General features: G+C 42.9%; 55 protein-coding genes and 2 pseudogenes. 32 read left to right on the top strand and 25 right to left on the bottom strand.

What is annotated here, in order from left to right:
* Window positions 1-209: 209 nt before the first annotated feature.
* The 6 genes from murI to gmk are packed head-to-tail and all read right to left on the bottom strand — an operon-like array spanning window position 210 to window position 6,768.
* Window positions 210-1,037, bottom strand: coding sequence for a glutamate racemase (murI, locus tag DK423_RS09025; protein WP_005556187.1), 828 nt, complete (start codon window positions 1,035-1,037; stop codon window positions 210-212).
* 30 nt (window positions 1,038-1,067) lie between these two features.
* Entirely contained in the window at window positions 1,068-1,565 is a 498-nt protein-coding gene (locus tag DK423_RS09020) for a chorismate--pyruvate lyase family protein (protein ID WP_005556186.1), read from the bottom strand.
* Window positions 1,558-3,639 (bottom strand): ATP-dependent DNA helicase RecG, encoded by a 2,082-nt coding sequence (gene recG / locus DK423_RS09015; RefSeq protein WP_005556185.1) that lies wholly within the window; start codon window positions 3,637-3,639, stop codon window positions 1,558-1,560. The genes DK423_RS09020 and recG overlap by 8 nt, the downstream gene beginning before the upstream one ends.
* A 1-nt stretch (window position 3,640) precedes the next feature.
* Window positions 3,641-5,761: a bifunctional GTP diphosphokinase/guanosine-3',5'-bis pyrophosphate 3'-pyrophosphohydrolase gene (gene spoT / locus DK423_RS09010; RefSeq protein ID WP_005556184.1), complete on the bottom strand. Its 2,121-nt coding sequence runs from the start codon at window positions 5,759-5,761 to the stop codon at window positions 3,641-3,643.
* A 45-nt stretch (window positions 5,762-5,806) separates the two neighbouring features.
* A complete protein-coding gene (gene rpoZ, locus DK423_RS09005) occupies window positions 5,807-6,073 on the bottom strand; it encodes a DNA-directed RNA polymerase subunit omega (protein ID WP_005556183.1) in 267 nt (88 codons plus the stop codon).
* Between the two features lie 56 nt (window positions 6,074-6,129).
* Window positions 6,130-6,768: a guanylate kinase gene (gmk, locus tag DK423_RS09000; protein WP_005556182.1), complete on the bottom strand. Its 639-nt coding sequence runs from the start codon at window positions 6,766-6,768 to the stop codon at window positions 6,130-6,132.
* Window positions 6,769-7,008: 240 nt separating this feature from the next.
* On the opposite strand from gmk, the gene gap reads away from it, so the two are divergent.
* The gene (gene gap / locus DK423_RS08995) at window positions 7,009-8,013 is read left to right on the top strand and encodes a type I glyceraldehyde-3-phosphate dehydrogenase (RefSeq protein ID WP_005556181.1); all 1,005 of its coding nucleotides are present in this window, start codon (window positions 7,009-7,011) and stop codon (window positions 8,011-8,013) included.
* A gap of 94 nt (window positions 8,014-8,107) precedes the next feature.
* Here the strand turns inward: gap and DK423_RS08990 are convergent, their stop codons facing one another.
* On the bottom strand, window positions 8,108-8,524 hold the full coding sequence (locus DK423_RS08990) for an EamA family transporter (protein ID WP_005556179.1): 417 nt from the start codon (window positions 8,522-8,524) through the stop codon (window positions 8,108-8,110).
* Between the two features lie 72 nt (window positions 8,525-8,596).
* On the opposite strand from DK423_RS08990, the gene DK423_RS08985 reads away from it, so the two are divergent.
* The 4 genes from DK423_RS08985 to xseA are packed head-to-tail and all read left to right on the top strand — an operon-like array spanning window position 8,597 to window position 11,880.
* Window positions 8,597-9,028, top strand: a complete 432-nt coding sequence (locus tag DK423_RS08985; protein WP_005556177.1) for a type II toxin-antitoxin system RatA family toxin — start codon at window positions 8,597-8,599, stop codon at window positions 9,026-9,028.
* Window positions 9,021-9,314: an RnfH family protein gene (locus DK423_RS08980; protein ID WP_005556174.1), complete on the top strand. Its 294-nt coding sequence runs from the start codon at window positions 9,021-9,023 to the stop codon at window positions 9,312-9,314. Before DK423_RS08985 ends, DK423_RS08980 begins: the two co-directional genes overlap by 8 nt.
* 33 nt (window positions 9,315-9,347) lie before the next feature.
* The gene (locus DK423_RS08975; protein ID WP_061886254.1) at window positions 9,348-10,541 is read left to right on the top strand and encodes a ribosomal protein uL16 3-hydroxylase; all 1,194 of its coding nucleotides are present in this window, start codon (window positions 9,348-9,350) and stop codon (window positions 10,539-10,541) included.
* A 4-nt stretch (window positions 10,542-10,545) separates the two neighbouring features.
* On the top strand, window positions 10,546-11,880 hold the full coding sequence (gene xseA / locus DK423_RS08970; protein ID WP_061886255.1) for an exodeoxyribonuclease VII large subunit: 1,335 nt from the start codon (window positions 10,546-10,548) through the stop codon (window positions 11,878-11,880).
* 5 nt (window positions 11,881-11,885) lie between these two features.
* Here the strand turns inward: xseA and rapZ are convergent, their stop codons facing one another.
* From rapZ to DK423_RS08915, 10 genes are all read right to left on the bottom strand, one after another.
* Window positions 11,886-12,740, bottom strand: a complete 855-nt coding sequence (rapZ, locus tag DK423_RS08965) for an RNase adapter RapZ (protein ID WP_032996540.1) — start codon at window positions 12,738-12,740, stop codon at window positions 11,886-11,888.
* A 28-nt stretch (window positions 12,741-12,768) separates the two neighbouring features.
* Complete coding sequence (gene ptsN / locus DK423_RS08960; protein WP_005556165.1) at window positions 12,769-13,302, bottom strand: PTS IIA-like nitrogen regulatory protein PtsN; 534 nt, start codon at window positions 13,300-13,302, stop codon at window positions 12,769-12,771.
* Between the two features lie 3 nt (window positions 13,303-13,305).
* A complete protein-coding gene (lptB, locus tag DK423_RS08955; protein ID WP_005556163.1) occupies window positions 13,306-14,031 on the bottom strand; it encodes an LPS export ABC transporter ATP-binding protein in 726 nt (241 codons plus the stop codon).
* Window positions 14,032-14,036: 5 nt separating this feature from the next.
* Window positions 14,037-14,555 (bottom strand): lipopolysaccharide transport periplasmic protein LptA, encoded by a 519-nt coding sequence (gene lptA, locus DK423_RS08950; RefSeq protein WP_005556161.1) that lies wholly within the window; start codon window positions 14,553-14,555, stop codon window positions 14,037-14,039.
* Window positions 14,536-15,111 (bottom strand): LPS export ABC transporter periplasmic protein LptC, encoded by a 576-nt coding sequence (gene lptC, locus DK423_RS08945; protein WP_005556159.1) that lies wholly within the window; start codon window positions 15,109-15,111, stop codon window positions 14,536-14,538. The genes lptA and lptC overlap by 20 nt, the downstream gene beginning before the upstream one ends.
* A gap of 402 nt (window positions 15,112-15,513) precedes the next feature.
* A complete protein-coding gene (locus DK423_RS08940; protein WP_005556152.1) occupies window positions 15,514-15,747 on the bottom strand; it encodes a hypothetical protein in 234 nt (77 codons plus the stop codon).
* A gap of 102 nt (window positions 15,748-15,849) precedes the next feature.
* Complete coding sequence (locus DK423_RS08935) at window positions 15,850-16,056, bottom strand: ribbon-helix-helix domain-containing protein (RefSeq protein ID WP_005556151.1); 207 nt, start codon at window positions 16,054-16,056, stop codon at window positions 15,850-15,852.
* Window positions 16,057-16,512, bottom strand: a complete 456-nt coding sequence (locus DK423_RS08930) for a hypothetical protein (RefSeq protein WP_032996535.1) — start codon at window positions 16,510-16,512, stop codon at window positions 16,057-16,059.
* 45 nt (window positions 16,513-16,557) lie between these two features.
* Entirely contained in the window at window positions 16,558-17,358 is an 801-nt protein-coding gene (locus DK423_RS11410; RefSeq protein ID WP_233428327.1) for a PTS mannose transporter subunit IIAB, read from the bottom strand.
* A 93-nt stretch (window positions 17,359-17,451) separates the two neighbouring features.
* Entirely contained in the window at window positions 17,452-17,718 is a 267-nt protein-coding gene (locus DK423_RS08915; RefSeq protein WP_005556145.1) for an HTH domain-containing protein, read from the bottom strand.
* A 120-nt stretch (window positions 17,719-17,838) separates the two neighbouring features.
* On the opposite strand from DK423_RS08915, the gene DK423_RS08910 reads away from it, so the two are divergent.
* Complete coding sequence (locus DK423_RS08910) at window positions 17,839-18,633, top strand: helix-turn-helix domain-containing protein (RefSeq protein ID WP_061886770.1); 795 nt, start codon at window positions 17,839-17,841, stop codon at window positions 18,631-18,633.
* A 296-nt stretch (window positions 18,634-18,929) separates the two neighbouring features.
* Here the strand turns inward: DK423_RS08910 and DK423_RS08905 are convergent, their stop codons facing one another.
* Entirely contained in the window at window positions 18,930-19,115 is a 186-nt protein-coding gene (locus DK423_RS08905) for a hypothetical protein (RefSeq protein ID WP_032996532.1), read from the bottom strand.
* A gap of 171 nt (window positions 19,116-19,286) precedes the next feature.
* Here DK423_RS08905 and mlaF point away from each other — a divergent pair, with 171 nt between their 5' ends.
* The 9 genes and pseudogenes from mlaF to DK423_RS08860 all read left to right on the top strand — a co-directional run.
* Window positions 19,287-20,084 carry a phospholipid ABC transporter ATP-binding protein MlaF gene (mlaF, locus tag DK423_RS08900; protein WP_005556142.1) on the top strand — a complete coding sequence of 266 codons (798 nt, stop codon included), beginning with the start codon at window positions 19,287-19,289 and terminating at the stop codon, window positions 20,082-20,084.
* Window positions 20,078-20,863 carry a lipid asymmetry maintenance ABC transporter permease subunit MlaE gene (gene mlaE / locus DK423_RS08895; protein WP_005556140.1) on the top strand — a complete coding sequence of 262 codons (786 nt, stop codon included), beginning with the start codon at window positions 20,078-20,080 and terminating at the stop codon, window positions 20,861-20,863. Before mlaF ends, mlaE begins: the two co-directional genes overlap by 7 nt.
* Before the next feature lie 22 nt (window positions 20,864-20,885).
* On the top strand, window positions 20,886-21,395 hold the full coding sequence (gene mlaD, locus DK423_RS08890) for an outer membrane lipid asymmetry maintenance protein MlaD (RefSeq protein ID WP_005556138.1): 510 nt from the start codon (window positions 20,886-20,888) through the stop codon (window positions 21,393-21,395).
* Window positions 21,396-21,423: 28 nt separating this feature from the next.
* Complete coding sequence (mlaC, locus tag DK423_RS08885) at window positions 21,424-22,065, top strand: phospholipid-binding protein MlaC (RefSeq protein ID WP_005556136.1); 642 nt, start codon at window positions 21,424-21,426, stop codon at window positions 22,063-22,065.
* Window positions 22,066-22,068: 3 nt separating this feature from the next.
* Window positions 22,069-22,428, top strand: coding sequence for an STAS domain-containing protein (locus DK423_RS08880; protein ID WP_005556133.1), 360 nt, complete (start codon window positions 22,069-22,071; stop codon window positions 22,426-22,428).
* Window positions 22,428-22,685, top strand: coding sequence for a BolA family protein (locus DK423_RS08875; protein WP_005541027.1), 258 nt, complete (start codon window positions 22,428-22,430; stop codon window positions 22,683-22,685). The genes DK423_RS08880 and DK423_RS08875 overlap by 1 nt, the downstream gene beginning before the upstream one ends.
* Window positions 22,686-22,701: 16 nt before the next feature.
* Entirely contained in the window at window positions 22,702-23,973 is a 1,272-nt protein-coding gene (murA, locus tag DK423_RS08870) for a UDP-N-acetylglucosamine 1-carboxyvinyltransferase (protein ID WP_005556131.1), read from the top strand.
* A gap of 229 nt (window positions 23,974-24,202) precedes the next feature.
* Window positions 24,203-24,439: a cysteine peptidase family C39 domain-containing protein gene (locus DK423_RS11405; RefSeq protein ID WP_267895864.1), complete on the top strand. Its 237-nt coding sequence runs from the start codon at window positions 24,203-24,205 to the stop codon at window positions 24,437-24,439.
* A gap of 291 nt (window positions 24,440-24,730) precedes the next feature.
* Window positions 24,731-25,171, top strand: a pseudogene (locus DK423_RS08860) (ATP-binding cassette domain-containing protein); the annotation flags it as partial.
* Here the strand turns inward: DK423_RS08860 and DK423_RS08855 are convergent.
* The 3 genes from DK423_RS08855 to DK423_RS08840 form a co-directional block, all read right to left on the bottom strand.
* Window positions 25,172-25,501 (bottom strand): hypothetical protein, encoded by a 330-nt coding sequence (locus DK423_RS08855; RefSeq protein ID WP_032996530.1) that lies wholly within the window; start codon window positions 25,499-25,501, stop codon window positions 25,172-25,174.
* A 77-nt stretch (window positions 25,502-25,578) separates the two neighbouring features.
* Window positions 25,579-25,830, bottom strand: a complete 252-nt coding sequence (locus tag DK423_RS08850; RefSeq protein WP_032996529.1) for a hypothetical protein — start codon at window positions 25,828-25,830, stop codon at window positions 25,579-25,581.
* A gap of 885 nt (window positions 25,831-26,715) precedes the next feature.
* A complete protein-coding gene (locus tag DK423_RS08840; RefSeq protein WP_005556126.1) occupies window positions 26,716-27,006 on the bottom strand; it encodes a YfcZ/YiiS family protein in 291 nt (96 codons plus the stop codon).
* Window positions 27,007-27,209: 203 nt separating this feature from the next.
* Between DK423_RS08840 and DK423_RS08835 the strand changes: the two genes are divergently transcribed.
* The 4 genes from DK423_RS08835 (at window position 27,210) to DK423_RS08820 (ending at window position 30,713) form a co-directional block, all read left to right on the top strand.
* Window positions 27,210-28,643: an outer membrane protein transport protein gene (locus DK423_RS08835; RefSeq protein ID WP_005556119.1), complete on the top strand. Its 1,434-nt coding sequence runs from the start codon at window positions 27,210-27,212 to the stop codon at window positions 28,641-28,643.
* Between the two features lie 75 nt (window positions 28,644-28,718).
* Window positions 28,719-29,258 carry a methylated-DNA--[protein]-cysteine S-methyltransferase gene (locus DK423_RS08830; protein ID WP_005556118.1) on the top strand — a complete coding sequence of 180 codons (540 nt, stop codon included), beginning with the start codon at window positions 28,719-28,721 and terminating at the stop codon, window positions 29,256-29,258.
* On the top strand, window positions 29,255-29,923 hold the full coding sequence (gene mutH, locus DK423_RS08825; protein ID WP_005556117.1) for a DNA mismatch repair endonuclease MutH: 669 nt from the start codon (window positions 29,255-29,257) through the stop codon (window positions 29,921-29,923). The genes DK423_RS08830 and mutH overlap by 4 nt, the downstream gene beginning before the upstream one ends.
* 64 nt (window positions 29,924-29,987) lie before the next feature.
* The gene (locus DK423_RS08820) at window positions 29,988-30,713 is read left to right on the top strand and encodes a TerC family protein (protein WP_005556116.1); all 726 of its coding nucleotides are present in this window, start codon (window positions 29,988-29,990) and stop codon (window positions 30,711-30,713) included.
* A gap of 108 nt (window positions 30,714-30,821) precedes the next feature.
* Here DK423_RS08820 and glnA read toward each other — a convergent pair whose 3' ends face one another.
* Window positions 30,822-32,231: a type I glutamate--ammonia ligase gene (gene glnA / locus DK423_RS08815; RefSeq protein ID WP_005556115.1), complete on the bottom strand. Its 1,410-nt coding sequence runs from the start codon at window positions 32,229-32,231 to the stop codon at window positions 30,822-30,824.
* A gap of 387 nt (window positions 32,232-32,618) precedes the next feature.
* On the opposite strand from glnA, the gene typA reads away from it, so the two are divergent.
* Window positions 32,619-34,472 carry a translational GTPase TypA gene (gene typA / locus DK423_RS08810; protein WP_061886182.1) on the top strand — a complete coding sequence of 618 codons (1,854 nt, stop codon included), beginning with the start codon at window positions 32,619-32,621 and terminating at the stop codon, window positions 34,470-34,472.
* Window positions 34,473-34,697: 225 nt separating this feature from the next.
* Complete coding sequence (locus tag DK423_RS11195; protein WP_109043959.1) at window positions 34,698-37,490, top strand: adhesin; 2,793 nt, start codon at window positions 34,698-34,700, stop codon at window positions 37,488-37,490.
* Between the two features lie 63 nt (window positions 37,491-37,553).
* Here DK423_RS11195 and bcp read toward each other — a convergent pair whose 3' ends face one another.
* Window positions 37,554-38,018, bottom strand: coding sequence for a thioredoxin-dependent thiol peroxidase (bcp, locus tag DK423_RS08800; RefSeq protein WP_005556111.1), 465 nt, complete (start codon window positions 38,016-38,018; stop codon window positions 37,554-37,556).
* A gap of 157 nt (window positions 38,019-38,175) precedes the next feature.
* On the opposite strand from bcp, the gene dapA reads away from it, so the two are divergent.
* From dapA to DK423_RS08775, 4 genes are all read left to right on the top strand, one after another.
* Window positions 38,176-39,069 (top strand): 4-hydroxy-tetrahydrodipicolinate synthase, encoded by an 894-nt coding sequence (gene dapA / locus DK423_RS08795; protein ID WP_109043958.1) that lies wholly within the window; start codon window positions 38,176-38,178, stop codon window positions 39,067-39,069.
* A 112-nt stretch (window positions 39,070-39,181) separates the two neighbouring features.
* On the top strand, window positions 39,182-40,186 hold the full coding sequence (gene bamC / locus DK423_RS08790; RefSeq protein ID WP_005556109.1) for an outer membrane protein assembly factor BamC: 1,005 nt from the start codon (window positions 39,182-39,184) through the stop codon (window positions 40,184-40,186).
* Window positions 40,187-40,320: 134 nt separating this feature from the next.
* Window positions 40,321-41,832 carry an ABC transporter permease/substrate-binding protein gene (locus tag DK423_RS08785; RefSeq protein ID WP_005556108.1) on the top strand — a complete coding sequence of 504 codons (1,512 nt, stop codon included), beginning with the start codon at window positions 40,321-40,323 and terminating at the stop codon, window positions 41,830-41,832.
* 312 nt (window positions 41,833-42,144) lie between these two features.
* Window positions 42,145-42,981, top strand: a complete 837-nt coding sequence (locus DK423_RS08775) for an ABC transporter ATP-binding protein (protein ID WP_005556103.1) — start codon at window positions 42,145-42,147, stop codon at window positions 42,979-42,981.
* Between the two features lie 48 nt (window positions 42,982-43,029).
* Here the strand turns inward: DK423_RS08775 and DK423_RS08770 are convergent, their stop codons facing one another.
* Both DK423_RS08770 and DK423_RS08765 read right to left on the bottom strand, forming a co-directional pair.
* A complete protein-coding gene (locus tag DK423_RS08770) occupies window positions 43,030-43,725 on the bottom strand; it encodes a YggS family pyridoxal phosphate-dependent enzyme (RefSeq protein ID WP_005556102.1) in 696 nt (231 codons plus the stop codon).
* Window positions 43,718-45,106, bottom strand: coding sequence for a nicotinate phosphoribosyltransferase (locus DK423_RS08765; RefSeq protein ID WP_061886502.1), 1,389 nt, complete (start codon window positions 45,104-45,106; stop codon window positions 43,718-43,720). The genes DK423_RS08770 and DK423_RS08765 overlap by 8 nt, the downstream gene beginning before the upstream one ends.
* Window positions 45,107-45,459: 353 nt before the next feature.
* Here DK423_RS08765 and thrA point away from each other — a divergent pair, with 353 nt between their 5' ends.
* From thrA to hflC, 7 genes and pseudogenes are all read left to right on the top strand, one after another.
* A complete protein-coding gene (gene thrA, locus DK423_RS08760) occupies window positions 45,460-47,907 on the top strand; it encodes a bifunctional aspartate kinase/homoserine dehydrogenase I (RefSeq protein WP_005556098.1) in 2,448 nt (815 codons plus the stop codon).
* Window positions 47,908-47,918: 11 nt separating this feature from the next.
* A complete protein-coding gene (thrB, locus tag DK423_RS08755) occupies window positions 47,919-48,863 on the top strand; it encodes a homoserine kinase (RefSeq protein ID WP_005556096.1) in 945 nt (314 codons plus the stop codon).
* 27 nt (window positions 48,864-48,890) lie between these two features.
* Window positions 48,891-49,330 (top strand): annotated as a pseudogene (locus DK423_RS08750) (hypothetical protein).
* A 55-nt stretch (window positions 49,331-49,385) separates the two neighbouring features.
* Window positions 49,386-50,660, top strand: coding sequence for a threonine synthase (gene thrC / locus DK423_RS08745; RefSeq protein ID WP_005556094.1), 1,275 nt, complete (start codon window positions 49,386-49,388; stop codon window positions 50,658-50,660).
* A 57-nt stretch (window positions 50,661-50,717) separates the two neighbouring features.
* The gene (locus tag DK423_RS08740) at window positions 50,718-51,437 is read left to right on the top strand and encodes a 4'-phosphopantetheinyl transferase family protein (RefSeq protein WP_005556089.1); all 720 of its coding nucleotides are present in this window, start codon (window positions 50,718-50,720) and stop codon (window positions 51,435-51,437) included.
* A gap of 95 nt (window positions 51,438-51,532) precedes the next feature.
* Window positions 51,533-52,786 (top strand): FtsH protease activity modulator HflK, encoded by a 1,254-nt coding sequence (hflK, locus tag DK423_RS08735; RefSeq protein ID WP_005556087.1) that lies wholly within the window; start codon window positions 51,533-51,535, stop codon window positions 52,784-52,786.
* Window positions 52,786-53,673 (top strand): protease modulator HflC, encoded by an 888-nt coding sequence (gene hflC, locus DK423_RS08730; RefSeq protein ID WP_005556086.1) that lies wholly within the window; start codon window positions 52,786-52,788, stop codon window positions 53,671-53,673. The genes hflK and hflC overlap by 1 nt, the downstream gene beginning before the upstream one ends.
* Window positions 53,674-54,628 lie beyond the last annotated feature (955 nt).

The following is a 54,628-nucleotide window of genomic DNA, read 5'->3' as shown; positions in this document are numbered from 1 at the left end:
TCCTATTTTTAAATATCTAAATCTAAAACGAATCTCTAAGTGCCCACACAGTTTGTCTGATTGATTGTTAAAGAACAAAAAACGACGCGCTGTCTATAAAAAACTACAACGGCGCGTCGTTGTGCCGGCGTATTATAGGCTTTTATGCCCGCCTTGCAACCCCTTTTTGCGATTTTTTTGTAAAAATCTTTTTGAATGGTTATTTTTTGTCAAATTTCTCCCGAAACTTCACTGTCAACATTTAATAAGCTCAGCGTTTCAAATCCTAAAGACCGAATTAAATTTGGTAAACCATCTTCTTGTGCGAGCATTTTGGTGCAAAACACTTGATTATTTGTTTGATTATTTGACCGCACTTTTACGTCACTAAGTAAGGATTCTACCCGCTTTGCAATGGCGGCACCCGAATCAATAAAATAGGTGACTTGCGGCAAACATTGCTGAATCTCTGATTTTATCAGAGGGAAATGCGTACATCCCAGCACCACACAATCTAAATCACTCATTGTAACCCACGTTAGCACTTCAGATTTAATTTCATTTAAATCAATAGGATAACCATGCAGTTTACGTTCAGCCAATTCCACCAACTTCGTACTACCAATTTTTTCCACACGGCAATCGATGGCATATTTATCAATCAAATCAGATAAATATTTTCGCTTTACCGTTCCTTTGGTGGCAAGTAATCCGATATGCTTCGTGGTTGTTTTCGCTGCTGCCGGTTTAATCGCCGGTACGGTACCGACTATCGGGACGGAAAAATGTTCGCGCAATGCGGGCAATACGACGGTGCTTGCCGTATTACAGGCGATAACAATAAGATCCGGAAGATATATCTGATCTATGTGTTGGCAGATTTTTAACGTACGTTCGATGATCTTTTCTTCAGGCTTCTCGGAATAAGGAAAGTAGGCGTTATCAAAGCAATACAAATAGTGATAGTCAGACAAAAGTTGTTTAACCTCACGATAAACACTAAAGCCGCCGACGCCGGAATCAAAAAAAAGAATTGTGGGTTTTGTTTGAATGTCCATAATCAGTTTAATGGAAAAATTTGCGTCATTTTATTCGCTTATGAGGCGGTTCTCAAGGAAAAGCTCGCTGATTAACAGTGGCATGTTTTGGACTAAAAACAAGGAACGACGGGCATATAATCCGCTTTGAGGATCTTGCGCCCATTGAATGAGTTGTCTGTTTGGTGCTTGTTGAAATAACCATTCTCCAATAGGCTTGTTACCGAGTGTTGATAAGTCTTGATAATGGGCTAATAACGCCTTGGGGATAAGCGTGCGGGCTTCGACCCAAGGGATTCCATCGCCAAATAGCAAAACTTCCCGACACCAATAGGCTTCTGTCGGCAAAAGTGCGGTCTCATTTTCAAATGTTTTTTCTATCCATTTTTCTGACCGCACTTTCACGTCAAATCGCGTACAAGCCCGCTTTAATTTAACGGTCAGCGATTGTTTATCAAACAACCAGCATTGAACTGAAGGCGGCAGTTGCTTCGCCTGTGACGCATCTTCCGCCAACCAATGCAGCCGGGCAAAAATAGAATCAGGCATTGCTATAAATCTCACGATTATTTAGCCAGCGACGAATCAACAAGTCTGCCATTTGTGGATATTTTTCTATAAGTTGTTTTGCATAAAATTGCACTGTCGGCAGCATTTTACGATCACGCATGAGATTCGCCACTTTAAATTCAGTAATCCCTGTTTGTTTCGTCCCTAGCACTTCCCCGGGCCCGCGGATTTCCAGATCTTTTTCCGAAATCACGAAGCCATCCTGCGTGTCGCGCATGACTTGTAAGCGTTTTTGCGAAATTTTGCCGAGCGGCGGTTTATACATCAACACACAAAAAGAGGCAGTACTGCCACGCCCGACCCGCCCGCGTAACTGATGGAGCTGGGACAAGCCCAGGCGCTCGGCGTTTTCAATAATCATTAAACTGGCGTTCGGCACATCCACGCCCACTTCAATCACCGTCGTAGCAACCAATAAATCCAATTCGGCAAGTTTAAACTGCGCCATCACCGCTTGTTTTTCATTCGGTTTCATTCGCCCGTGTACCAAGCCGATACGTAAGTGCGGTAGAATTTTACGGAGATCTTCCGCCACCGCTTCCGCCGCCTGCGCCTCCAATACTTCCGATTCATCAATCAGGGTACAAACCCAATAAGCCTGCCGTTTTTCCTGCGTACACGCCACATTCACCCGTTCGATAATGTCTGCGCGACGATCTTCGGAAATTGCAATGGTGGTAATCGGCGTGCGCCCCGGTGGCAATTCGTCGATAATCGAGGTATCCAAATCCGCATATACGGTCATAGCAAGCGTACGCGGAATCGGTGTGGCGGTCATGATTAACTGGTGAGGATATACGCCCGCCTGATTGCCTTTTTCCCGTAGCATGAGTCGTTGGTGCACGCCGAAACGGTGCTGTTCGTCAACAATCACCAAGCTCAAACGATGAAATTCCACCTCTTCCTGAAATAACGCGTGCGTTCCCACCACCATTTGTACCGCACCACTTTTTATTTTCTCTAACTCGGCAACCCGTTGTTTGCCTTTGACTTTTCCTGCCAGCCAACCCACTTGAATGCCAAGCGGTTCAAACCAACGGCGGAAGTTCACGGCGTGCTGTTCCGCTAAGATTTCCGTCGGCGCCATCAATGCCACCTGTTTACCGTTATCAATGGCGAGCAGTGCCGCTAACGCCGCCACTAAGGTTTTACCGGAACCGACATCCCCCTGTACCAAGCGCATCATCGGGTAAGATTGCGCCACATCCCGTTCAATATCTTCCGTCACACGCAACTGTGCATTTGTCGGCTGAAACGGCAACTGCGCCAAAAAACGCTGTTTTAAATCCGATTGATAATGCAGAGGTTCGGCAAAATTCGCTTGAATTCCTGACCGCACTTTTTGCATCGCCAGGTTATATGCCAGCAATTCTTCAAAAATCAGTCGTTGCTGGGCAGGATGTTTACCTTCTTCCAAGGTACTCAGCGACACATCGGGAGGCGGATTATGCAGGAACTGAATAGCGGATTTCAAATCAAAAGGGTGCGGATTACATTCTGTCGGCAACAATTCGGCTAAAGGCGTTTTATCCAACACCAGCAGGGCTTGCGCAATTAATTTTCGCAAAGCGGTTTGTTTCAATCCTTCCGTAGCGGGATAAATAGGCGTGAGGGTTTCTGCCAAAACCAGCGGTTTATTGTCATGAATAATTTGATATTCGGGATGATGGATTTCCGCCATGAAACGCCCACGACGCACCTCGCCGAATGCCTTCACCCGCGCACCGGGTTGCAAGCTGTTTTTCATGCCGGCGTTAAAATTAAAAAAGCGCAGCGCCAATTTGGAGGTGCCGTCGGAAAGATAAACCATCAGCATCGGTCGGCGCCCGAATTGCACTTCGCTACTTTGCACGATACCTTCAATGGTGGCGTAATGCTCTGCCTGCAAATCGGCGATGGGCGTGATGCGGGTACGATCTTCATAGCGAAGCGGAAGGTGAAATAACAGATCTTGTAGGTTAAAAATCCCCAATTTACCTAACTTTTCCGCCACAGCCGCACCGACACCGGAAATTGCCGTTAACGGAATCGCATCTAATAATTGGGAGCTCATTTTATTGATTAATATTGCGCTCAATGCTGATTAATTCAGGCATTGATTTGATTTTGCGAATGATGTGCGCGAGGTGTTTTTTGTCTTTGACCATTAACAGCACGATAATCTGATATAAACGACCTTCCTGCTCTTCCGTCCAAATGCTCTGAATATTGCTGTCCATCGCGGAAATGGTTGACATCAAATGCGGTAACGTACCTTGCTGATTGATCATTTCAATACGCAATTCGGCTTCAAACTCAATTTGCGTGTCGCTTTTTTCCCAATCAACGGACATATAATTTTTCGGGTTATTTTCACGATCTTTTAAATTCGAGCAGGCTTCATGATGAATCACCAACCCCTTGCCAGGGCTGGCATAAGCGATGATCGGATCGCCCGGCACCGGATGACAACATTGTGCAAAGGTGGTTAATAAACCGCCGTTACCGCTGATTTCCAACGGTCCGTGATTATCAGGATTGCCATCCGTATCAATTTCAATGGCTTCACCCAACAAACGGTGCGCAATGACGGTGCTCATTTGGTTACCCAGACCGATTTCCATAAACAAGTCGTTTAAGCTCGCTAATTTCAGATCCGTCAGGACATTTTGGGTATATTCAAAATTGAGTTCTTCCAATTTTAACGGACTTAACGCGTGCGCCAATTGGCGTTTACCGGATTCGATGGCTTCGTCACGGCGTAAGTCTTTTAAAGCGTGGCGAATGCTGGAACGGGCTTTGGCGGTCACCACGAAATTAAGCCACGCCACATTAGGTTTAGCATTCGGCGAGGTTAAAATATCAATGGTTTGACCGGACTCTAAGGCTTGTGATAAGGGATAAGGTTTACGATCCACATTGGCTGCGACACAATTTCTGCCTACATCCGTATGTACCGCATAGGCAAAATCCACCGGCGTTGCGCCTTTCGGTAATTCCACAATACGCCCTTTCGGCGTAAACACATAAATTTCTTTCGGGAAAAATTCGGATTTTACGCTTTCGATAAATTCAAAAGAATTACCGGCACTTTGTTGTAGTTCGATTAAACTTTGCAGCCAGCGTTGCGCTTTAATTTGTGCCGGCGTGCTATCGTTGCGACCGCCCTGTTTATACGCCCAATGCGCCGCAACCCCCATTTCCGCCATTTGATCCATTCCTTCGGTACGAATTTGTACTTCCACCGGCACGCCGTGCGGACCAATCATAGACGTATGTAAAGACTGGTAGCCGTTGGCTTTCGGCACGGCAATATAATCTTTTACCCGCCCCGGGCGCGGTTTATAAAGGCTGTGCATTTGCCCAAGCACGCGATAGCAGGTATCCACATTGTTCACCACGGTGCGGAACGCGTAAATATCCATAATGGAATGAAACTGCTGATCTTTTAAGCGCATTTTTTGGTAGATGGCATACAAATGCTTTTCACGCCCGAATACCCGCGCCTGAATACCCACATCCTGCAAACGTCCTTTAATCTCGTCGGAAATACGTTCGATCATGTCTTTACGATTGCCGCGCGCAATTTGTACGACTTTTTGCAACACGGCATAACGTTGCGGATACATGGCTTCAAAACCAAGATCTTCCAGTTCATTTTTGATGTGCTCAATCCCCAAGCGATGCGCTAACGGTGCATAAATTTCCAGGGTTTCTTTGGCGATACGACGACGTTTATCGGGACGTAATGCGCTGAGGGTGCGCATATTGTGGGTTCGGTCGGCAAGTTTGATGAGAACCACGCGAATATCCTTGGTCATGGCAAGGATCATTTTACGGAAGTTTGCCACTTCCGCTTCTTGACGGGTTCTGAATTTGAGTTTGTCGAGTTTTGAAACACCTTCAACGATTTCCGCGACACTGGCGCCGAATTCGGCTTTCAGTTGTTCTTCCGTGTAAGGCGTGTCTTCAATGACGTCATGTAATAAAGCGGCCATAACCGCTTCATGATCCAATCGCATTTCGGCGATGATAGAAGCGACCGCGACCGGGTGGGTGATATAAGGTTCACCGCTGGAGCGTGATTGCCCTTCGTGCGCATCGCGGGCAATCACAAATGCACGTTTAACCAATTCAATTTGTTCAGGCGGTAAATATGCCTGGATAATATGATGTAAACCTTCGAATAAATACAAAACACACCCGACCGACTAAAAAACGTTTTAAATTTTTACCGCACTTTACTCGGATAACAAAGAAACGGTGTTCACTTCCACTCTTTCGTGCGCCAAATGTTCATGACGATCCTGCGCATCTAAAATTTCGTTATTAATTAAACCTTTTTCAATTTCACGCAACGCGATAACGGTCGGTTTATCATTATCTTCCGGCACTAAAGGTTCACGCGTATGTAGCTGCAATTGTCTTGCGCGACGGGCAGCGGTTAAAATTAAATCAAAACGGTTACCAATTTTTTCTACTGCGTCTTGCACGGTTACACGAGCCATAAATTACTCCAATTTGCTAAATCTGTTTTTGAATTCAATAAAGGGTCAGTATGGTACTAGAATGCAGGTGATTTTTCCAGTAGTTGTTCAATCAAGCCTTGATTTTCTTGCTGCTGATGCGCCAATGTCAATCGCTCGGCACGCAGAATTGCCTGCAAATCCACAAGCGCTTGCTCAAAATTATCGTTGACGATCACATAATCATATTCATCGTAATGAGAAATTTCGCTCATCGCTTTCGCCATTCTGTCGGCAATTACGTCCGCACTGTCCTGCCCGCGTCCGATTAAACGTCTTTCCAATTCATCCAACGACGGCGGCAAAATAAAAATACTTTTAACATTGGGCACTTTTTTACGAATTTGTTGTGCGCCCTGCCAATCAATATCTAAAAAAACATCAATGCCTTTGGCTAAATTTTCTTTAATGGCGAATAAGGAAGTGCCGTAATAATTGCCACCGAAGACTTTAGCATATTCCAGAAACGCATTTTGTTCGATTAAGGTTTCAAATTCCCCGTGAGAAACAAAATAATAATGTACGCCTTCCTGTTCGCCCGGGCGCGACTGTCTGGTGGTGTGGGAAACGGATACCATCATTTGATGGCGATTATTTTGTTTTAACAATGCGGCGATTAATGAGGATTTACCTGCGCCGCTGGGTGCGGAAATGATATATAAATTGCCTTGTAACATAATGTTTCTCTCTAATTAATTTTGCCTATTATGCCCCTAACCCAATAAAAAATCAGCAAAAGTGCGGTCATTTTTTACAGAGTTTTTTCTTCTCCTGCCAATAACATTTTCTCTTCATCCGCTCAGAGACGCATTCTCAAATTAAAGAAAGCGTGTTATAATCTCCCGCAAAATTGGTAGGCGAGGTCATAGCCAACCTAAACCTTTTCGTTTAACTTAAAAATAATAAGGTGAAATCTTATGGCAATTAAAATTGGTATCAATGGTTTCGGTCGTATCGGCCGTATCGTATTCCGTGCAGCTCAACTTCGTGATGACATTGAAGTTGTGGGTATCAACGACTTAATCGACGTTGAATACATGGCGTATATGTTGAAATACGATTCAACTCATGGTCGTTTCGACGGCACAGTTGAAGTGAAAGACGGCAACTTAGTCGTAAACGGTAAAGCGATTCGCGTAACGGCTGAACGTGATCCGGCAAACTTAAACTGGGGTGCAATCGGTGTTGATGTTGCAGTTGAAGCAACCGGTTTATTCTTAACTGACGAAACTGCCCGTAAACACATCACTGCCGGTGCGAAAAAAGTGGTTTTAACCGGTCCTTCCAAAGACAGCACACCAATGTTCGTACGCGGTGTAAACTTTGATACTTATAAAGGTCAAGACATCGTTTCCAACGCTTCTTGTACAACTAACTGCTTAGCACCATTAGCAAAAGTTATCAACGACAAATTCGGTATCAAAGACGGTTTAATGACAACCGTTCACGCTACAACCGCAACACAAAAAACTGTTGACGGTCCATCTGCAAAAGACTGGCGTGGTGGTCGTGGCGCTTCCCAAAACATCATCCCATCTTCAACCGGTGCGGCTAAAGCCGTAGGTAAAGTTATTCCTGCATTAAACGGTAAATTAACCGGTATGGCATTCCGTGTTCCTACTACAAACGTATCCGTTGTTGACTTAACCGTTAACCTTGAAAAACCTGCAACTTATGCAGAAATCTGTGCGGAATTGAAACGCGCTTCCGAAAATGAAATGAAAGGTGTTTTAGGCTACACTGAAGATGCCGTAGTTTCTACCGACTTCAACGGTTGTTCCTTAACTTCCGTATTTGACGCAGCTGCAGGTATCGCATTAACCGATACTTTCGTGAAACTGGTCTCTTGGTATGACAACGAAGCCGGTTATTCTCACAAAGTATTAGACTTAGTTGCACACGTTTACAACTACAAAGGCTAATTCTAAAACCAGAACATGAAAATAGCTCCCGTCTGGGAGCTATTTTTTTATCCGTAAAACCTAAAAAAAAGTGCGGTGCCTTTTCAATGCGTTTTTAAAACGCCAAAACTAACACACCCGAAAGAATTAATCCCGCCCCAATCAATAATTTCATACTCACCGGCTCGCCCAAGATGGTCACGCCTAACACAATGGCAATAACCACGCTGAGCTTATCAATAGGCGCAACCCAAGACGCCGGCGCAAGTTGTAAAGCGCGATAATAGCACAACCAGGAAAGCCCCGTCGCAACCCCGGATAACACAAGGAAAATCACCGGTTTGGTCGCAATATGTTGAGGTAATTGCCATTCATTACGCATGGAAATAATCGCCACAATCACAAATAAAATCACCACCGTACGAATAAATGTCGCTAAATTACTATTCACCCCCTCCACACCTAATTTGCCTAAAATTGCCGTTAATCCGGCAAAAAATGCGGAACCGATCGCAAACCAGACCCAATTCATTTTAATCTCCTCATGTTTCTGCAATATTTCCTTTATAATATACCAACTTTTTCATCCACAACGTTAATCTGTATGGCTATTGTTAATCAATCGACGCTCGTTGCATACAGCGTGCAACAAATGTATCGGCTTATAAATGATTATGAGCGTTATCCAGAATTTTTGCCGGGCTGTGTCGATAGCCACACGTTACATAAAAGTGCGGTGCAATTAACCGGCGAATCGGAAATCAGCAAAGCGGGAATTCGACAAAAGTTTACCACCTGTAATACAATGAAAGAAAATCAATCAATTAGAATGCAATTCGTTGACGGCCCGTTTAAATTTCTGCAAGGTGAATGGAAGCTTACCGATCCGGATGAAAAAAGCTGTCAGATTCAACTTTATTTAGCATTTGAATTTTCAAACCCACCGGTTGGATTTGCCTTCGGTCAGATTTTCACCCATTTAACCAATAAAATGATTGATGCATTTAAACAGCGAGCAAAACAAATTTATGGTTAATAAAATCAATATTCAAATTGCCTATGTGTTTCCTGATCATCATTATCTGAAATCGTTTAGTGTAGATGAAGGCACAATGGTGCAAACCGCCATTTTGCAGTCCGGTATTTTGCAACAATTTACCGACATTGATTTACGCGAAAATAAAATCGGCATTTTCAGCCGTCCCGTGAAATTAACGGATCAGCTGAAAGACGGTGATCGCATTGAAATTTATCGCCCGCTGTTAGCGGATCCGAAAGAAATTCGGCGCAAACGTGCGGAAGAACAGGCAAAGAAAAAATAATAACACTTAATCCAACACATTGAAGGAATGTCTATGAACAAATTTTGTTTACCTCAAAATATTACACCGGAAATTTTTCTACGCGATTACTGGCAGAAAAAACCCTTATTAATTCGCCGCGGTTTACCGGAAATTATCGGTATACTTGAACCGCGCGACATTACCGAATTAGCCAAAACGGAAGAGGCAATCGCACGCTTGATCAAGCAACATTCCGATGATAATTGGGAATTGCGCACCAGTCCGTTATCCAAAGAGGATTTTGATAACCTGCCTGAAAAATGGTCGGTTTTAGTACAAGATATGGAGCAATGGTCGCCGCTATTAGGCAATTTATGGCGCAAATTCGGCTTTATTCCGCAATGGCAACGTGATGACATTATGGTCTCCTTCGCGCCACAAGGCAGTTCTGTTGGCAAACATTATGATGAGTACGATGTCTTTTTGGTGCAGGCTTATGGTCATCGCCGTTGGCAGCTTGGCAAATGGTGCGAACCTACCACAGAATTCAAACCGAACCAACCGATTCGTATTTTTGACGACATGGGCGAACTGATTTTAGACGAAGTGATGGCGCCTGGCGATGTGCTGTACGTGCCTTCCCGCATGGCTCACTACGGCATAGCGCAAGATGACTGCTTAACCGTGTCCTTCGGATTACGTTACCCTAACACGTCGGAATTACTGGAAAATATTGGAAATCACCTTTGCCATCCAAGTCTTGAGCTGAATGAACTGGCAATCCCATTCCGCTTAAGCCCGTCGGAACAAAAAACCGGCGAATTAACCCCGCAAGATACGCAACAAATGAAAGCGTTATTTTTACAACAGCTGGCAAACTCCGCGCAATTCGACGCCTTATTCCAACAAGTGCTTGCAACAACCGTCAGCCGCCGACGCTATGAATTACTGGAAGTCGCCGGTCTTTCCGATCCGGAAGAAGTACTAGAAACCTTCGAACACGGCGGCAGATTGCGTCAAGACAACAATTGCAAACTGGTTTACACCCAAGATCCGTTTCGTATTTATGCTAACGGCGAATGGCTGGATGAATTAACTTACGCCGAAGCGGAGATCTTAAAACAACTTGCCGACGGTCAAACCGTTGATTTTGCATTCTTAACTCGTTTGATCGGCAGTCTGCAAGATCAACAGATTTCCATGGAAGTGTTGGTCGATAGCATTTGCAATTGGCTGGATGACGGTTGGGCGTTGTTAACCGAGTAATCTCATGAGCGACAACATTTACTCAGTCAGCCAATTAAACCAGTCCGTTCGCTTGATGCTGGAAAATCAGCTCGGGCAGGTTTGGCTCAGCGGGGAAATTTCTAACTTCACCCAGCCGGTTTCAGGGCATTGGTATCTAAGTTTAAAAGACGAAAACGCCCAAGTACGCTGCGCTATGTTCCGCATAAAAAACCTGCGTGTGGGCTTTCGTCCGTCTAATGGCATGCAAGTGCTGGTGCGTGCCAATGTCAGTTTGTATGAACCGCGCGGCGATTATCAACTGATTATCGAAAGTATGCACCTTGCCGGTGAAGGTTTGCTGATGCAGCAATTTGAAGCGCTGAAACGCAAATTGGCGGCAGAAGGATTGTTCGCTCAGAATCACAAGAAAAACCTACCGCACTTTAGTAAAGCGGTAGGCATTATTACCTCTAAAACCGGCGCGGCGTTGCAGGATATTTTGCATATTCTGCAACGTCGTGATCCGAGCCTGAAAGTTATTATTTATCCCACTGCCGTACAAGGTAAAGAAGCGGCGGCTGAAATTACGCAAATGATTGAAATTGCCAACCGGCGTCAAGAAGTGGATGTATTAATCGTAGGGCGCGGCGGCGGTTCGCTGGAAGATTTATGGTGCTTTAACGAAGAAATTGTGGCGCGCGCGATTTTTCATTCCGCCACTCCGATCATTAGCGCCGTCGGTCATGAAACCGATATTACCATTGCCGATTTTATCGCCGATTTACGCGCACCGACCCCGTCTGCCGCGGCGGAGCTGGTGAGTCGCGATCAAACGGAATTATTACAGCAGTTGCAATATCGTCAACAACGCATTGAAATCGCTTTGGATCGCATTTTTATCGAGAAGAAACGGCAATTACAGCATCTTTTCTTACGTCTGCAAAACCAACACCCACAAGCGCAACTACGTATTCAACAGCAACTTATCGCCCAATTACGTCATCGCTTGCAGCAAAGTTTGTGCCATCGTTGGCAAAAAACGGCGGAAAATCTGACCGCACTTTCGGCGCGGTTATATAAAAATCCGTTGCCGTTAAAGTTACAGCAACAGGAACAACAGCTGGTGCAACTTAAAGTGCGGTTAAATTCCGAGATGAATTTGAAACTGGGACTACAGCAGAAACAGCTGGCGCATTTATGCGGCAAATTAGACAGCTTGAGTCCGTTGAAGGTGCTGGCGCGTGGCTATTCCATCACACAAAACCAACATAACCGAACCATTACATCAATTCATGCGGTGAACATCGGCGAGCAAATCCAAACGCGTGTTGCCGACGGGATTATCATCAGCCAAATTAATCGGTTAGAGAAGAAATAAGCGGATTATTTTTTATGCTTTGCCAGTGAGCAATGCAAAATTTTGACGTTTTTGCCTTTGTCCTGAAAATATTTTCCCAGTTGTTCGGCGATATAAACGGAGCGGTGTTTGCCGCCCGTACAACCGATAGCAATGGTCAAATAACTGCGGTTATTCTGTTCCAGCGACGGCAGCCAGGTTTCGATATAAGAACGGGTGAGGTAGATAAATTGATGCACCTCATTGTGCTTATTTAAGAATTCCGCCACTTCTTCATCCAAGCCGGTCAGCGGGCGTAACCCCTGGTTCCAATGCGGATTTGGCAGGAATCGCACATCAAACACATAATCTGCGTCTAATGGAATGCCATATTTAAAACCGAAAGATTCCACCACGATTTTCAATTCTTTATCGGAATGCCCGCTCAAAAACTCACGTAATCGCTCCGCTAATTCGTGGGTAGATAAAGGGGCTGTATCAATCAGCAAATTGGCTTGTTGAACTAACGGTTCAAGGTGATTCCGCTCTTCTTCAATGGCAGCTTCTAAAGAAAGATCCTGTGTAGATAACGGGTGCAAACGGCGGGAATCACTATAGCGGCGGATTAATGTGCTGGTATCGGCATCCAAGAAAATAATTTTAACGTTATGTTTCTGCTGCAAATCATTAATCGTATTTTCCAGGATTTGCGGGGAAGTCGGCAGGTTACGAATGTCTAAACTAATGGCAACGGCAGGTTGCCCGGCGGACAAAATCTGAATCAGCTGAGGCAATAAATCCAAAGGAAGATTATCCACACAATAATAGCCCATATCTTCCAAGGCCCTTAATGCAACGGATTTTCCCGCCCCGGAACGACCGCTAATGATAATAATTTCCACAGCACCCCCCACTAACTCGGCTTTTTCGTTAAGTAAAATTACGCTGCGATTCCGTTACATCCTGCTCGGATGACTGTTCCGTAGGAACCGCTTCATTTGCATCGGTTTGATCATAATGAAAAAAAATTTGCAAAATTTCATCCGCACTTTTCGCCGCCCGTAATTGTTTGCACAAAGATTTATCCGTTAAATTTTCCGCTAATTTAGGCAAATATTGAACATACGCGGCACACATATTTTCCGGAATTAACACCGCAAAGATTAAATCCACTTCACGGTGATCCGCTGCCTCATAGTCAATAGGCGAGTCTAATTGAATGAAGACGGCGATAGGTTGGGCTTCTGCCGGCAAACGACCTTTTGGCATTGCCACACCACCACCGAGACCGGAGTTACCCAGTTTTTCACGGCTAAACAAGCACTCAAAACAGCATTGTTCACCGTTTTCCAGCTGCAATTTTTCATCCACAATATGTGCGATTAACTCAAACACACGCTTTTTGCTGGACAAAATCATGCCCTGACGGATACTTTCCGGCGTTAGTAATTCAGTAAATTTCATAAGCTAAAGTTGGAAATCGGCGCCTAAATAAACGTCTTTTACCAATTTGTTGTTCATAATCTCTTGCGGTGTACCGGTAGCGATCATTTTACCGGCGCTCACAATATAAGCGCGTTCACACACATCCAGCGTTTCACGCACATTGTGGTCGGTAATTAATACACCCAAGCCGCGATCGCGCAAGTCTTTAATAATTTTTTTAATATCAATCACCGAGATCGGGTCAACACCGGCGAAAGGTTCATCTAACAAAATAAATTTCGGATTTGCCGCCAACGCACGGGCAATTTCCACCCGACGACGTTCCCCGCCCGACAAAGATTGCCCTAAATTATCACGGATATGACCAATATTAAATTCTTCAATTAACTCATCGGCTCTCTCGCGACGTTGAAGTGCGGTCAAATATTTGCGTATTTCCAGCACCGCCATTAAATTGGCGTACACGCTTAAACGGCGGAAAATGGAGGCTTCCTGTGGCAAATAACCGATGCCTTTTTGCGCGCGATTGTGCATCGGCAACAGGCTGATGTCTTCCTCGTCAATGCGGATTTTGCCTTGATCATGATTGACCAAGCCCACCACCATGTAGAACGTGGTGGTTTTACCGGCGCCGTTCGGCCCTAATAAACCAACGATTTCGCCGGAATTGACGGTTAAACTCACATCGGAAACCACTTGGCGGTTTTTATAACTTTTCGCTAAATTTTCAGCATACAGAATCGCCATGAATTCTATTTCCCTTTTGCATTATTGAGTTGAGCCGGAATTAACACGGTAGTGACGCGTGAACCGGAAGAACCGTTAGCTTTCAGTTGTTGTTTTTTCACATCGTAAGTGATCACATTACCGTTGATTTTGCTATCCAGCTGTTTTAATTCGGCATTACCGGTTAAGGTTAAAAACTCCGTGCCTAAATCATAAAACACTTTATTGGCTTTGCCGTCCACGGGCTTGCCGTCGTCCATCACCTGATGGAATGTCACCGGATTGCCAAACGCCTCAACAGTGTCTTTTTTCTTGGAATTTTCTTCCGGACGGGTGATGATCACTTTATTCGCTTTCACCACGATAGAACCTTGGGTAATGACCACGTTGTCAGTGAATGTCACGACCCGACTGGTCATGTCTAAAGATTGGTTATCGGAAACGATGTTAATGGGCTGATTGGTATCGTCTTTCAATGCAAAAGCGGACAGGGACACCAGCGTTAACACGGAAGCAAGAAAAATGTTATTGCTTACTGATTTCATAATATGTTTTCACCTGTTCTTTTAATGTAGCCACTTGTTGCTGCAAGTTGCCGGTTAATTTTAAGCCTGTGGAATTAAAATTCTGCCCGTTAAGTTTTACCATTTGATCCGAGCTGATGTCCTGCGTTGTCAAATTAACCACCGCACTTTGGGTTTCAATGCGCTGCAAACGGGATTGCGCAGAAAGGCTTTGTGCGATGACATTGCCATCCAGATACAGCATATTGTCTTTGGTCAATCGTGCTTTGTCAGCGCTGAGTTTCCAGCTTTCTTTATCCGTATTCTGAATTTCAATATCCAGCAACAACACGACCGGTTGTTGAAAATCCGTGTGTCCGTCCGAGGTATAATGTTCCACTTTTGCGGAGGTCGCTAAATATTGTTTTTTGCCGGTGGGCGAATACACGGTAGTGCTCATTTTCTGCCCGACATATTCCGGACTATCTGCCGTTTTAATCAGATCTTTCAGACTTCCGTCCTCTTGATTCAGGCTATAAAACCAGGCCAATAAACCCAGCGCAATCACGGCTAAGATAATATTCAAACGAATATTCATATAATACAAATTCCGTTATAACGGTTAATAATAAGGCACAATGATAGCATAATTTTGCTGTAGCGGAGCGAGCAATTTGCGAAAGAGAATCGAGCAATTTGCGAAACAATATTTTCGCAAATTGTATGAATAATTTAATAAAACAACACTACGTAAATTTTACACATGACTAACGACTAATCGCCCTCAAATTTAACGCAGAATCATCATATAAACATAAACAAAAACGACGGGTATTACCCCGCCGTTTTTGTCTGCCTGTTCGGCAGTGAACTTTCAGTAAGAGCTACCATTTTCTAAGCTGCTTATTCAGCAGTTAAGCTTTGTTTGCTTCAACACTGAGCCTTTCAGGCTGCATAAAACCGTCAGATTACTCTGACGGTTTGAATCTTACCCCTTTAACTAATAACGGTCAACCCATTTTTTACCGTCTTCTTTACTTGTGATCTCGTCAACAAGTAACCCATCGCTGTTTAAGCTGTAGATTGTGCCGATTTTGAGGGTTGTGCCTTGGAAGCATTGACGGCGGGAAGCCTCGCGTTTAGCGTCTGCTAAAGTTTGCGCTTTCAATGCTTCGGCTGTTGCGTATGCGTTGATGTTGTTGGTTTCGGTGAAGTAATAAACTACGTTTGTCATTTTTGTATCTCCTGCCGCGCGTTAATCATTTATAAGCTTCGGTGCGGCGTCCCTCTTGCTTACGTGGTTAATATTATATTATATAATATAACTACGCAACCACTATTTTGTAAGTTTTGTGTAAATATTTAAAAGTCGACGGAACATCTCCGCTCTTGATACTCCCTCGGTTTTGCAGATTGCGTCGAATTCATCTACCACCTCCGGGCGGAGTTTGAACAATACCTGTCTATAGTTGTCTTTGCTGTAACTGTTAGCATTTGCGCTAATCGCTTTTTTTGTGTTTTGTGTAAGTCGTTTGTAACCCATTTAAACCGCCTTTTTATCGTTTTGCATATCAAGCCATGCCCATGCAATGCAACGCTCGAAGTCGCCGAAAAATGACAAATGCTCCAAATCTTGGAGCAGAAAATTATCAAATAGTTGCACCGCGCAGAATGGCGTGTGAGGTGCGTCACCTTTGCCGCCGACTAGTGCCCAAGCGACGTTTTTGCGACGAGAGTGATTGCATACGACAAAACGCACTAAATCAACCTGTTTAAAGTCGTCACTCAACCGGCTAATAATAAACTCAATCATTTTGCCATTATACTGACCAGCGCGGCATGAATAATGTGAGTCAACAATACCGCGAAGATCACCTTTAAGCATATCCGAAATCCATGTCTTGAGTATATTAATAGTGTCGTCCGACACCTCACTGCGTGGACTCTTGCGTGCGTGTCCCGTGGTAACTGTAACGTGATACAGATATTTTTCTTTCATTTAATCTCCAATTAAGCCCCTTGCGGGGCTTTGATATTGCCGTTATTAATCCCAATAAGCGCTTTCGGGCAACCAATTATCTAGGATTTTTTGCGCATCCTCAACGCTTCCGCCATCGTCAAGCAGTTTTTTGGCTTTGTCGCCGGCGCGGGCTTTGTCGTAATTTTCAGCGTTGCTATAACTATCCGCTTTAAGATACATTGCCGCGCGTGGGTATTTCACGCATAACTCGTAAATATTTGATTTCGGGAAGTGTGGCATATTTACGCCGTCGTTATACTCATTATCCATTGCTTTTTGGAACTGCTCTTGATAGTAAGCGTGCTCGTTGTATGCTTTTTGTAATTCTTTAATGCCTGGGTACTTAGCTTCTAATTCCACTTCTTTTGTCTTCGCCAATGCTACATATTCAGTTTTCCGGGCTTCATTTTGAGCTTTGTTAAATGCTCTTAAAGTTTTGCAACTTTCGTCGTCTAAAATTGCGATCCCTTTAACTGGAGAGGTAAATTCAAAAGCATCATAATACTCGTCTTTTTTGATTGCGGATCTTCTTTCATCTGTTAAGTTTACTGCATTCTTGATGATATCTTTGCCGCTTACTATTGTCATCACAGTTGCATTGACGGAGCCCACACCTTCAATATCCAGCTGATTAATTTGTTTGTTGATTTTATCCAGCTCATCGGCGTGGATTGATTTAAACAAAAAGCTCTCTTGACCGCGCTTAAGCAGCTCATCACGTTTTGCAATTAGCGCATCCAACTTTTGACGCGCTTCTTCGATGGTTTTGTTATTGGTTTCTACTTGGCTTACTCGCCAACACTGCCAACCAGTCGCTACGCTCAAACGGTTTTACGCGGTAATACCAACGTTTAACCCAAGTTCCGATAATTCTTTTGCACTATAAAAACTTTTAAGCTGTAACATTTCGCCACCTCACTAAAGTATTTGCGAAAATTGGCTTTTTAATTGATTTACTTTTTTCTTCCTAAAAATTTGTTTTTGCTTTTTTTGGGCATAATGGGGGAATACAGTTTCTAATGGTTGATCAATCGCCAAAGCAATAGCTTTAGCAATTCTTTGACTACTTTTCCCTTGCTTAATAGCATTTGATACAGCCTGATAACTAACCCCAAGAGCTTCCGCAATCATTGAGGCATTTAAATTTTTATTCTTTAATGCTTGATAAATTTCTTTTTGGTTCATACAATCCCCTTTCAATAAGTCGACACAACTTATTAAGTAAACTAATTAAGAAAACAAGTTTATTGTATACCAATAATTTTTGGCATGTCAAATAAATTTGTATTTATTTGAGGGTTTTTTATGCAACTAGCAATTACTAGAGAAGATATGGGTATTCGTTTAGTAGAAGAAAGAAGCCGTTTGGGTTATTCACAAGCTAATTTTGCTCACCAAACAGAGGTAAGTCGTGAGACTCTAAGATTAAATGAATTAGGCAAAAGTGGTATTTCAGCAGAATTTTTAGGTCGAGCTGCACAACTAGGTGTTGATGTTCAGTATGTGGTAACAGGCATTAGGTCAGAAACTGAAGAAAATAAATCTGAAAAAACTTCAATCCAAAATTCTAATGTTATCTATGGTGATAAAGGTATTATCAATAGTGGAACAATCAACAATATCAAAACAGAAAAATATACAACTAAAACTAAAGCAGTAGTTCAACCCACAGAAATTCATATCAGCGAACATACAGCTAGAACACTGCAAGATTTAGTAAAAGAAATAGTAGAGCTTGAACAAAAACTCAAAAATAATCCGAAATCCTTTCAAGCAGTTTGGGCTTCTCTTAATAAATACTGCCAAGTTGCAACCTATCGTCTAATTCCAGTTGAAAAAACTGATAAAGCGATTACATATTTAAGAAAATGGATTGGCAGGTTATCATCTTCAAAATCAGCGCCCAAGAAAGTAGGCAATGAATGGCGTACTAAAAAATATTCTTATATAAAAATTAACACTAGAGGAATGTTAGAAAATTGGCTCACAGAGCATCTACTACAGAAATATGGAGTACAAAGTATTACTCAATTAAGCGATTTAGAGTTACAAAAGGTTTATCAATCTGTCGCTTCAAAGAAACGAAAAACTTCAAAGTAAAAGAATTTTTAACTTCAAAGTTATTTTTTATTGAATATAATAACTTTTACTAAAAACCTTTGTTTTTTCATATAGTTAAAAAACATTGAAGTTTAAAACTTCTTTATTTAAAAACTTCATAGTTAAGGCAATTAACTATGAAGTATAATCACCTAATATAAAAGCTTGCTACATCGTTAAAATATTTATTTAAACCGCTTTTAAACGATTTTTAAACGCTTTTTTATTTTCGCATTTTGTTTCGCTTTTTTTTTGCGATTTTTAAAACTTTTCGCATTTTTTATTCTTGTCTATTCTTAAATAAAAAAGGACGCCGTTTTTTCTTGCGCCCTTGTTTTCATTGGTTTTGTTCCACTTATTCCCGCTTGATTCAACATTCTCCCTAGTTTATTCCTTTTTCTCATTTTGTTCGGTGTTTTACATTTGCTGAAAACGATAAAAAAGCAATATAAAGTGCGGTCGCCTTCGCCGACGTTTTTCATAAGAAGATTTCCTTGCCCGCGTCAGGAACATTTCACAAAAAACACAGTCCAAGGACGGGTATTTGAGAGATTAAAAAATGTAATTCTATTTGACATTCATTCGGATTTCATAGAGTATCACAACCCATTTTTATTCATTTAAGGCAATTCAAGCCGTTACCTACCAGTTTTATGAACAAAACGTTAATTGAAGTAAAACACCTTACGTTTAAACGCGGCGAACGGATTATTTACCACGATCTGAATTTGCGCGTTCCCCGCGGCAAAATTACCGCCATTATGGGGCCGTCAGGGATTGGTAAAACCACCCTTTTGAAACTCATCGGCGGTCAGCTGATGCCTTCCGAAGGTGAAATTCTGTTCGACGGGCAAGATATTTGCAAATTATCCAACAGCGAACTTTATGACGTGCGCAAACGCATGGGCATGCTGTTTCAATCCGGCGCATTATTCACCGATATTTCCACCTTTGATAATGTGGCGTTTCCTATTCGCGAGCACACCAATCTGCCGCCGTCGTTGATTCGAAAAATCGTCTTAATGAAACTCGAAGCGGTGGGCTTGCGCGGTGCCGCCGATTTAATGCCTTCCGAACTTTCCGGCGGGATGGCGCGTCGTGCCGCTCTTGCCCGCGCCATTGCGTTGGACCCAGATTTAATCATGTTCGACGAACCCTTTACGGGACAAGATCCCATCAGCATGGGCGTGATTATCAGCTTAATCAAACGGTTAAATGAAGCGCTGAATTTGACTTCCATTGTGGTTTCTCATGATGTGCAGGAAGTGTTAAGCATTGCCGATTACGCTTATATTATTGCCGATCAGCACGTGATCGCCGAAGGTTCATCAGAACAGTTATTGGCAAGCCGGGATCCGCAGGTAAAACAATTTTTACAAGGGCAGGCGGACGGTCCGGTACGTTTTCACTACCCTGCGCCAAATTACATTGAGGAGTTGTTTGAATGCTAACCAATTTAATTTCAGCCTTCGGACGCAACGCCATTAATTTTGCCCGCGCAATGGGTCGCGCAGGCTTTTTGTTGTTCGGCGCGCTTATCGGCAAACCGCAAATTAACAAGCATTTCCCGTTATTAATCAAACAACTCCATGTCCTCGGCGTGCAGTCTTTATTGATTATCATGTTGTCCGGTTTGTTTATCGGCATGGTGTTAGGTTTGCAAGGCTATGTGGTATTGGTGGATTTCTCGGCAGAAACCAGCTTGGGGCAACTCGTGGCGTTATCGCTGCTGCGCGAATTAGGTCCGGTAGTGACCGCACTTTTATTTGCCGGACGCGCCGGTTCCGCATTAACTGCCGAAATCGGCTTAATGAAAGCCACGGAACAATTATCCAGTTTGGAAATGATGGCGGTGGATCCGCTACGTCGGGTTATCGCCCCACGTTTCTGGGCAGGGATCATCGCAATGCCGATTCTTTCCATTATTTTTATCGCCATCGGCATTTGGGGCGGATCCTTAGTGGGCGTGGATTGGAAAGGCGTGGATTCGGGTAGTTTCTGGTCGGTCATGCAAAGCTCCGTCACCTGGAGCCACGACATTCTCAACGGCTTTATTAAAAGCCTGTTCTTCGCCATTGCAGTAGTTTGGATTGCGCTGTTTAACGGCTACGACTGTATTCCGACCTCGGAAGGCATCAGCAAAGCCACCACCAGAACCGTGGTGCACGCGTCATTAGTAGTATTAGGTTTAGACTTCGTACTGACCGCCATTATGTTCGGTGCGAATTAATTTCTGTTTGTAAGGAAACGTTATGCGACAAACAATTAAATATGAATTTTGGGTCGGTTTATTTTTACTCCTCGGCATCGGCTCGCTTGTCTTTTTAGGCTTAAAAGTAGCCAATGTGCAAGGGTTTAGCGAAACAAAATCTTACCGCGTTTATGCAACTTTCGATAATATCGGCGGACTAAAAGTACGCGCCCCGCTTAAAGTGGGCGGCGTTGTGATTGGGCGAGTATCCGAAATTGCTTTGGATCCGCAAACGTATTTACCGAAAGTCACCATCGCCATTAATCAGGAATACAATGAAATTCCGGAAACCAGTTCGTTATCCATCAAAACCTCCGGTTTATTGGGCGAACAATACATTGCACTAAGCATCGGTTTTAATGACGGCGAAATTGCGATGTTGAAAAACGGTGATAAAATTGTCGATACTAAGTCCGCCATAGTACTGGAAGATCTGATCGGACAATTTTTATACGGTGATAAAGGAAAAAAGGTAGCAGAGGAAACAAACGATGCTGCAGAAAGTAAGTAGTTCACTCAACCTAAAAGGAGCAAGAGGGATGTTAAAAATCAAGTTTAAAAACTGGTTAACAAAAACGCTGGTAGTTTTCACCTCACTTTTTGCGATGCAACAGGTCATGGCGGAAGATAACCCGCAAACCTTAACACAACAGGTGTCCGATAAATTATTCAGCGACATTAAAGCGAATCAAAACCGAATCAAACAGGATCCGAACTATTTAAAAACCATCGTACGCCAGGATTTAATGCCGTATGTACACGTTAAATACGCCGGCTCTAAAATTTTAGGGCAAAACTACAAAACCGTTACTCAAGAAGAGCGCGAACGTTATTTCGCTGTATTGGATAAATACATTGAGCAAGTGTATGCGCAAGTATTAACACTCTATACCGACCAAAACATTCAAATCGGCAAGATGAAAGAAGAATCCGGCAGCCTTGCCATCGTGAACGTAAAAGTGGCACAACCAAATAATCAACCACCGTTAAATGTGGATTTTTACTGGTATAAAAACAGCAAAACCGGCCAATGGCAGGTGTATGACATGACCGCCGGCGGTGCCAGCATGGTGAATACCAAACAGCAGGAATGGAGTCCGATTATCCGGAAGCAAGGCTTGGATGCATTGACCGCACAATTACAAAAATCTGCCGACACCCCAATTACATTGAGTAAATAATCAATGCAACCAGTACAAAGTTTACGTTGGGAATCAGACCAAAATGATGATAAGATAACGCTCCGCCTGAAAGGGGAGCTGTCTCGAAACACGTTGTTGCCGCTTTGGCGACAACGTGCTTCTTTTTTATTGGCACAAAAAACGGAAACGCTTGATGTTCATTGGGATTTGTCCCAAGTCAATCGCATTGATTCCGCCGGTTTTGCGTTGCTATGCGATTTTCTGCGACATAACCAAACCTTACTAACAAACGAACGAAAACAAATTTTGCAAAATCCACCGTCCCAATTATTGACACTCGCAGATCTGTTCGGCTTATCGGACTGGATTACGCAATTTAGCAAAACCGATGGAAATAGCTAATGGAAACCCAAGAAATCGAAAGAATCTTAAAAGAAGCACTGAATCTTGATGAAGTGTATGTACAAGGCGAAGACGCACATTACGGTGTCATCGCCGTGAGCGATCAATTTGAAGGGCTTTCTAAAGTCAAACAGCAACAAATGATTTATGCACCGCTCTTAAACCACATTTCCAGCAATGAAATTCATGCACTTTCCATCCGTACTTATACCGTCGAAAAATGGAAACGTGAACGTTTACTTAATCAACCCGCCTAATTCATAGGAAATTATTATGCAAAAATTTCGAGTTTACGGACAATCTTGTTTAAAAGGAACCGTGGAGATTTCCGGTGCGAAAAATGCGGCATTGCCGATTTTATTTGCCGCAATTTTAGCAACGGAACCGGTCACCCTAACTAATGTGCCGGATCTGAAAGATATCGAAACCACGCTGAAAATTTTACGTCAGTTAGGTGTAGTCGTAGAACAAAATGAACCCGGCACGGTTCGTTTGGATGCCTCTAAAATCGATCATTTCATCGCGCCGTACGACTTAGTGAAAACCATGCGCGCTTCCATTTGGGCATTGGCACCATTAGTTGCACGTTTCAATCAAGGTCAGGTTTCTTTACCGGGCGGCTGCTCTATCGGTGCCAGACCGGTAGATTTGCACATTAGCGGCCTAGAACGTCTCGGCGCAAAAATCGCGCTTGAAGACGGTTATGTCAAAGCCTATGTGGACGGGCGTTTAACCGGCACCCGCATCGTGATGGAAAAAGTCAGTGTGGGCGCCACCCTTTCCATTATGATTGCAGCCACCCTGGCAAAAGGCACCACCGTTATCGAAAATGTCGCCCGCGAACCGGAAATTGCCGACACAGCGGAATTCTTAAATAAAATGGGTGCCAAAATCAGCGGTGCGGGATCCGATACCATTACAATCGAAGGCGTAGCACGCTTAACCGGTTGTGAACACAGTATCGTACCGGATCGTATTGAAACCGGGACATTCTTAGTGGCAGCAGCCATTTCCGGCGGTCGCATTGTGTGTAAAAACACCAAAGCCAACACCTTAGACGCGGTGATTGATAAATTACGCGAAGCTGGCGCGCAGGTAGATGTCACCGAAGATATCATTACGTTGGATATGTGGGGCAATCGTCCGAAAGCGGTGAATATTCGTACCGCACCTTATCCGGGCTTTCCAACGGATATGCAAGCACAGTTCACCTTATTAAATATGGTTGCCAACGGCACCAGCATCATCACCGAAACCATTTTTGAAAATCGCTTCATGCACATTCCGGAGTTGATTCGTATGGGCGGTAAAGCGGAAATTGAAGGTAACACCGCCATTTGCCACGGCGTCGCCCATTTATCTGGCGCGGAAGTGATGGCAACGGATTTGCGCGCGTCCATCAGCTTGGTGCTGGCGGGCTGCATTGCCACCGGCGAAACCATTGTGGATCGGATTTATCACATTGATCGCGGTTATGAACGCATTGAAGAAAAGCTTCGCAGCTTAGGCGCTCGTATTGAACGTTTTTCGGAAGAAACAGAATAAATTAAAATTACCCAAGAAATCTGTTTATAATTGTTTTTATCTTTCGAATTATTATTAATTGTAGTTGGGGTTATAATATTCATTTAGTAGATATAGCCTTGGTAAAATTGAAAGTTCCTTATTTATTTTTGTGTTGGAGGATAAATGAAAATATTTAAGTAAATTTATAGTGGGTGGAAATCGTAGCTGTAAGAAATGGGACTATTACTGGCGCAGTTAGTTAGAGGAGATTTGCCAATTAAAGCTTCTTTGTATCTTATATTGGAATTTTAATCATTTTGTTGTTCTAACCAAAATTACTAAAAATTATGCAACTATTCATGATCCCGCGATAGGTAAAAGAAAAGTTTCTATAAAACAATTATCCAATTCATTTACAGGTGTTACTTTAGAGATATGGTCTGAAGTTAAATTTAAGAAAGGAAAGTCAGAAAGTCAGAAAAAATCAGCTTATATGAAATCTTAAAACATATCTCGGGAGTTAAAGGAGAGTTAATTAAGGTATTTTCACTCTCTATACTAATTGAGTTAGTTGGACTATTGATGCTGGTAAGAACAAAACTCGTAATGGATCATGTAATGAGCTCGAAAAATAAATCATTACTCTTTATAATTTGCTTGGGGCTTCTCTTATTCACATTTTTTCACTTCATCAGTCAGTATGCTAAAGGCATAGATTTCTTTGAAAGTGGATTATTTAATTAATTTTCAATAGACTGCAAGTTTCTTTTCCCACTTATTAAAGTTACAAAATTATCGTTCAAAAATTACTATGATTTTACAAGAGGATAAATTCTTTTCAGGCTCAATAATTGAGAATATTGTCAGCTTTGAAGATCAATATGATCCGGAATTTGCTATTAAGTGTGCAAAATTAGCTAAGATTCATAATGAAATTATGAAAATGCCAATGAATTACGAAACTCGTTTAGGAGAACTAGGAAATAACCTTTCCGGGGGCCAACGCCAAAGGTTATTTATCGCTCGTGCTCTATACAAAAGACTGTATATTTTATTTATGGATGAAGCGACTAGCTACTTAGATGAGAAAAATGAAAAAGCAATTAACATCTCAATTTCCCGGTTAAATATTACTCGGGTTATAGTAGCTCACAGACAATCTACTATTGACTCAGCAGACTATTATGTTGAACTGGATAAACTAAATAAAAATTCAAAATACACTATAAATCTATAATTAATTTGAATATCTTATTTCAAGCATTTTATTTTTATTACTTATATAAATAGACAGTTCACTTTTAATAAAGATATTCCTAAAAAAAACCGAAAAGAACCCAATAAAGTTAAATAAAATAGCTAGTCCGGGATGTAATGCATTTGATAGTCCAGTATTATAGAACATTGATGAATAATCATTGGTATGAAGTTTATATTTTATCCCATTACTATAAAAATAATGGCTTAATTCATCATAAAGTAAAGAGATATTTTCAACATCGTTAAAAGACACATTATTTCCATTCCTAATTTCATTTAACAAATCTGAATTAATATATTGATACATATAATACCCTCTTAATTAAAAACCAAACTTAAATTTAAAAAAGCTTCTTAATTCGTTAGCAAACATGATAATTTCGTCTAAATACCCCCTTCAGAGTTTATTGATGATAACCTATATAATTCATTATCCAAAAATGAATTTTTAACCTTATTTGACTCGTTAATAATATTATCCAACAATGAAACGGTCCCTAAAGATAACTTAATTAGAGATATTTTCTTGACAAAATAAAAATTTATACTTTTATCATCTATAAAATGATCATATTTTTCTATAAACTCAATAGCCTTATCTACACGCCCATCCTCTAAAAACTTAAAAATAAGCATAATATATGCCCGTTTAAAATACCCTGTATCAGGAAATTAAATAAATAAAAGATCCAAAAAATCAAAAAACATCTTTTTTATAACTAAAATTATCCCTAGCGAGAAAAAACTTCCATCTTATATTATAAGGCTCCTCTATTTGATTTATCTCTAATAGCCTTATATTTCTATCAATTTTTTTACTTAAGATAGAGATATTATCATATCCATCATGATAAATATCAATTTTTATAGGTATATTAACTATGCTATTTTTAGAACATGGGTATTCATGCACTCTTCCATTGTATTTAATGAGTCCATTATTTTTGAATATTCTCCCAACACCATAATTTTTATTATTTTTAGAATCTAAAAACCTAGGGCAAAAAACTGTTGTGTCGTTGCATCTACCATACATAATAAGAAAGTCTCGAAGATCTATGTACGCTCTGCCATCAACCCACTCATCAGCATCTATAAAAAATACCCACGAATAGCCACAACATTCCAGAGCAAAATTTCTTAATTCAGAAAAATTAGGTTCCTATTTAGCATCCGGAGGATCACATAATCCTGCTCTAAGACATTCTTCACAACAGTAATTATGTGGATTGAAACTATCTGCTCCACCAAAAATCCCATGCAAACATTGATTTTTTAACTCTTTCATAAACACCTCTACAGTAAAAATCTACTCTAAACCAGATGTACAAAACACCTGCAGGGAAAGATAATAATACATATAATTATTCAAAAGACTTACTTTAGCACTGCTTTAGAGTGAAATAACCCGATAGTAAAAATCATCAATAAAAGTTAATTTCATCGTAAATAGAATACATCGAGTTATAATAAAAAAGGCTTAAGTTTTCGACTTAAGCCTTTTTTATTTAAATCAACCAATTAACGGGTAGACAGTTGGAAAATCATGGATTCCGCTTGGCAGCTAAATTCAAATTTGGCAGTTAATTTGAAGCCATTTTCCACCGCACTTATTTCACTGCTGATTTTGCATGGATCACTTTCCGCCGCTTTGGCTTTTTCGGTTAAATAGCTTAATGCTTCTTTTGCCGCTTCTTCCGTTGCATAAACCTGTTCAAAATCCACTGTGCAGTCGGAACCGTCAATTACCGTACCGATATCGACACAACAACAAACTTTTGCTTCTTCCGCCTGACATTTCAATGTGCTCATAATATCTCCTTGTAAAAAGAATTGAAATTTTCAACTATTTTAGCATTATTCAAATTTAATACAAAATCCGACCGCACTTTTCTTTGTCCACTGGTCTGAACACTACGCAAAATATGAAAAGAAGATTGCTCCACATTCGCCTGTTTTTTTAGAATGACGCGTTTTCCTAAGAAACGACAACCAATTCAATAAAAGGTACAAAAATGACAACCCGCAAATTTACTCAAACCCTTATCTCCACGCTACTATTAACTGCTGCTGCCGGCGGCGCCTCTGCGGCAGCATTCCAATTAGCAGAAGTTTCCACCTCCGGTTTAGGTCGTGCCTATGCCGGTGAAGCCGCTATCGTAGACAATGCCGCCGTGGTTGCAACCAACCCGGCATTAATGAGCCTGTTCAAACAAAACGAATTTTCTGCCGGTGGCGTTTATGTGGATTCGCGAATTCATATAAATGGTCCTGTAACTGCTTATATTAGAGGACAAAAAGTTGCTTCCGGAAGCGCTAATGCTCATAGTGTTGTTCCGGGTGCATTCATTCCCAATATGTACTTTATCTCACCTATCAATGATAAGTTTGCTTTAGGCGCGGGAATGAATGTTAACTTTGGTTTAAAAAGTGAATATTCGCGCGATTATGATGCCGGTATTTTTGGCGGTATAACGGATTTAACCGCCATTACTCTGAACCTTAGTGGGTCATACCGTATTACTAATAATTTAACTGCCGGTTTTGGTTTAAATGGTATCTATGCGAAAGCGGAACTTGATCGCACTGCCGGTATCGCCATTACCGGCGTCAAAAATGCACTGAATTCTATGGGTGAGAGCAACGTAAAAAGACTATTAAGCGCGAGAATAAGAGCCCAAAATCCGAAAATTCCGCAGGCTATTGCTGATAGTTTGGCACAAAGAACCATCAATAATTTAAAAAATCTGGATAAAGCAGATTCGCTTGTACACCTAAGAGACAATGCATGGGGATTCGGTTGGAATACAGGTTTGGTTTACGAGTTTGATCAAAATAATCGTCTTGGTCTCGCCTACCATTCCAAAGTCGATATTGATTTTAAAGATCGCAATGCACTCAGTTTACAACAACATAATGGTGTATTAGGTCCTTATATCGGTAAAGGCAGTTTAACCTTAAAATTACCGGCTTACTGGGAACTATCAGGATTTCATCAATTAACCGATCGATGGGCTGTCCACTATAGCTATAAATATACAGAATGGAGTCGTTTCAAAGAATTACGCGGCACATATCAAGATGGTTCCGGCTATGAGGCTTTTACCAAGAAAGAGGAATACAAGGATAACTCCCGTTTTGCTATTGGTACAACATATAGCCTAAATGGTGCTTTAACATTACGTGCAGGTTTGGCTTACGATAAAGCCGCGAGTAAAGCTCATTTATCTGCGTCCATTCCTGATACCGACCGTATATGGTATAGTGTAGGCGCCACCTATAAATTCACCCCGAATTTATCTGTTGATGTCGGCTTCGCTCATTTACGTGGTAAGAAGAAACACTTTGTTGAGACCCAAAATATCAAGGGGTTATTGCTTGTTGAGGCGGACTACACTACTAAAGCCACCGCTAACCTCTACGGTTTAAATCTAAATTACCGTTTCTAGTCGAGGCAAAATTTTAAATAATACATAATAAAAGCGTGCTCCGGTACGCTTTTGTTTTACTAAACAGGGGAAAATATGACCGCACTTTTTTATCGTTACTACCCTTCACCTCTGGGTAATTTATTAATGCTATCTGATGGCAAAAATCTCACCCATCTGGATTTTGAACCGGAGCAATTAGCGCCGAATCCCAAATGGCAAGAAAAGAATGATTTACCTGTTTTCATTCACGTGTGTACAGCGCTTGACCACTACTTTAATGGCGAACCGGAAACCTTCGCGGATATTCCGCTGGCACCACAAGGCACCGGGTTTCAACAACAAATTTGGCAGGCATTGCGTCAAATCGGCTATGGACAAACTGCCAGTTACGGTGAGTTGGCAAAACGCATCAATAATCCGAAAGCGGTACGCGCGGTAGGCGGTGCGGTGGGTAGCAATCCTATCAGCATTATCATTCCCTGCCATCGCATTTTGGGCAAAGACGGAACCCTTACCGGCTTCGGTGGCGGTTTGGTTGCCAAGCGCTTTTTGTTGCAACTGGAAAATATTCCTTATATCGACAAAGGCAAAGAAATCGTTAAACCGCGTTTTTTCAAGAAGTATCGCCAATGATCCCGCAAACCACCGAGGCATTACTCTCCCGCGCGCAGTCTATTGCCGGTCTTACCTTCGGTGAATTGGCGGCGCAATGGCATACCTCTGTGCCACCGAATTTAAAACGTGATAAGGGCTGGGTAGGTATGCTGCTTGAAACGGCATTAGGCGCCACCGCAGGCAGCAAAGCGGAACAGGATTTCAGCCAGTTAGGCATCGAGCTGAAAACGCTGCCCATCAACGAACAAGGCTATCCGTTGGAAACCACCTTTGTGAGTCTCGCGCCACTTATTCAAAACAGCGGCGTGAATTGGCAAAATTCCCATGTACGCCATAAATTATCCTGCGTCCTTTGGATTCCCATTGAAGGAAGTCGCCATATCCCGCTCGCGGAACGACATATCGGCGCACCGATTTTGTGGCAACCCGACGAGCGACAGGAAGCCCTGTTAAAACGAGATTGGGAAGAACTGATGGATTACATCGTGCTGGGGCAATTGGATAAAATTAATGCCCGTTTAGGCGAGGTGTTGCAGCTCCGCCCGAAAGCTGCCAATAGTAAGGCGCTCACCAAAGGTATTGGTAAAAATGGCGAAATTATCTACACTCTCCCCCTCGGTTTTTATTTGCGCAAAGAGTTTACCTACCAAATTTTACAACAATTTGTGCAACAAGCTATTTAACCCTTTTCATTTATCTCTCAAAACTATATGATCGCGCACCTGTTTGTATTTTAAGGAAGCAATTATGTTTGAATGGCTATTGAGTCCCGAGGCGCTAATCGCCTTATTCACCCTGACAGCACTGGAAATCGTACTGGGTATTGACAACATTGTTTTAATCAGCATTTTAGTCTCCAAACTCCCACCAAAACAACGTCAACCGGGACGTATTATCGGTTTAACCTTGGCTATGGGAACCCGCATTTTACTGCTATTGACTCTCTCTTGGATGATACACCTTACCGAACCCCTCTTTGAGTTATTCGGCAAAGGCTTTTCCGGTCGGGATTTAATTTTATTTTTTGGTGGATTGTTTTTAGTTATAAAAAGCACTAACGAAATTCGTGAAGCCATGACACCACACACAGAAGAAGAACATCACGAAATCAACAAGAAAGTTAGTTTTCTCGGAGTATTAATTGAAATTGCCTTATTAGATATCGTTTTCTCGTTAGATTCTGTTATCACCGCCGTCGGCATAGTAAATCAAATCGAAATCATGGTGACCGCAATTATCATTGCCGTTGGCATGATGATGTTCGCAGCCAAACCTATCGGCGATTTTGTTGAAAATCATCCGACATTTAAAATTTTAGCACTTGCTTTCCTGATCCTGATCGGTGCCACTTTAATTATCGAGAGCTTCAGCATTCATGTACCGAAAGCGTATATTTACTGCGCTATGGGCTTTTCCGTATTTGTGGAAATTCTCAATACCCAAATGCGTAAACGCTTGGGCGCTAAAATTTAGAGAAACAAAAGTGCGGTCGAAAAACACATTAAATTTCAACCGCACTTTTCTATGATAAAACAGCGATAAAAAAGGCGGTCTAAAACCGCCTTTTCTGTTTGACTCAACTTAATAATACATTTCAAATTCCACAGGGTGCGGTGTCATATTTAAACGTTCCACTTCTTTGCGTTTAATACCGATAAAGGCATAAATAAAGTCTTTGGTGAACACATTGCTTTGTGTTAAGAACTCAAAATCATTCTCCAGCGCATTCAATGCTTCTTCCAAAGAACCTGCAACAGCCGGAATATCTTTTAATTCTTCCGGCGGTAAATCGTACAGATTTTTATCCATGGCATCACCCGGATGAATTTTATTTATAACACCATCTAAACCTGCCATTAATAATGCGGCAAATGCCAAATACGGGTTAGCAAGCGGATCAGGAAAGCGGGCTTCAATACGAATGGCTTTCGGGCTAGTCACCGCCGGAATACGAATGGAAGCGGAACGGTTACTGGCAGAATAGGCCAACAATACCGGTGCTTCAAAGCCCGGCACCAAACGCTTATAAGAGTTGGTACTTGGGTTGGTGAAGGCGTTTAAGGCTTTGGCGTGTTTAATGATGCCGCCGATGTAATAAAGTGCCGTTTCGGAAAGACCGGCATATTTATCCCCTTGGAAAATATTTTTGCCGCCTTTGCTTAAAGACATATTGCAGTGCATACCTGAACCGTTATCACCGGTAATCGGCTTCGGCATAAAACAAGCGGTTTTGCCGTGTTCATACGCTACATTACGTACGATATATTTATAAATCTGGGTTTCGTCCGCTTTTAAGGTGAGGCTATTGAATTTGGTTGCGATTTCATTTTGCCCGGCTGTTGCCACTTCATGGTGATGCGCTTCAATGACCAAACCCATTTCTTCCATTAACAAACACATTTCGGAACGAATATCATGCGCCGTATCGTTCGGTGCCACGGCACAGTAACCGCCTTTTTTCAACGGACGATAAGCATTATTACCGTCTTCATAACGCTTGTTACTGTTCCAGACGGCTTCAATATCATCCACTTGATAAGAATTGCTGTTCATAGAGACATCAAAACGGACATCATCAAATAAGAAAAATTCAGGCTCCGGCCCGAAGAACACTTGATCCGCCACACCGGTAGAACGCATATAATTTTCTGCGCGAATCGCAATAGAACGCGGGTCGCGGTCATAGCTTTGCATAGTGGTCGGTTCAAAAATACTACAACGAAGGGAAAGTGTAGGAATTTGAGCGAAAGGGTCAACTACGGCGGTTTCGGCAATCGGCATTAATAACATATCCGCTTTATTAATCGCCTTCCAGCCTTCGACAGAAGAACCATCAAACATTTTGCCGTCTTCAAATAAATCCTCATCAATCAAACTCACCGGCAGAGATACGCCATGTTCTTTGCCTTGAATATCGGTAAAACGCAGTAATACAAATTTAATGTCATTTTCTTCAATAAGATTAAATACATTCTCAATCGCGCTGGGCATAAGTAAATCCTCTGTAATAGACATGATTAAAATGGAAAAAGATCGCGTACAAAAATAGCATACCATTCATAAAACTCAAGTGATTTTTAAACAAAAACAAAAGATAAAAATAAATAATTAGATAAAATCTAATAAATTTACAAAATCAAAATATAAAAAATCAAAAACACAATTATTCTTTATATAGGCTTTATTTTATTTCATGGATTTTTAACGTGATCGTGATCACCGTTTTTGTCTCTTTTCTTCTGATTTCGTTCAAATTTTCCAACATTATTTAATAGCTGATCATGTTAAAAAGTTGTATAATCTGCGCCCTTCCGCCTTCCATAGGACAAAAGTGCGGTCGAAAAACACAGAATTTTTAACTCACTCCAAGAATTTTCAATGACAGATCAAATCGATATTAACAAATTACGCAACATCGCAATTATCGCGCACGTTGACCATGGCAAAACCACCCTAGTGGATAAATTATTACAACAATCCGGCACATTAGAAGCTTCCCGTAGCGGCGATGCCGATGAGCGAGTCATGGATTCCAACGATTTAGAAAAAGAGCGCGGTATCACTATTTTAGCGAAAAATACTGCGATTAACTGGAATGATTACCGCATTAACATCGTGGACACCCCGGGACACGCGGACTTCGGCGGCGAAGTGGAACGTGTACTTTCCATGGTGGATTCCGTATTATTGGTAGTGGACGCCTTCGACGGCCCGATGCCACAAACCCGCTTTGTTACGCAAAAAGCCTTCTCCCACGGCTTAAAGCCTATCGTAGTCATCAATAAAGTTGACCGCCCGGGTGCCCGCCCTGACTGGGTAGTGGATCAAGTATTCGATTTATTCGTAAACCTTGGCGCCACCGACGAACAACTAGACTTCCCGATTATTTACGCTTCCGCATTAAACGGTGTGGCGGGCTTGGATCACGAAGATCTGGCTGCTGACATGACACCGTTATTTGAAGCCATCGTCGAACACGTTGAACCGCCGAAAGTCGAACTCAACGCACCGTTCCAAATGCAAATTTCACAGTTGGACTACAACAGCTACGTCGGCGTTATCGGTATCGGTCGCATTAAACGCGGTACGGTGAAACCGAACCAAAGCGTTACCATTATCGACAGTTTCGGCAAAACCCGTAACGGTAAAATCGGGCAAGTGTTAGGGCATTTAGGCTTACAACGTTACGAAGAAGACATCGCCAGCGCCGGCGACATCGTAGCGATTACCGGTTTAGGAGAGCTGAATATTTCCGATACCATCTGCGACATCAATAACGTGGAAGCCTTACCGGCATTAAGCGTTGATGAACCGACCGTCACCATGTTCTTCTGCGTCAACACTTCGCCGTTCTGTGGCAAAGAAGGAAAATATGTGACTTCCCGCCAAATATTAGAGCGCTTAAACAAAGAGCTTGTACACAACGTAGCGTTACGCGTAGAAGAAACCCCTAACCCGGATGAATTCCGCGTTTCCGGTCGCGGCGAATTACATTTGTCCGTGTTAATTGAAAATATGCGTCGCGAAGGCTACGAATTAGCCGTGTCCCGTCCGAAAGTGATCTTCAAACAAGTTGATGGTCATAAACAAGAACCTTTTGAACAAGTGACGATCGACATTGAAGAACAACATCAGGGCGCGGTCATGGAAGCCTTAGGTATCCGTAAGGGCGAAGTGAAAGACATGGTGCCGGACGGCAAAGGACGCACCCGTTTGGAATACATGATCCCAAGCCGCGGCTTAATCGGTTTCCGTAACGAATTTATGACCATGACTTCCGGCACCGGACTGCTCTACTCCAGTTTCAGTCATTATGATGATGTAAAACCGGGCGAAATCGGGCAGCGTAAAAACGGCGTATTAATTTCTAACGCTACCGGTAAAGCCTTAGCTTATGCTTTATGGGGCTTGCAAGAACGCGGTAAACTGATGATCGATCATGGTACCGAAGTCTATGAAGGGCAAATTATCGGTATTCACAGTCGCTCCAACGACTTAACCGTCAACTGCCTGCAAGGGAAGAAACTCACCAATATGCGTGCCTCCGGTAAAGATGATGCTATTGCGTTAACCACACCGATTAAATTCAGTCTTGAACAAGCTATTGAATTTATTGATGACGACGAATTGGTTGAAATTACTCCGCAATCTATCCGCATTCGTAAAAAATTATTAACGGAAACGGATCGCAAACGTGCGAATAGAACCACAATCAGTACCAGCACACATTAATTAATTTTGACAGAGAAAAAGTGCGGTATGTTTTGTAAAAGTTTTGTAAAACATACCGCACTTTTATATCTATAATTTACATTTCTATTTCCTATTAAAAATATATTCAAAAAAAAGAATATTGAGGATATAATGAAGAAAGTTTAACTGTGTTATTTTTCACAAAAGTACTGCATTGTAATATATTTAACATTTTATTTTTATATAACTATAAATCCTAACTCTATGAAAATCTTACTGAAACCTTTCCGCTATTCTGTTATAGCAACAACCATCGCATTGGTATTTAATCAACCGGCATTTGCGTCAGAGTTTAATACTCAAATAAATAATCAACCGTCTTCTCAGGCTAAAACAAAAAGTAAATCCAATATTAAAAAAAATATGCAGGACAACATATCTAATTCTGCAAAAGAATCCGTTAATACTTATCAAACGGAAATTCAGCGTATCACTGCTGCACAAAAACTTGCCCGTCAAAAAGCTGAAGTGGCACAAAAAGAAGCGGAAGCCCGTGCGATAGCACAGGTAAAAGAGAAACGTCAACAAAGCCAAATTAAAGCACAAGAATTAGAACAGAAAAAGGCGGAACTTGTTCAACGTGAGTATTTAGAAGCTAAACGTCAAGTCCGTGAACAAGAAATAGCGCGTCAAAAAGCAGAAGAAGATCGCAAAGTAGCAGAAGCACTTGCGGCCGCCAAACTAAAAAATTCCACCCAACAACGTTTAACCAAAGAGCAGCTGGCAGCGCAGAAAGAAGCGGAACGTTTGGCTAATGAACAGGAAATTGCCCGCCAAAAAATTAAAGCAAATGAGCTTCAACGTGCCATTAACGAACAAAGTAAATTAGCCGAAGTTGCCCGAGTAAAGCGTACTCTTATTGAACAAAAACAAGTAATTTCACCTCAAAAAGAAGATGAAATACTTCGTCAACAAGCGATTGAAGAACAGCGCAAAAAAGAAGAAGTGGCGAATGCAGAACGCAAGCGTTTAGAAGCGGAACGCCTTGCACGCGAGGAAGAAATTGCAAATCAAAAGGCAGAGGAAGCCCGCAAAAAATCTGAAGAACTTGCCCGCCGTGAGCGTGATCGCCTAGCCCGCGAACAGGAAATTGCCCGTCAAAAAGCGGCGGAAGAAGAACGTCAACGTGCTATTGAAGCACAACGTCAGCAGGAAGAGAACGCCCGTATTGAACGCGAACGTGCAAAACGTGAAGAAGCCGACCGTCTAGCCCGCGAACAGGAAATCGTCCGTCAAAAAGCGGCGGAAGAAGAACGTCAACGTGCTATTGAAGAACAACGCCAGCAGGAAGAAAACGCCCGTATTGAACGCGAACGTGCCGAACGTGAAGAAGCCGACCGTCTAGCCCGTGAGCAGGAAATCGCCCGTCAAAAAGCGGCGGAAGAAGAACGTCAGCGCGCTATTGAAGCGCAACGTCAGCAGGAAGAGAGCGCCCGCATTGAACGCGAACGTACCGAACGTGAAGAAGCCGACCGTCTAGCCCGTGAGCAGGAAATCGCCCGTCAAAAATCAGCGGAAGAAGAACGTCAGCGCGCTATTGAAGCACAACGTCAACTGGAAGAGAACGCCCGCATTGAACGCGAACGTATCGAACGTGAAGAAGCCGATCGTCTAGCCCGCGAGCAAGCAATTGCAGGTCAACAAGTTGAAGAAAAACCGGAAGAAAACCCTGTTATTCTTGTTCGATCTACTGCTACTACGGATTTACCTAGTGATATGGCACCATTAGATCTTGAGGACATTCAAGGAGAACACAGTGATGTCGAAAAAACCATTACTATAGCGTCTAAAGAACATATTGAAATGATTCATGATGAAACGAACTCGGAAACTAAAACTGAAGACGTTGCGCTAGTAGATAGCACACTTGAATCGCAGGAGGTCAGTAACAGTCACCCTGAAGTAGCTGAACAAGCTTCGGTAGAACAAATTGTCGCTTCTCACGAAGAAACAACCAATCAACAGAATGCTGAAGAAACCATTTCTGTGGTTAAACGTTTAACTACAGAAATCGTATCGGTAATACCTGCCAATCTTGAACCTAATGTGGATGAAACTGAGGTTATCGCTAATTCGGAAGTTAGAGAATCTGAGGAAACAGAAGTAACACCACAAACACCAACGGTATATAACCCAAATGAAATTCTCGTTGCCAATGCGATCGTTTCCAATGCAGCAGTCTTGAATACATTAAATTTAGATCTTTCCGGGCGCTTAGACAGAAGATTAGACAGAACAAGTTTCTACCGCACTCTTGGTGGTGTTTGGGTCGAATACGTTAATAGCGATATGCACGGTCACGGTAGTGATACCAATAATTACCGCGCTAGAAGTAACCAAATTACGTTAGGCAATGATGAAGCGCAATTGGATAACGGCGTGGTTTTAGGCGGCACATTTACTCATGCCAAAACCGATAGCCAATACGGTCCATTGAGTGGAAAAGATACCTTCACTAAAATCACAGGCTATGCCAAACAAAACTTTGATCAATACAGTAAAGCACTTGATATTGGTTATGGTTGGTCAAGCAGTAAAATCGGCAATAGCAAATTGAAACGTAAAATGATTAGTGTCGGCATGAATTTTGCCTATGACTTCGAACTTGAAGATTTCAAAGTGACGCCAATTTGGGGACTTCGTTATCACCATCTAAGCTCTACCGGTGGTGAAATCAACGGGTTAAACATAAGAAGTCCCGGTTTTAGTTTGGTCGCTTACCATACAGGCTTGAAATTCAGTAATACCTATAATGTTGATGGCATTGAAGTGATACCGGCATTCTCAACCTATTATGCAACAACATTAGGCAAATCTTATAGCCAAAATATTAATAGTAAAGAGTTTGGTGTCGCTATTGGGCCTTATTGGCATAATAACGCAAGTTTAAGCATTGGTTTGCGAGATTGGAAAATATCTGCCTACGCAGCTGTGAACCAGGGAAGACATGGGGAACGTCAAAATCAACTTGGTGTAAAACTGAATTACTACTGGTAATAAAAACACCGAAAAAAAGGACCGCACTTTTGTGCGGTCTTCCATTTTACTATAATGAATAACTCACTTTTGCAAATAGTCCAGCACCACTTGATGGTGATCCCTCGTTTTAAATTTATCAAATACCTGTTCGATTTTCCCCTGTTCATCAATTAAAAAGCTGACACGGTGAATGCCATCAAATATGCACCCCATAAATTTTTTCTCGCCCCATACACCGAATTGTTCCGCGACCTGATGGTTTTCGTCGGATAATAAAATGAAGTTCAATGCTTTCTTTTCTGCAAATTGGGCTAATTTTTTCGGGCTGTCCGGGCTAATGCCGAGAATGGCCACACCTAATTTGTCCAATTCCGCTTTGCTATCGCGTAAACCGCAGGCTTGTGTGGTACAACCAGGTGTTAAAGCTTTCGGATAAAAATAAACTAACACTTTTTTACCTTGAAATTGAGTTAAAGAAACCGATTGGTTATGTTGATCAAACAAGGTAAAGTGCGGTGCGTTTTCACCGGCTTTTAATGTTTCCATTTGAAATCCTTCTTAAAATACAAAAAAGTAAAAAAATCTCTTGCAAATTAAGGTTATTTTAGCGATCTTAAATAGCTATTAGCAAGCAAACACAACGGTTTTCGATCCTTTTTATTCGAATCGTTATGGCAAAATAACAAATAAAACGGAGGCTTTTATGTCAAATCATCCTTTATTTCAAGGCAGTATTGTTGCGTTAGTGACACCAATGGACAGCCATGGTGAAGTCGATTTTGAAACCTTAAAAAAATTAGTGGAATTTCACATTAAGAGCGGCACCGACGCTATCGTTTCCGTCGGAACCACCGGTGAGTCCGCCACCTTGAGTATTGATGAAAATGTAAAAGCCATTTTAAAAACCGTTGAATTTGCCGGTGGACGTATTCCAGTTATTGCCGGTACCGGTGCTAACGCCACCAGCGAAGCCATCACCATGACCAAATTACTCAATAACAGCGGCATCTCCGGTTGTTTATCCGTGGTGCCTTACTACAACAAGCCAACTCAAGAAGGCATGTATCAACACTTCAAAGCCATCGCCGAATGCACCGATATTCCACAAATTCTTTACAATGTACCGGGGCGCACCAGCAGTGATTTACTACCTGAAACTATCGGTCGTCTGGCGAAAATCAGTAACATTGTAGGGATTAAAGAAGCTACCGGCGATGTAAGTCGTGTACAAAAGATCAAACAACTTGCCGGCGAAGATTTCATCATTTTAAGCGGCGACGATGCCACCGGTTTGGAAGCCATGAAATTGGGTGCGGAAGGCATGATTTCCGTAACTAATAACGTCGCGGCAGCCGATATGGCAAAAATGTGCCATCTCGCCCGTGCCGGTAAATTTGATGAAGCGGAACAAATCAACCAACGCTTAATGCCGCTACACAAAAACCTGTTCGTCGAATCAAATCCGATTCCGGTGAAATGGGCGTGTTACAAATTAGGTTTGATTCAGGAGCCGGTATTACGTCTTCCGCTCACCACATTAAGCGAGCAGGCACAGCCGAAAGTCTTAGATGCATTAAAAGCCGCCGGCTTGCTTTAAACGCAGTATTCATCAGGACCTATGCATATAGGTCCTGAACTGTCCACACATTTTCCTGTCGAAAAAAACAATTTTTACGCAACATCCTAATCATGAAGCAAAAGGGTAATTTATGAAAAAATGGCTATTAACCGTAGCAATCGCCACTGCACTCAGCGCCTGCTCCACCGGTAATGAAAGTAAACAACAAGCGGGCGACACCTATCAAAAATCCAACAGCGAATTACCATACTTTACTCCGTTAGCCAGTGGCGGTGTGAATCTGCCGGCACAAAGTGCGGAATATCAATTACCACAAGTAAAAATCAGCAGAACCGACGGCGTAGATATACGCCCGCCATCCTTGCCATTGGCAATCATCAGTAATTCGGCCACACAATTTGACGGTGAACGTGCGCTGATCGCTTATACGCCGGACAAGCAAAGCGTTTACAACTTACTCCAAGTAGAACGCCTGCTCAAAGAACAAGACATTAGCTACACCGTAGAAGGCAATAAATTATTAACCGACTGGGCGAGCACCGGTCGAGCCGACGATTTGGAAAACACCAAAATCCGCTATCAGATTGAAGAAATCAACGCGCCACACGCCAGCGCATTGGTTGTTTCCGTGTTGCAAATGAAACGTGATGACACCATTTTCACACCTAATTTTACGGATAAGAAACGTTATGCCTCCGATCGCTTAAACCAATTGGTGGGGGAATTAAATTCCGCTTACCAAAAACAGCAACAAGCTCTTAACGGCGCCGCTTCCTCACCGATTCAGTCCGCTATCGCCACCGATGCCAACGGTAGAACCGCATTAGTGCTGGCGACATCGTTTGATAACGCTTGGCAGCGTTTAGGTTCCGCGCTGCCGAGACTGGGCTTTGAAATTCAGGAAGAAACCGGTAGCCGGGGCATTCGCGAGTTGGAGTACAAACCTTTATCGCAAGAAGAATGGCGCCGCGTAGGAATGCAACTGCCGGACTTGGAAAAAGGCACTTACCAAATGCAGCTTGCCGCTGTAGGTAAACAAAGTGCGGTGGTTATTTCCGATGAAAATAAAGCTGCCCTCTCGGGCGAGCAGGCACAGATTATTTATCAAGCATTACAAAATGTATTGGCAAAGTAATTTGATTTAAACACCAAACGCCATTTTCAAAAGAAAGTGGCGTTTTGCTTTGTTATATATTATTGCAAAGCCTATTTTCCTTATTGGCTAACACCCGATATAATAGTTCCATTATCGATTCAAAGGACTAACTGATGCTTGAAATGCTTCCTTTCACCTTGCCTGAAGTAGGAGCAATGTTACTTACCCACCTATGGCTCTCTTTATCGGCATTGCTAATTGCAGTAATAATTGCTGTACCTATTGCAGTATTATTGTCACGCAAACACCATATGGCGGAAGTAGTGTTACAATTTACTAATGTGCTGCAAACCATTCCATCTCTCGCTCTGCTTGGCTTATTGATTCCCTTTGTCGGCATTGGTTCACCACCGGTACTAATTGCCCTAACACTCTATGCCCTGTTACCGATCTTCCAAAATACCTATCTGGGATTAAGCCAAATCGATCAATCTATTCAAGACGCTTACACCGCTTTCGGCTTATCCCGATGGCAATCGTTATGGCGAATTGAACTGCCGATGGCATTGCCGGCAATGATGTCGGGCATCCGTACGGCGGCAGTATTAATTATCGGTACTGCAACCCTGGCGGCATTAATCGGGGCGGGCGGATTAGGCAGTCTTATTTTACTCGGTATCGATCGCAATAATATGGTGATGATTTTTACCGGTGCCTTGCTTTCTGCATTACTGGCAGTCGGAGTAAGCGGTTTGATTGCGATTTTACAAAAAGCACAATGCAAACGTCCTCTCGCTATCGTTTTGATTTTAGGGCTAAGTGCGGTTGGTTTTTCGCAAATTTCTCTCACATCCCAAACTCAAAAAGTGGTGATTGCGGGTAAACTTGGCAGTGAACCTGATATTCTTATCAATATGTACAAACTGTTGATTGAGCAGGAAAACAAAACTATTCGAGTAGAGCTTAAACCGAATTTCGGCAAAACTTCTTTTTTATTCAATGCTCTCAACAGCGGTGAAATTGATATTTATCCTGAATTTACCGGCACAGTGCTGGAAGCCTTGGTGCAAGTGTTGCCCGAACAAAAAAATCACCACCGCTCTCCTGAAACCACTTATCAGCTGAGTAAACAATTACTGGCGGAACAGTTCCGCCTTGAATTTTTACCGCCGATGGCATATCAAAATACCTATGCATTGGCAGTGAAAGAAGCCTATGGAGCAACACACGGGCTTGCAACAATCAGCGATTTACATCATGTGGCAGGAGACATTCGCGCCGGCTTCACACTGGAGTTTCTCGATCGAATCGATGGCTATAAAGGTATAAAATCACAAGGCATTACTTTAGCTCATATTGTCACCCTTGAACCTGCCTTACGTTATACGGCGTTGCTCAACAATAAAATTGATTTAATCGAAGCATTTTCTACTGACGCAGAGCTCAAACAACATCAGCTCCGCTTACTGAAAGATGACATTGATTTATTCCCCGCCTATCAAGGTGCGCCACTCATGAGAGCTGATTTTGCAGCAAAAAATCCGCAGGTTCTGACCGCACTTAACCGCCTCGCCAACCGCATTTCCGAACAAGAAATGAGTGAAATGAATTATCAAGTTAAAGTACTGGGCGAAAGCCCGGAGAAAGTGGCAAGGGAGTATTTGAAGAAAATAAAATTGCTATAGCCTTAGACAAAAGGTACCGGGCTGGATCATCTAAGCCGCACTACAACCTATAATTAACTTAAAAAGGCTGAGGAATATATAACCCTGTATGACTCATACGGGAGAATACAGAGATCAAATAAATGAACATAACAGGAAAAATCATGGAACTTGGTATTACAAACTCAATCGGCAATATGGCCACACGCTGTTTAATCGAACGGAAAGCGATGCCGGTTTTATCCGTACGCAATTCTATAATGCTTTTCCCCGATTCAACGCAATTACTTAGAAACGCGCCATGTACCCTTAACGCGGTTATGAAGGTAGAATATGAAAATTAATCGCACACCTTTTATCGAATTTCGCGGCGTAAGCAAATATTATGACGGACAACATGCAGTGCAAACACTAAATCTGACCATCTATCAAGGCGAATTCTTCGTATTAGTCGGAGGTTCAGGTAGCGGTAAGTCCACAACATTGCGCATGATCAACGCCCTCACCGAACCTACAGATGGAGATGTATATTTTCAAGGTAAACGGATTAAAGATTACAACATCCATACCTTACGTCATCGCATCGGTTATGTATTACAACAAATCGCCCTATTCCCCACCATGACCGTAGCGCAAAACATTGCCTTGATGCCTGATATTCTTGGGTGGCACAAAAATGAACGGAAATCCCGTGTGAATACATTACTTGAATTAGTGAATTTGCCACCTGCACAATATCAGGATCGCTATCCGCGCGAACTTTCCGGTGGAGAACAACAACGGATAGGCATTTTACGGGCTATTGCTGCTAATCCTCATTTATTGCTCATGGATGAACCATTTTCTGCACTTGATCCACTGGTGCGAACTGCCTTACAAGATCAAATTTCGTTGATCCATAAAAAATTCGGCACAACTATCGTGTTCGTTACTCATGACATGCAAGAAGCCTTAAAACTTGCTTGTCGCATTGGCGTCATGCAGAATGGGAAACTGGTGCAAGTAGGTACACCAAACGAAATCCAACAACAGCCTGCCAATAGTTATGTAAAATCACTATTCGCCTCGTCTGAACAGGCGTTAACGGTAGAGAAAGTGATTATGCAATATGAACAATTAAGTAAGGCTGAGCAAGCAAGTGTACGGAAATGGTTAGCACGTAATAGTTAACAATAAAATTAGATTTTTATTTACTGTTTGATCATACTGTTATATAAGTTAAACCCGTTTTCCAAAAATTGCTGTACCTACGCGAACCATGGTGGAACCACATTTGATTGCCGTTTGCATATCATCGGTCATGCCCATGGATAAGGTGTCGATTTGGGCGTTCGGCAAGGCTTGTTGTAATTGTTCAAACAAAGTGCGCATTTGATAAAACACTTGTTCCTGCCGAACCACATCATCGGTAGGTTCGGGAATCGCCATTAAGCCACGCAGGCATAAGTGCGGTAAGTTTTCCAGGTGTTTTGCAAGGTCTAAAATTTCACCGGGCTGAACGCCGGATTTGCTGGCTTCATTGCTGATATTCACCTGAATTAACACATTTAACGGTGCTTTATGGGGAGAACGTTGTTCATTTAACCGATCGGCGATTTTGGCACGATCAAGGGTTTGCATCCAGTCAAAATACTCCGCCACCAAACGGGTTTTATTGGATTGCAACGGGCCGATAAAATGCCATTCCAAGTTAATATTTTGCTGTTGGCAGAATTGAATTTTTTCCACTCCCTCCTGTACATAATTTTCTCCGAATGCCGCCTGCCCTGCTTCATACGCTGTTAAAATATCTTCAACAGGCTTGGTTTTAGAAACAGCCAGTAAAGTAACCGCACTTGGTGAGGACCCAATCATCTGGCAGATTTGGGTTATTTTTTGCTGAACCAGCTGTAAATTACGTCGAATATTATCCATTGGTACGCTGCCTGATTTGCTCAAGTGTTTCAATATGTAATAGTTTTCCATTTAAATATACTGTACGCAATAGATTTTCATGCTTATCCACTTCTTCTTCGCGCAAAGTCAAGTATTCGCCATCTCTTTTGACTAATGCAAGCCGTCCTTTTTTCGAACGTTTTTCCGCACCGGTAACGGGATCCTTATATACATCACGCCATTTGCCTGCAATACTCACCGCACTTGCCTTCATCGCCCAGCCCATCATGTCACGGTTAACCTGTTGCAACAAGCCGCCTCCCATACCGAAATTCACATTATCCACGCTAAATCCATGTGCCATGACAGCATCCAGTATGTGTGTCAATGAAGTATAATTAATTCCATCCCCCTGAATGACACGAATACAATCCGGCAATACTTTATAACCCTTACTATTTATTCTTGCTCCGAACTTTTCAGCCAAAATATCCAGCACGCGACAAATTACCGTGCCGGGTTCTCCACTGTCAGGGCGAATTATCAAAGTTCCCGACATTTGTGAAATCTGCTGCTTAAATCGCCCTCCCCAAACTTCATTAACCACCTGCCATAAATCATAGCTGTCAGACACAATGGCGAATGCAGGATATTTACCGGCAAATTGCTGAAATATATTTTCATAGGCTGCGATCTCATTTTCTTTTCCCCAACTGGTAATTGTGCTGTGTTCTGCCGCAGGAATTGAAAATGCCGGCATATTTTCGACCTCATACCAACGGGCTGCACCAATAATACCGCTGAGACTATCTGTTCCGCAAAAATTTACCAAATGTGCCAAGCTACCAAGAGCCACCGACTCCAAACTACTGGCTCCGCGTGCACCGAAATCATGTAATTTAAACGGCAAACCACTCAGATCATCAGCAGATCTTTCCAATGCACGTTTAAGTATTTGTTTACAATAATAAGATAGACTTGCTACCGTGGCAGGGTAATAAATACCACGCAGAAGTGCCGTTTCTAAATAACTTGGTAACCAGAAAAACTCCGGATCTGTATTAACAACCTGGCACACCACATTGCCGGTAGGCAACACTAACCCCTCTGCCACCGACTGAATTCGGAGCGGAAGATAACCTTTATATTTTTCCAAAATACCAAGCCACCCTTGTCGATTAAAAGGTAAACCATGTGCAATCAATAAATTTTCCGCTTCATTTATATCTTGTAGAGTAATCGGTTTAGTTAAGTATTCCTTGAGAAAGGCCTGCAAACCGAAGAAAACAACGTCAAATTCACTTTTACGGGCTTCAATATAAAAAGAGACATATTCGCTATCAGGCGGATATTGCAGCCAATGAGATGCTTTATAACTATCTGTATTCAGAATTAAATTCGTTAGATTTGAAGTATACATTTTACACCTATAGAAATAATACATAACCTTCGGATTGTAGCATATACTTTTCAGTATTAACACCATATTTCAAAATTTAATACGCTAATTTATCCCAATAACACTCAATTCATTAATTTTATTTAGAAACATATTGACAATAAAGGTAAATTTCGGTATTTCTAAGCGCATTCTTTTTTCACACAAAAACACCATGAAAAACAACCGCACTTCTATTATGATGCCAACCACCATGACCATGATTATGATCAATGGGGCGGGCTAGTGCGTTAAAGAATAAAATTCATGAACCCGCATTTCCCAAGAGCGGGTTTTTTTATGCAAATTCAAACATCATTTATCAGGAGAATATCATGCGCGTACTTAAATTTGGGGGCACTTCCTTAGCCAATCCGGAACGGTTTTTACAGGCGGCGGAGCTTATTGAAAAGGCCCATTTGGAAGAACAGGCGGCAGGCGTTTTATCGGCACCTGCCAAAATCACCAATCACCTTGTCGCCCTTTCCGAAAAAGCCAGTTTAAATCAATCTACCGATTCCCATTTCAACGAAGCATTAGATATTTTCTACACCATAATTAACGGTTTGCACGCCAAAAATAGCCACTTTGATCTTACCGGCACCAAACAAATCATCGACCAAGAATTCCAACAAATCGCGTCATTATTAGAAAAAATCCGTCAGGACGGCAAAGTGGAAGATGAGCTCAAAGCCACCATCGATTGCCGCGGTGAAAAACTTTCCATCGCCATGATGAAAGCCTGGTTTGAAGCCAATGGTTATGAAGTGCATGTGGTTGATCCAGTGAAACAATTGTTAGCCCAAGGCAGTTATTTGGAATCTTCCGTGGATATTGAAGAATCCACCAAACGGGTGGATGCGAAATCCATCGGCAAAAATAAAGTGGTGTTAATGGCGGGCTTTACCGCTTGTAACGAGCAAGGCGAACTCGTGTTATTGGGGCGTAACGGTTCCGACTACTCCGCCGCTTGTTTAGCCGCCTGTTTGGGTGCCAGCGTGTGCGAAATCTGGACGGACGTTGACGGTGTTTATACCTGTGACCCGCGTTTAGTGCCCGATGCACGTTTATTGCCAAGCCTGTCTTATCGTGAAGCCATGGAACTTTCCTACTTCGGCGCCAAAGTCATCCACCCGCGCACCATCGGTCCGTTAGTGCGTCCGAACATTCCGTGTTTAATTAAAAATACCGGCAATCCGAGCGCGCCGGGTTCCGTTATCGCCGGTGACATCAAATCCGAAGGCTTACAGGTAAAAGGCATTACCAATTTAGATAATGTGGCGATGTTCAATGTTTCCGGCCCGGGTATGCAAGGCATGGTAGGCATGGCTTCCCGCGTATTTTCCGCCATGTCTACTGCGAAAGTTTCGGTTATTTTAATCACCCAGTCCTCCTCCGAATACAGCATCAGTTTCTGCGTGCCGGTAAAATCCGTTGATGCAGCACTGAAAGCCTTAGAAGCAGAATTTGCGCAAGAGTTAAAAGCCCATCAGTTGGATCCGATTGAAGTGATTAAAGATTTATCCATCATTTCCGTGGTAGGCGACGGTATGCGTCAAGCCAAAGGCATTGCCGCCCGCTTCTTCTCCGCGTTAGCACAAGCGAATATCAGCATTAATGCCATTGCTCAAGGTTCTTCCGAACGTTCGATTTCCGCCGTGGTGGCGCAAAATAAAGCCATTGAGGCCGTGAAAGCAACGCACCAAGCGTTATTTAACAACAAAAAGCTCGTTGAAGTATTTCTCGTAGGCGTCGGCGGTGTCGGCGGCGAATTAATCGAGCAAATCAAACACCAAAAAGAATATTTGGCAAAGAAAGACATTGAAATTCGCGTTTGCGCCCTCGCGAATTCCAACAAAATGTTGCTCAATGAAAACGGCTTAAATTTAGATCATTGGCAAACGGACTTAGAAAACGCTACCCAACCGTCGGATTTCGACGTACTGCTCTCTTTCATTAAATTACATCATGTGGTGAACCCGGTTTTCGTGGATTGCACGTCGGCAGAATCCCTCGCCGGTTTATACGAACGCGCCTTGGCGGAAGGTTTCCATGTGGTGACCTCGAATAAAAAAGCCAATACCCGCGCGTTGGATTATTACCACAAACTGCGTGAACTGGCACATAAAAACCAACGTAAATTCTTATACGAAACCAATGTCGGCGCAGGCTTGCCGGTCATCGAAAACTTACAGAATCTGCTCGCTGCAGGCGATGAAGTGGAACGCTTCGATGGGATTTTATCCGGCTCCCTTTCCTTTATTTTCGGTAAACTGGAAGAAGGTTTAACGCTTTCCCAAGCCACTGCACTTGCCCGAGAAAAAGGCTTCACCGAGCCGGATCCACGTGACGATCTTTCCGGTCAGGATGTTGCCCGTAAATTACTGATTTTAGCCCGTGAAAGCGGATTAGAACTGGAATTGGAAGATATAGACGTGGAAGGCGTGTTACCAAAAGGCTTTGCCGAAGGGAAATCCACTGAAGAATTCATGGCATTATTGCCGCAGTTAGATGGCGAATTCAATGCCCGCATCGAAAAAGCTCAGGCGGAAGAAAAAGTGTTACGTTATGTAGGGCAAATCGAAAACGGCAAATGCAAAGTTTCCATTATTGAAGTAGGCAAAGACGATCCGCTATACAAAGTGAAAAACGGTGAAAACGCCCTTGCATTTTATACTCGTTATTATCAGCCAATTCCGTTATTATTACGCGGTTACGGCGCCGGTAATGCAGTGACTGCCGCCGGTATTTTCGCCGATATTTTAAGAACCTTGAAACACTAAACGGAGCCCCCATGTTACGAATCTATGCGCCCGCTTCCAGTGCCAATATCAGTGTCGGTTTCGACACGCTGGGCGCGGCAATTTCGCCGATTGACGGTTCGCTGTTGGGCGATGTGGTGCAAATCGAACCTATCGCCGACGGTTTTGAACTGGAAAGTGCGGGCTATTTTGTGCGTAAATTACCGAAAGAACCTCAAAAAAACATCGTTTATCAGGCATATGTGCTGTTCACCGAACGGCTCAAATTACGCAATGTGAAAGTGAAGTCCTTACGCCTAACTTTAGAAAAGAATATGCCGATCGGCTCCGGTTTGGGTTCCAGCGCCTGCTCTATCGTGGCAGCACTGGTGGCGCTGAACAAATACCATAATGAGCCTTTTTCTAAAATGGAATTATTAGAAATGATGGGCGAACTGGAAGGTCGGATTTCCGGTTCCATTCATTATGATAATGTTGCACCTTGCTATTTAGGCGGTGTACAGTTTATGGTGCAATCCCTCGGCAATATTTGCCAGAAATTGCCGTTTTTTGACAGCTGGTATTGGGTGTTGGCATATCCCGGCATTGAAGTTTCCACGGCAGAAGCCCGTGCTATTTTGCCGAAAAGCTACACCCGTCAGGATGTGATTGCACACGGTCGCCACCTTGGCGGATTTGTGCACGCTTGCCATACACAGCAGGAAAATCTGGCGGCAATGATGATGAAAGATGTCATCGCGGAACCTTATCGTGAAGCCTTGTTGCCGAACTACGCGGAAGTCAAACAGGCAACCCGCGATTTAGGCGCGTTAGCCACCGGGATTTCCGGTTCCGGACCGACAATTTTCGCTATCGCACCGGATTTAATTCATGCCACCAAGCTGGCGGCTTATTTAGAGAACTACTATTTACAAAACAATGAAGGCTTTGTACACATCTGCAAAGTCGATAATGCCGGCACCAGAGAACTGGGCTAGCCGGCAAATATAACCAAGGATAAAAAAATGAAAAAAATTCTTACTGCACTTTTTTGCAGTTGTCTCATTTACCCGCTCGCAAACGCTGAAGCCTTGTCTGACGGTTTACCGCCACAGGCAGCCGGTGATTATGTGTTCTTGGGCCCACATCAAAATAATACGGATATCCAATTTCGTTTAAAACTCAAAGGCAAACAATGGCTGGCAGACGGTTCCCAAAATGCCGGCAAAAGCTGGTCGCCTGTGTGCGAAGTCAGTGGCGAATGCAAACTGGAAACCTCCTCCAAAGCGGAAATCGAACGCTTCTTTGAGCAATATCCGCAAGTACTAAACCGAACCGATGTCAGCTGCATTCATAATATGGCGTTCGCTTTCTGTGGATTAACTTTAGATAAAAAACCGATTATGTGATGGTCGCATTAGTGACCAATCCGCCGCAAGTCACATCGTATAACCGAATTAAATAATTTTCCTGCAACGGCAGTACAGGCTGCCGTTCATTTTCATAGCACGGAATTAACCATGAATTTATACAACATTAAACACCCCGAAGAACAAGTCAATTTCGCTCAAGCGGTGCGCCAAGGATTAGGCAAAGATCAAGGCTTATTTTTCCCGCAAAACATACCGCACTTAACGAATATCGGCGAACTATTGGCATTGCCGCTGGTTGAGCGCAGCCAAAAAATTCTTGGTGCGCTAATCGGTGAAGAAATCCCGCCGGCACAGCTTGAACAAATGGTACGCAACGCCTTCACCTTCCCGGCGCCGGTGGTTAAAGTGGAAGACCATATTTATGCGTTAGAATTATTCCACGGGCCGACACTCGCCTTTAAAGACTTCGGCGGACGTTTCATGGCACAGGCCTTAGCCACCGTACGCGGTGATGGCAAAATCACCATTTTAACCGCCACTTCCGGCGACACTGGCGCGGCGGTTGCCCACGCTTTCTACGGTTTAGACAATATTGATGTGGTGATTTTATATCCGAAAGGCAAAATCAGCCCGTTACAGGAAAAACTCTTCTGCACCCTCGGCGGCAATATTCGCACCGTCGCTATCAACGCCGATTTCGACACCTGCCAAGCCTTAGTGAAACAAGCCTTTGATGACGCCGAATTGCGCCAAGCCATCGGTTTAAACTCCGCCAACTCCATTAATATCAGCCGCTTATTGGCGCAAGTATGCTATTACTTTGAAGCGACGGCGCAATTACCGAAAGCACAACGGGAAAATCTCGTGGTCTCCGTGCCAAGCGGCAACTTCGGCAACCTCACCGCCGGTTTAATCGCCAAAACCCTTGGTTTGCCGATCAAACGCTTTATTGCCGCCACCAACGCGAACGACACCGTGCCGCGCTATTTACACAGCGGCAACTGGTCGCCGAACGCCACCGTCGCCACCCTTTCCAACGCCATGGACGTTTCCCGTCCGAATAACTGGCCGCGCGTGGAAGAGTTGTTCAAACGTAACGGTTGGGTGTTAACCGAATTACATTCGGCGGCGATTTCCGATGCGCAAACGGAAGAAACATTACGCACAATGCACAAACTCGGTTATTTATGCGAACCGCACGGTGCGGTGGCGTATGAGGTGCTCAAAGGGGATTTACAGGCGGGAGAAACCGGTTTATTCCTTTGCACCGCCCACCCGGCGAAATTCAAGGAATCCGTCGAGCGCATTCTGGATTTAATCCTGCCATTGCCGGAAGCCTTGGATAAACATAACAAACTGCCGTTGTTATCCGATGAAATGGAAAACGATTTTGCGCAGTTAAGAGCTTATTTGTTGAAATAAAGATAAAAAGTGCGGTGACAAAATTCAACAGATCTTGACCGCACTTTTCTTACGCCTATGACAACCCTCATCGCCTGTGGAAATATTCAAACGCCCTTCCCTTTTCAAAACATACCGGCGCTGCTTGTTCCGCCAAATTTACTCACCTTAAACAGTGATAACCCGCGCGTGCAACAATGTTGGCAATGTCGTCGCCTGGCACATTTTCTGTTGTGGCAACTACTAAAAACGTCGGGAAAACCCACCGCACTTTTAGGGCAAATTTCCCGTACGGCAAGCGGTCGCCCGCAATTTCCCGCACCCGACATCGATTTCAATATCAGCCATTCCGGTGATTGGGTTGCGGTGATTTTGCACATTCATGACAACGGCGGAAAAAGTGCGGTCGGAATCGACATCGAATCGCCACGCAAAGAACGCCCCTATTTAGCCCTTTTGGCACATTTTGCCCCCGCCGAAGAAATCCGTTGGTTTCAACAGCAACCCGATGAAAAATCGGCGTTTTATCGTATTTGGTGTTTGCGTGAAGCGGTGTTAAAATCCCAAGGGGCGGGCATTATGAGATTGTCGGAAGTGACCCATTTGCCCGACACACAAGAGATTTATTCCCGTTACTGCCCGCGCGGGCAATTGATTTTTAGCGACCAATTGCCTTTTTATTTGGCGTTTTTCGTCAATCAAAATCCGCCGCATTCGTTGCATTATTTTGTCTGGAATGGCGAACAATTCGAAACACAAATGCTTTTACAAAAAATTCGCTACGATGTGAACATTTAGCCCTTTAAAATCCGCGCATTAACCCCATTAATGATTAGACTTAACACTCGATTTTGTTTAGACTTGTAACAATTTTTTGACAAACGGAGAAAGCCATGTCGTTAAACGGTTCAGATCAAGATCCTTGGGGCAAACCAAAGCAAAACGGACAATCTTCAGGAAGCCGGTCTTCCGATAAAAACGAAGGTCAGTCTAATTGGGATCGTTCTTCCAACTCACAAAAAAAGAACGAACAATCACCACCTGATTTAGAAGAAATTTTCAATAATTTATTGAAAAAAATGGGCGGTAAAGGCACCAAAAATAACAATTCCAACCATGCCAATCTGCCTTCCGGCTTAGGCAAATTATTACCGATTGCCGTGGTCGCCGGCGTGATTTTATGGGGCGCCAGCGGTTTTTATACCATCAAAGAAGCGGAACGTGGCGTGGTGTTGCGTTTGGGGCAGTTCCATTCCATCGAACAACCGGGTTTAAACTGGAAACCGACCTTTATTGATCGCGTGATTCCGGTCAATGTGGAACGCGTGCAGGAATTAAAAACCCAAGGTTCCATGCTGACACAAGATGAAAACATGGTGAAAGTGGAAATGACCGTGCAATATCGCGTACAAAATCCCGAAAAATATCTGTTCAGCGTAGTAAATGCCAACGACAGTTTAAACCAAGCCACCGACAGTGCGTTACGTTATGTGATCGGTCACATGACTATGAACGATATTTTGACTACCGGTCGCTCCGTGGTGCGTGAAAATACCTGGAAGGCGTTGAATCAAATTATCGAGCCGTATGATATGGGCTTGGAGGTGATTGATGTGAACTTCCAATCCGCCCGTCCGCCGGAAGAAGTGAAAGACGCCTTCGACGACGCCATTAAAGCGCAGGAAGACGAACAACGTTATATTCGTGAAGCGGAAGCCTATGCCCGTGAGAAAGAGCCGATTGCGCGCGGTAACGCCCAACGCATTTTGGAAGAAGCGACAGCCTATAAAGATCGTGTCGTGCTGGATGCCAAAGGGGAAGTGGAACGTTTCCAACCGCTGTTACCGGAATTTAAAGCCGCGCCGGATGTTTTCCGTGAGCGTTTATATATTCAATCGATGGAAAAAGTGATGGCGAATACACCGAAAGTGATGTTGGATGCCGCTAACGGCAATAACCTCACCGTACTACCGCTGGAACAGTTACTCAAAGGCAAAAAAACCTATTCCACCAATGCCAATGGTGAAGAAACCCAACAAAGTGCGGTCAATTCTGCGCCTGTTTCCCGCAACGAAAATCGGGCAAACACGCCGAACCGTCCATCAGAAATCGGAAATGAAAGTAGTCGTCAAGGGAGATTTAACTAATGCGTAAACTGTTATTACCTGTCATTTTAGTTATCGTCGCTATCGTCTACTCCAGTGTAGTGGTGGTCACCGAAGGCACGCGCGGTATTATGTTGCGTTTTGGCAAAGTACAACGCGATGCCGATAATAAAATTGCCATTTACACGCCGGGACTGCATTTTAAAATCCCGTTTATTGATAACCTGAAAGTGCTTGATGCACGTATTCAAACCTTAGACGGGCAAGCAGATCGTTTCGTTACTGTTGAGAAAAAAGACCTCTTAGTGGATTCCTACGTGAAATGGCGTATCAATGATTTAGGTCGTTTCTTCACCACCACCGGTGGTGGCGATTATGCACAAGCCGCCAACTTATTACGTCGTAAAGTCAATGACCGTTTACGTTCCGAAATCGGTTCCCGCACCATTAAAGACATCGTTTCCGGAACACGAGGCGAACTCATGGTAGGCACGAAAAAAGCCCTCAACAGTGGGCAGGACAGCACTGCCGAACTAGGGATTGAAGTGCTTGACGTACGGATTAAACAAATTAACTTGCCGGATGAAGTGTCTTCCTCCATTTACCAGCGTATGCGTGCCGAACGGGATGCGGTAGCCCGTGAACACCGTTCCCAAGGTAAAGAAAAAGCGGCATTTATTCAGGCGGATGTCGATCGTAAAGTCACCTTAATCATCGCCAATGCGGAAAAAACCGCACAGGAATTACGCGGTGACGGCGACGCAACAGCAGCCAAAATCTTTGCCGATGCCTTTGGTAAAGAACCTGAATTTTATAGCTTCATTCGTAGCCTGAAAGCCTATGAAAGCAGCTTCGCCAATTCGGACAATTTGTTGATTTTAAAACCGGACAGTGACTTCTTCCGTTTTATGCAATCACCAAGCAAGTAATTGATTAAACATGAAAAGGGTATCTGCGGATACCCTTTTTTGTTGCCGCTAAAATTACTTGGTATAGCAGAAGATTATTGGTAAAAAGTGAGTTAAGGCCTTATAGTACGAGGCATTAACCCACTTTTTTGAATTTATCAACAAAAAAATGCATTTTTGGCAACACCGCACGATTCAAAAGTATGGCAAACAAAACCCTATTCAGCGCTATAAATGCCCGCACTTCGTTTCAGAATAAATTTAATCCAATACAACTTTGGGAGGCTATGCGGAGGGAAGCGAACCTACAAACAAGTAACCGAAAAATATCACTGTTCGAGCTATTCAATGTTATATTGATAAAGCGCCTGAAACCACGCTCTCCCTCCTCAAAAGCGTCAACTGGATATCCTTGCCGACATCACCTTCTTTGGTCGGGATGTCGATGTACTTGTACTATTAGATTCCTGCCGGGAAAGGTGATTTATCGCAAAATCGTGAAAACCGAAAAAGGTTTTGTTAGTCAATCTATTATCTGTGACGGTAGACTCGGATTATTACAGGATTTATTTAACACGCCGACACAAATGGCGGGGAAAGCCTTAAAAGTTATCACCAGGACGCATAAGAATAGCCATAAAAATGACTTTTATGTCTGACACCGCGGTATCGGAAATCATCAAACGTTTTTGACAGAACGCTCAGACAAGCCGAATGAAAAGGGTAATTTTTCTTATAAAAAGCGCAATGTCAGAAGTGCGTATAGGAGCTCAAAAGCGATATATGAATTAGTTATTCACGTTTGAACAATATGCCGATTTAGGCATTGAAAAACAACTAATCGACTTCAAGGATTAAAGAATTAAAACTTGAATTGTCAAACCAAGTGCAACAATTTCTTAAAGTAAACCTCATAAGGTGTTTTCCGGCCTAAACACTTTCGTGGTCTTAGATTGAGTTTATCTACGACAGACTG

Source organism: Aggregatibacter actinomycetemcomitans, assembly GCF_003130205.1.
Classification (GTDB): domain Bacteria; phylum Pseudomonadota; class Gammaproteobacteria; order Enterobacterales; family Pasteurellaceae; genus Aggregatibacter; species Aggregatibacter actinomycetemcomitans_A.
Note: the sequence above shows the minus strand (reverse complement) of the source record. Positions and strands in the feature narration are given on the sequence as shown.

What these genes read in the sequence shown, in the direction of transcription:
- murI (WP_005556187.1), bottom strand. Translation starts at nt 1,037, where the DNA reads ATGGACATTCAAACAAAACCCACAATTCTTTTTTTTGATTCCGGCGTC.
- DK423_RS09020 (WP_005556186.1), bottom strand. Translation starts at nt 1,565, where the DNA reads ATGCCTGATTCTATTTTTGCCCGGCTGCATTGGTTGGCGGAAGATGCG.
- recG (WP_005556185.1), bottom strand. Translation starts at nt 3,639, where the DNA reads ATGAGCTCCCAATTATTAGATGCGATTCCGTTAACGGCAATTTCCGGT.
- rpoZ (WP_005556183.1), bottom strand. Translation starts at nt 6,073, where the DNA reads ATGGCTCGTGTAACCGTGCAAGACGCAGTAGAAAAAATTGGTAACCGT.
- gmk (WP_005556182.1), bottom strand. Translation starts at nt 6,768, where the DNA reads ATGTTACAAGGCAATTTATATATCATTTCCGCACCCAGCGGCGCAGGT.
- gap (WP_005556181.1), top strand. Translation starts at nt 7,009, where the DNA reads ATGGCAATTAAAATTGGTATCAATGGTTTCGGTCGTATCGGCCGTATC.
- DK423_RS08990 (WP_005556179.1), bottom strand. Translation starts at nt 8,524, where the DNA reads ATGAATTGGGTCTGGTTTGCGATCGGTTCCGCATTTTTTGCCGGATTA.
- DK423_RS08985 (WP_005556177.1), top strand. Translation starts at nt 8,597, where the DNA reads ATGGCTATTGTTAATCAATCGACGCTCGTTGCATACAGCGTGCAACAA.
- DK423_RS08980 (WP_005556174.1), top strand. Translation starts at nt 9,021, where the DNA reads ATGGTTAATAAAATCAATATTCAAATTGCCTATGTGTTTCCTGATCAT.
- DK423_RS08975 (WP_061886254.1), top strand. Translation starts at nt 9,348, where the DNA reads ATGAACAAATTTTGTTTACCTCAAAATATTACACCGGAAATTTTTCTA.
- xseA (WP_061886255.1), top strand. Translation starts at nt 10,546, where the DNA reads ATGAGCGACAACATTTACTCAGTCAGCCAATTAAACCAGTCCGTTCGC.
- ptsN (WP_005556165.1), bottom strand. Translation starts at nt 13,302, where the DNA reads ATGAAATTTACTGAATTACTAACGCCGGAAAGTATCCGTCAGGGCATG.
- lptB (WP_005556163.1), bottom strand. Translation starts at nt 14,031, where the DNA reads ATGGCGATTCTGTATGCTGAAAATTTAGCGAAAAGTTATAAAAACCGC.
- lptA (WP_005556161.1), bottom strand. Translation starts at nt 14,555, where the DNA reads ATGAAATCAGTAAGCAATAACATTTTTCTTGCTTCCGTGTTAACGCTG.
- lptC (WP_005556159.1), bottom strand. Translation starts at nt 15,111, where the DNA reads ATGAATATTCGTTTGAATATTATCTTAGCCGTGATTGCGCTGGGTTTA.
- DK423_RS08940 (WP_005556152.1), bottom strand. Translation starts at nt 15,747, where the DNA reads ATGACAAACGTAGTTTATTACTTCACCGAAACCAACAACATCAACGCA.
- DK423_RS08935 (WP_005556151.1), bottom strand. Translation starts at nt 16,056, where the DNA reads ATGGGTTACAAACGACTTACACAAAACACAAAAAAAGCGATTAGCGCA.
- DK423_RS08930 (WP_032996535.1), bottom strand. Translation starts at nt 16,512, where the DNA reads ATGAAAGAAAAATATCTGTATCACGTTACAGTTACCACGGGACACGCA.
- DK423_RS08915 (WP_005556145.1), bottom strand. Translation starts at nt 17,718, where the DNA reads ATGAACCAAAAAGAAATTTATCAAGCATTAAAGAATAAAAATTTAAAT.
- DK423_RS08910 (WP_061886770.1), top strand. Translation starts at nt 17,839, where the DNA reads ATGCAACTAGCAATTACTAGAGAAGATATGGGTATTCGTTTAGTAGAA.
- DK423_RS08905 (WP_032996532.1), bottom strand. Translation starts at nt 19,115, where the DNA reads ATGAAAAACGTCGGCGAAGGCGACCGCACTTTATATTGCTTTTTTATC.
- mlaF (WP_005556142.1), top strand. Translation starts at nt 19,287, where the DNA reads ATGAACAAAACGTTAATTGAAGTAAAACACCTTACGTTTAAACGCGGC.
- mlaE (WP_005556140.1), top strand. Translation starts at nt 20,078, where the DNA reads ATGCTAACCAATTTAATTTCAGCCTTCGGACGCAACGCCATTAATTTT.
- mlaD (WP_005556138.1), top strand. Translation starts at nt 20,886, where the DNA reads ATGCGACAAACAATTAAATATGAATTTTGGGTCGGTTTATTTTTACTC.
- mlaC (WP_005556136.1), top strand. Translation starts at nt 21,424, where the DNA reads ATGTTAAAAATCAAGTTTAAAAACTGGTTAACAAAAACGCTGGTAGTT.
- DK423_RS08880 (WP_005556133.1), top strand. Translation starts at nt 22,069, where the DNA reads ATGCAACCAGTACAAAGTTTACGTTGGGAATCAGACCAAAATGATGAT.
- DK423_RS08875 (WP_005541027.1), top strand. Translation starts at nt 22,428, where the DNA reads ATGGAAACCCAAGAAATCGAAAGAATCTTAAAAGAAGCACTGAATCTT.
- murA (WP_005556131.1), top strand. Translation starts at nt 22,702, where the DNA reads ATGCAAAAATTTCGAGTTTACGGACAATCTTGTTTAAAAGGAACCGTG.
- DK423_RS08855 (WP_032996530.1), bottom strand. Translation starts at nt 25,501, where the DNA reads ATGTATCAATATATTAATTCAGATTTGTTAAATGAAATTAGGAATGGA.
- DK423_RS08850 (WP_032996529.1), bottom strand. Translation starts at nt 25,830, where the DNA reads ATGCTTATTTTTAAGTTTTTAGAGGATGGGCGTGTAGATAAGGCTATT.
- DK423_RS08840 (WP_005556126.1), bottom strand. Translation starts at nt 27,006, where the DNA reads ATGAGCACATTGAAATGTCAGGCGGAAGAAGCAAAAGTTTGTTGTTGT.
- DK423_RS08835 (WP_005556119.1), top strand. Translation starts at nt 27,210, where the DNA reads ATGACAACCCGCAAATTTACTCAAACCCTTATCTCCACGCTACTATTA.
- DK423_RS08830 (WP_005556118.1), top strand. Translation starts at nt 28,719, where the DNA reads ATGACCGCACTTTTTTATCGTTACTACCCTTCACCTCTGGGTAATTTA.
- mutH (WP_005556117.1), top strand. Translation starts at nt 29,255, where the DNA reads ATGATCCCGCAAACCACCGAGGCATTACTCTCCCGCGCGCAGTCTATT.
- DK423_RS08820 (WP_005556116.1), top strand. Translation starts at nt 29,988, where the DNA reads ATGTTTGAATGGCTATTGAGTCCCGAGGCGCTAATCGCCTTATTCACC.
- glnA (WP_005556115.1), bottom strand. Translation starts at nt 32,231, where the DNA reads ATGCCCAGCGCGATTGAGAATGTATTTAATCTTATTGAAGAAAATGAC.
- typA (WP_061886182.1), top strand. Translation starts at nt 32,619, where the DNA reads ATGACAGATCAAATCGATATTAACAAATTACGCAACATCGCAATTATC.
- DK423_RS11195 (WP_109043959.1), top strand. Translation starts at nt 34,698, where the DNA reads ATGAAAATCTTACTGAAACCTTTCCGCTATTCTGTTATAGCAACAACC.
- bcp (WP_005556111.1), bottom strand. Translation starts at nt 38,018, where the DNA reads ATGGAAACATTAAAAGCCGGTGAAAACGCACCGCACTTTACCTTGTTT.
- dapA (WP_109043958.1), top strand. Translation starts at nt 38,176, where the DNA reads ATGTCAAATCATCCTTTATTTCAAGGCAGTATTGTTGCGTTAGTGACA.
- bamC (WP_005556109.1), top strand. Translation starts at nt 39,182, where the DNA reads ATGAAAAAATGGCTATTAACCGTAGCAATCGCCACTGCACTCAGCGCC.
- DK423_RS08785 (WP_005556108.1), top strand. Translation starts at nt 40,321, where the DNA reads ATGCTTGAAATGCTTCCTTTCACCTTGCCTGAAGTAGGAGCAATGTTA.
- DK423_RS08775 (WP_005556103.1), top strand. Translation starts at nt 42,145, where the DNA reads ATGAAAATTAATCGCACACCTTTTATCGAATTTCGCGGCGTAAGCAAA.
- DK423_RS08770 (WP_005556102.1), bottom strand. Translation starts at nt 43,725, where the DNA reads ATGGATAATATTCGACGTAATTTACAGCTGGTTCAGCAAAAAATAACC.
- DK423_RS08765 (WP_061886502.1), bottom strand. Translation starts at nt 45,106, where the DNA reads ATGTATACTTCAAATCTAACGAATTTAATTCTGAATACAGATAGTTAT.
- thrA (WP_005556098.1), top strand. Translation starts at nt 45,460, where the DNA reads ATGCGCGTACTTAAATTTGGGGGCACTTCCTTAGCCAATCCGGAACGG.
- thrB (WP_005556096.1), top strand. Translation starts at nt 47,919, where the DNA reads ATGTTACGAATCTATGCGCCCGCTTCCAGTGCCAATATCAGTGTCGGT.
- thrC (WP_005556094.1), top strand. Translation starts at nt 49,386, where the DNA reads ATGAATTTATACAACATTAAACACCCCGAAGAACAAGTCAATTTCGCT.
- DK423_RS08740 (WP_005556089.1), top strand. Translation starts at nt 50,718, where the DNA reads ATGACAACCCTCATCGCCTGTGGAAATATTCAAACGCCCTTCCCTTTT.
- hflK (WP_005556087.1), top strand. Translation starts at nt 51,533, where the DNA reads ATGTCGTTAAACGGTTCAGATCAAGATCCTTGGGGCAAACCAAAGCAA.
- hflC (WP_005556086.1), top strand. Translation starts at nt 52,786, where the DNA reads ATGCGTAAACTGTTATTACCTGTCATTTTAGTTATCGTCGCTATCGTC.